This is a genomic window from Limosilactobacillus ingluviei DSM 15946 (assembly GCF_001435775.1).
GTDB lineage: Bacteria > Bacillota > Bacilli > Lactobacillales > Lactobacillaceae > Limosilactobacillus > Limosilactobacillus ingluviei.
The window spans coordinates 1-57,671 of sequence record NZ_AZFK01000047.1; the positions used below are offsets into that span (position 1 = coordinate 1).

Sequence of the window (57,671 nt, forward strand, 5' to 3'; positions counted from 1 at the left end):
AACAAAAATGGTACTAACAGGATTTTACTCCCATCAGTACCAAATATTGTAGAACCAAAAAAAGCCGCGGTCGCCCGCGACTTTTGGTTAAGTTGGTAAGGGATTACATCATCCCACCCATGCCGGCACCAGCGGCTGGGTTCATTGGAGCAGCGTCCTTTGGTTCTGGCTTGTCGGCTACCACTGCTTCAGTGGTCAACAACAAGGCTGAAACAGAGGCCGCATTTTGCAGTGCTGAACGGGTAACCTTGGTTGGGTCCACAATCCCGGCTGCGACCATGTCTTCAAACTTGTCTTCCGCCGCGTTGTAACCAATCCCTGGTTGTTCGTTCTTCAGTTGGTTGATAATTACTGAGCCTTCAACCCCAGCGTTTTCAGCAATTTGACGAACTGGTGCTTCTAAGGCCGCCTTTACGATCTTAACCCCAGTTTGTTCGTCGCCCGTCGTTTCGGCTTCAACCTTTTCCAAGGCTGGGATGACGTTTACCAAGGCCGTCCCACCACCAGGAACGAACCCTTCTTGGACAGCGGCCCGCGTAGCGTTCAGGGCGTCTTCGATCCGGTACTTGCGTTCCTTCAATTCAGTTTCCGTAGCGGCACCGACCTTAACAACGGCAACCCCACCGGCTAACTTCGCCAACCGTTCTTGGAGCTTTTCCTTATCAAAGTCAGAGGAAGTTTCGGCAATGGCCTTCTTGATTTGTTCAACCCGGTCGGCAATTGCGGCCTTGTCCCCGGCCCCGTCAACGATCGTCGTGTTGTCCTTGGTAACCGTTACCTTGTTGGCTGAACCAAGTTGGTCAATCGTCGCGTCCTTTAATTGCATCCCTAAGTCATCAGAGATTACCGTCCCACCGGTCAAGACTGCGATGTCTTCCAGTTGGGCCTTGCGCCGGTCACCAAAGCCTGGCGCCTTTACCGCTACCACGTTAAAGGTTCCCCGAATCTTGTTGAGAACCAAAGTTGGCAAGGCTTCACCCGTGATGTCATCGGCGATGATCAACAGGGCCCGGCCTTCTTGCACAACGGATTGAAGCAGTGGCAAGATATCTTGGATGTTGGCAATCTTCTTGTCCGTGATCAGGACGTATGGGTTGTCCAGGTTAGCTTCCATCTTGTCGTTGTCAGTAACCATGTATTGGGACATGTACCCGCGGTCAAAGCTCATCCCTTCAACCACGTCCACGCTAGTGTCCACCCCACGGGAGTCTTCAATCGTGATAACCCCGTCGTTACCAACCTTTTCCATTGCGTCCGCAATCAATTGGCCGACTTCTGGGTTCGCAGCAGAGATCGAAGCGATTTGTGCAATGTCATCCTTGGTCTTGACATCGTGACTCATCGTCTTCAATTCAGCCACGGCTGCGGCCGTAGCCTTTTCGATCCCGCGCCGGATGCCAACTGGGTTCGCCCCGGCCGTCACGTTCTTCATCCCTTCGTTGACAATCGCTTGGGTCAAGACCGTCGCCGTGGTCGTCCCGTCCCCGGCAATGTCGTTAGTCTTGGAAGCAACTTCAGAAACCAGCTTGGCCCCCATATTTTCAAAGTGATCTTCCAATTCGATGTTCTTGGCAATCGTCACCCCGTCGTTAGTAATCGTTGGGGAGCCGTAGCTTTGTTCTAAGACCACGTTGCGGCCCTTTGGCCCAATCGTCGTCTTAACCGTGTCAGCTAACTTGTCAACCCCGCGCAACATTGCCCGACGTGCATCTTCAGCAAACTTCAATTCCTTTGCCATTCTTATTTCACCTCAAATTAATTTCAAACTTAATCAATTGGCCAACTTAATCGTGGCGGTTAATCAATCACGGCCACCAGGTCTTTTTCGTGAACGACCAGGTACTTTTCCCCGTCGTATTCAACTTCCCGGCCGGCGTACTTATCAAAGAGGACCTTATCGCCTTCCTTAACGCTTACGGCAACGTGTTGACCATTGTCCAAGGTCCGCCCTTCACCGACAGCAACAACCTTCCCCGTCGTAGGCTTGTCCTTGGCGTTGGAAGCTAACACAATGCCCCCAACCGTCTTTTCTTCTTCTTCAGCTTTCAGAACTACGCGATCTCCTAATGGCTTTAACACGTTAATCCCTCCATATAATAATTCTAGTTTCCGTAATTTTAGCACTCCTGGTTGAGGAGTGTTAGCACTCAACCTCGTTCAGTGCTAATTACATTTTCTACTATAACACGGTTCAGTCAGATTGCAACCAAAAAGTTTGACCTTTTTTGACGTATTGGCCGAGCGATTGGTAGGGCGTCGTTGGCATCGGTATCAAAAAAGCTGCCCCAGCTCAGCTGGAACAGCGCTAACGAACCCAAGCCACACCTGCTTGGGAAAAACGGCGAACTATTCTTGCCCCTTGTTGCTTTCAATAAAGTAAATCAAGGTTTGCAATTCATTCGTCAAATCAATATTTTGAACTTGGACATCCTTAGGAACTGACAACCGGACCGGGGTAAAGTTCAAGATCCCGTGAACCCCCGCTTCAACGAGTTCATCCGTCACGGCCTGGGATTTTTCCCCGGGCACGGTTAAGATGACCGCGTCAATTTGTTGTTCTTTAATCTGCTTCTTTAATTCAGACGCCGGGTAAACCGGAATCCCACTCTTGATCGTATTCGCCAATTCCGGCTTCGGATCAAAGGCCGCGCTGATCCGTAAGTTGGTGCTTTGGTGGAAATTGTAATTCATCAAGGCACTCCCCAGGCTCCCGACCCCGACTAAGGCGACACTGGTCAGCTTGTCTTGGTTCAAGATCCCCCGGAAAAACTTTAACAGGCTCTCGACATCATAGCCGTAGCCCCGCTTCCCTAATTCACCAAAGTAAGAGAAGTCCCGGCGAATCGTGGCAGAGTCAACTTGGACTGCCTCTGATAATTCAGTCGATGACACCCGCTTCTTATTGGCATTCAAGAGCACGTTCAAGTAACGGTAATAGACCGGCAGTCGCTTGGCTGTCGCCCGCGGAATTTTCCGAGATGGCATGTTCACATTCCCTCCTTAACTAAAAATTTATGGTTCTTGTGAATTTAGCATACAACTTATTCTAGCAATTCCCGGCTCCTTTGTGAACCTAATTGCAAGAAAAGTTATGGTTGGTTGGTAAAAAAGCATGGTAAAATTTGGATTGACTGAAGATAAGAACGGATAGAAAGATAGGTTTTGACAAAATGCTTGTATTGCAAACCCACGACGTCTTGCGCCGGTTTGGGGCGGACGTTTTATTTCACAATATCAACTTACAAATCAATGATCAGGCCCGGGTCGCCTTGGTCGGCCGCAACGGGGCGGGGAAGACGACCTTGCTCAAGATCCTGGCCCAAATTACCGAACCCGATGAAGGGACCCTGGCCGTCGGCAAAAACGTCACAATCGGTTACTTAGCCCAGGATCAAGGTCTTGACAGTCAAAATACGATTTGGGCCGAATTGGACGGCGTCTTTGCGCCGCTTCACGCGATGGAAAAGCGGCTGCACGCTTTAGAAGAACAGCTGGCCAGCGTGGATGCCACCAGTCCGGCCTACCAAGAAATTCTCAGCGAATATGATCACTTGCAAACCAGCTTTAAAAAGCAGGACGGCTTTGCTATTGATTCTAAAATTCGCGGGGTCCTAACCGGCTTTGGCTTTAGCGAAACCATGTATGAGATGCCGGTCAATTCGCTCTCCGGAGGGCAAAAGACCAAGTTGGCCCTGGCCAAAATCCTGCTCCAAGCCCCCAACTTGTTGATCCTCGACGAACCAACCAACCACCTTGACATGGGGGTCTTGAGTTGGTTGGAAGATTACTTAAAGGGGTATGCCGGGGCCTTATTAATCGTGTCGCACGACCGCTACTTCTTAGACAAGGTCGTTAATGAAGTCTATGATCTGGATAACAAAACGTTGACCCACTACACCGGGAACTACACTGCTTTTATGCACCATAAGGCTGACAAGCTCAAAGCTGAACTAAAGCACTACGAACAACAGCAAAAAAAGATTGCCGCCTTAGAAGACTTTGTCAACCGCAACATTGTCCGCGCTTCGACGACCAAGCGCGCGCAAGCCCGGCGCAAGCAGCTGGAAAAAATGGACCGCTTAACCCGCCCGGTCAGCGATGACCGCTCCATTCACTTCTCCTTTACCTACGGTGAACCAAGCGGCAACGATGTGTTAACGGTTCAAGATTTAAAAATCGGCTACCACGACCAGCCCTTAGCCGGTCCCTTCTCCTTTACTGAAACCAAGGGCCAGCGGATCGGCATCATCGGCCCCAACGGGATCGGCAAATCCACGTTGCTCAAGACCCTCTTGCATAAACTGCCGGCCATCAGCGGGGAGATTAAGTTTGGGGTCGGTCTGCAAATCGGCTACTACGACCAGGAGCAACAACAACTGCACCCGGAAAAGACCGTCCTCGATGAAGTGTGGGATGACCATCCAGAAGTCCCCGAAACCGAAATTCGCTCCTTGCTGGGGAGTTTCTTATTCGTGGGCGATGACGTTTTTAAGCTGGTCAAGGACTTATCGGGGGGACAAAAGGCCCGCTTGGAATTAACCAAGCTCTCCTTTGAACCGATCAACTACTTGATTCTCGATGAACCGACCAACCACTTGGACATTGACAGTCGGGAAGTCTTGGAAACGGCGATTAATGAGTTCCCGGGGACCGTGCTGTTTATCTCCCATGACCGGTACTTTATCAACCAAGTGGCCACCGACGTCTTGGCGGTAACCAAGGATCAGATGACGGCGTACGAAGGCAACTACGACGACTACCTCGCAGCCCTGGCCAAGCAAGCGGCCAGCCAGCCGGCCACCGCAAGCCCAACCACCAGCGCGCCATCGGCAAAGCAACAATCCTACCAACAAAGCAAGGAAACCCAACGGGCCCGCCGCAAGCTCCAACGCCAAGCCGATCAATTGGAACAAACGATGACGGACTTGAGCGAACAACAAGCCGCGATTGAAGCAGAGATGAGCAAGCCCGACATTGCCACCGACATTGCCAAGCTCAGTGACCTACAAAAAGAGTTGGATCAAGTCAGTGCCAAGCTGGCTAAGACTGAAGAAGCTTGGGCCGACGCGGCCGAAGCCTTGGAAAGCTTTGATCAAGAACAAGCATAAAAAGCCGCATTAAAATTGAATGCTCGCCTAAGTTTACACAAACCGCTGCCATTGGGAGCGGTTTTCTTTTGGGCAGCAGGCAGATGTGGCATAATGATCACATGAAAAACATGTAAAGAAAAAGGAGGAAATTATGCCAGCGTTTTGGAGCGCCTTTAAGCGCCACCGGCAAATTTTCCGGGCCCACTGGTTGACCTTTGTCGCCGTAAGCTACGGCTTGGATTTGTTGATTCAATTTCTCGTGATTCCCAGTTTTAAATTCGCCACCACCTGGATTTTACAAGCGGGCGAAATCCCCTTTGTCTCCTACCAAAACGTGGTTACGATCCTCACCCACCATCCCCTGGTGGTCATCGCCTTACTTATTGAACTTTTGGCGTTGCTATGGGTCATTTATGCGCAGTTTACCCTCCTCTTGATTGCGGTCCGCCAGCTGGCCCGCGACCGCTTTGACTGGCGCAATTGGCTGGGCGAGAGTTGGGCTTCCCTGGCCCACATGCGCTTGGGCTCGTTAGCCTTTTTACTGGGCTATTTAATCTTGATCCTGCCGGTCAGTAATCTGATCTTCAAAACCCCACTCTTAGCCAAGGTCAAAATCCCCGCCTTCATCCTGGACTACCTGACCCGTAACGGCTGGCTGCTCAGCGGGGCCGTGCTTGGTTACGTCGTGATCCTCGCCTTCGGGGTCCGCTTGTTGTATACCCTGCCAACCATGGTTTATCACCATACCCATACCAAAGCAGCCTTCATCAACAGTTGGCAACGCACCGCACATGGCCAGTGGTGGCCCTTGGTCAAACAACTCCTCGCTTTGGCGGTGCTGACGACGCTGGTCAGCTTACTTTTTTACCTGACCAGTTTGGTGGCTCAAGCGGGCTTTGATCTGCTGCCCGCCCCGTGGCCGCACCACTTAGCAACCGCGAATCTAACCCTGGTCCAACTCGGCAGTGAGTTCTTGATCGTTTGGCAAACCATCCTCAGCCTCTTGATCTTAATTGCGGATGAATTGCCCCCGCACCCCCTGGTCTTTGGTCACCGCCGGACGACTTGGCGCCAGTGGGGGCTGCCGGTAGCCTTAATCGCCCTGTTTACCTTAGCTGCGGCCGCCAACGCCAGCACCTACTTCAGTGGCCACAGTCTAAATCGCCCCCTCACAATTGCCCACCGTGGCGTCGTCAATGGCAACGGGGTGCAAAATACGATTCCGGCCCTGAAAAAGACTGCCCAGCTCCACCCAGACTTCGTGGAGATGGACGTCCATGAGACCAAGGACCACCAATTTGTGGTCATGCACGATGAAAATTTGCGGGCTTTGACGGGGGTTAATAAAGCCCCTTATCAATTAACCCTGCATCAACTGACGGCCCTAACGGCGAAAGAAAATGGCCACCAAGCGCCCGTTGCGTCGTTTGATCAGTACCTAAAAGTCGCTCAGCAACTCCACCAACCACTGCTGGTCGAAATCAAGACCACACCTCACGATTCGGCCGACATGATCCAACGCTTTAACCACCGCTATGGGGCAACCCTGTTAGCCCATCACGATCGGGTACATTCGCTGGATTACACGGCCGTCCGGCAGCTCCAACGTGCCAACCCCGCGTTAACGGTCTATTACATTCAACCCTACAACTTTACCTTCCCCAACAGCGCAGCGGATGGCTACTCCATGGAATATTCGACCTTAAATCAGGACTTTATCACCCAAGCCCACCGCCAACACAAGCCGGTCTTAGCGTGGGACGCCAATGAGCCCGCGGTGATCAAACAGTTGATCTTTGACCACGCCGATGGGTTGATTACGGACAATTTAACCACGGTGCAAGCCCAAATCAAAGCTTTGACTGGGCACCAATCCTACCTAAACCAGCTGGCCAACTTCTTGGACCTGTTGCCAAATTAATCATCCCAAAGCCCGGGGCTTAGCTTAGTGCCCCGGGCTTTTTAGCTCCACCAAAAATTATGGCAGCGTTGTCAGTTTTAAAAATTCATTAAAAAGATAATCAGCTCGTTTTGGCTTGTCGTTCGTCAAAAAACTGGTTACAATTATAAATAGATAGTGGGATATGAAAACCGTTTGACCGAAAAACGGGTAAATACGCCAATTAACTTATAAAAGGTGGGATGAATGATGGACGCACAACACGTACATTTGTTGGGTCAACTTGCCCAAGATTACTACTTCAGCAAGATGCCCATTAACAAAATGGTGGAAAAATATTCGCTAAGCCGTTACTTAATTTTGAAATACCTGGATGAGGCATTGGCCAGCGGAATCGTCGAAATCACCGTGCATTCGAATTACGAACGCAGCGTGGAGTTGGAGCAACAATTAAAGCAGCACTTTAAGATCCAGCAACTCTACGTCATCAAGGACCCCGAAAACATTGGAACCCGCGACGACCGCGTGGCCGCCTTTGCGGCGATCCAAGCCCAAGCTTTGATTAAGCAATGTCAAATCGTGGGCCTGTCGTGGGGTGAGACCATTTATGATGTCATCAGTCACTTCGCAAAATCGGAGCGGGACGATCTGACCTTTGTTCAGTTCATCGGTGAAAACATGCGCTACCACTCTTCAACGGGTTCGATGCGGATGACGCAATGGGCCGCCACAAAATATGACGCGCACTACTACACGATTCCCGGGCCGTTATACATCATTAACGATGCCGTCCGCCAAGGCTTTATTGAAGAGCCTTCCATCAAGCAAACCTTGGAAGTCGCCAAGCAAGCCCAATTATTGATCTGCGGGTTAGGGACCGAAGAATCGATTGACTCGATGCCCCTGTGGCGGGCCCACAAGGCTTCAATCTTCCCGAACGTCGATCCGGCGCAAGTGGCCGGGATGATTTACGGGCGGCCGTATGATATCAACGGTCACTTCCTTAACAAAGCTGATGACAAAACCGTCGGCATGGCCCTCAGTGATATTCAAAAAATTCCGCGGCGCTTTGGGGTCGTCCAAGGTAAGGCCAAATTTAAAGCCGCCTTGGGGGCGCTCCGGGGCGAACTCTTTACTGACTTAGTAATGAGTGAAGCCATTGCCCTGCGAGTCTTAAACGAATTGAACTAAAACAACCCAAAAGCGGAGTTGACGAACGCACTCGTTAACTCCGCTTTTCCTTTACGCTGATTGCGGGTAGGGCACCACCCGCAATTCCCCATTTACATATTCCCCGACAAAAACCTGTTCCACCCGTTGGAGCCCCGCTGCTTGCAGCTGGGTCTGCACCCAAGTCGGGGACTTTCCAATTAAACTTAAGACTTCCGCATTTAACTGGCCATCGCTAATCAAGGGCAGTTTAAGGTTGGCGGCGTCCTTTTCGATGACCGTCAGCTGGCCATTGGTTTCCATCACGGCACTCTTGACCTGACTAAGCGTGGTGATGCCACTGTTGCGCAGCTGCTCCATTAATTGGTTGGCCGACAAGCCGACTTGCAAACACGCCGTCGGCCGCAGCTGGCCGTCAGCAATCAACATGACCGGCCGGCCATCAATTAGGAGGCGTAGCCACCGGCTGTGTTCCCGGCCAAATTTCACGATTGCAACAATCAAGGACCACAACAAGAGGATGATCAGAAATTGCCAAATGGTAATCGCGGGGTTATAAATCACCCCACCAATAATTCCCCCCAGGACATAATTTTGGATTTGGTTCAAAGGGGTGTTACGTGCAAATTCAACTTTGCCCAACAAATTGATTTGCAAGATCATCATGATCATCCCCACCACAAATTTGAGGGCAATCAAACCATAACTGCTCATTTTTTCACCTCCGCATCTTTAACAAGGACCTGATGATTGATCACGTGGGCGCGGGTCAGAGTATAACTGTTGTTATCTGCATTCAGGTGCACCTGATAGTCCCGTTTTTGGAACCGAATAATCATCCCGTCAGCCAAAGTCGTTGAGTTAACCAAGACTTGGTCGGGCTTGAGGTGATGATCAACGGCCACGGCCTGGATAAAGGGCAGCATTTGACTGCTCTGAGCGGCGGTCGTGCGACTGGTCAGGTAATGTTCCCACTGAATGCCCAACAAAATCGCCATTAGCAACACCATAATAATGCTTAAGTCACGCGAGCGGGTCCGGTACCGCTGCCGGAAATAACGCCACGCCCCAACTAAGGTTCCCAACAATAAAAGGACCAACCCGAGGGCTACGACCCACTGGGTAACATGCTGTTGGGCTTGCAAATAATCGTAAGTGTAAAAAGTCATCGTTTTTACCTCGCTATGTACAAAAAAGGCCGGGACGTCTCCCGACCTTTTTTAAGTTCAGGGCAAGAATTACTTGCCACCGTTCTTTTCGATAATTTCTTCTTGGATGGACTTTGGCACAGCAGAGTAGTGGTCAAAGGTCATCGTGAAGGTCCCACGACCTTGGGTAGCAGACCGCAGGGTCGTAGCGTAACCAAACATTTCAGACAGCGGAACGAAGGCGTGCACGAGTTGTGCGTTCCCCCGTTCTTCCATCCCGTCGATCGAACCACGCCGGGCGGTAACGTGACCCATGACATCCCCCAGGTTGTCTTCTGGAGCAACGATGTCAACCCGCATGATTGGTTCGAGGATGACGGCTTCACCCTTCGGTGCGGCGTTCTTCAGTGCCAAGGAAGCGGCCACCTTGAAGGCTGCTTCAGAGGAGTCGACTTCGTGGTAGGAACCATCGTAGAGCTTAGCCTTCAAGTCAACCAGTGGGTAACCAGCTAAGACCCCGTTTTCCATGGCTTCCTTCAGCCCTTGTTCAACGGCTGGGATGTATTCACGTGGCACAACCCCACCGACAATGGCGTCTTCGAATTGGAAACCTTCCCCTTCTTCCAGTGGCGTAAATTCAATCCAGACATCCCCGTATTGACCCTTACCACCAGATTGACGAACAAACTTCCCTTGGGCGGAAACTTGCTTCGTGAAGGCTTCACGGTAGGAAACTTGTGGCTTACCAACCGTAACTTCGGCGTGGAATTCCCGGCGCAACCGTTCCACGATGATGTCCAAGTGCAATTCACCCATCCCGGCGATCAGCGTTTCACCAGTTTCAGGGTTCGTTTCTGCCTTGAAAGTTGGGTCTTCTTCAGCCAACTTTTGCAGCCCCTTGTCCATCTTGTCTTGGTCGTTCTTGGACTTCGGTTCAACCGAAACTTGGATAACTGGTTCTGGGAAGTCCATGGATTCCAGTTGCAGTGGGTGATCTGGGTCCGTCAAAGAGTCCCCAGTCGTCGTGTTCTTCAGACCGATCGCAGCGGCAATGTCCCCAGAGAACACTTCTGGAATTTCTTGTTGTTGGTTCGAGTGCATTTGCAGCAGACGACCAATCCGTTCCCGCTTCCCCTTCGTAGCGTTCAGCACGTAGGAACCGGATTGCAAAGACCCAGTGTAAACCCGCAGGAAAGTCAACCGCCCAACGAATGGGTCAGTAGCAATCTTGAAGGCCAAGGCTGCGAATGGCTTGTCATCGCCGGCCGTCAATTGTACTTCGTTGCCGTCTTCGTCAGTGGCCACGAATGGCTTAACGTCAACTGGAGATGGCAGGTAGTCAACAACGGCATCCAACATCATTTGGATCCCCTTATCCTTGTAAGCAGAACCAGCTAAAACAGGGAAGAGGTCGATGTTCAGCGTGGCTTGCCGAATGGCTGCCTTAAGTTCAGGAACGGAAATTTCTTCCCCTTCCAGGTACTTTTCCATGATGTCGTCGTTGACGTCAGCCAACGTTTCGATCATGGCATCGTGACGAGCTTGGGCTTCATCCTTGAGGTCATCCGGAATTTCAACCGTATCCCAGTTTTCCCCCAGCTTGTCTTCGTCGTAGATGTAAGCCTTCATTTCAACTAAGTCAACCAGCCCGATAAAGTCATCTTCGGCCCCGATTGGCAGTTGCAATGGCAATGGCGTAACGTTCAGACGGTCCTTAATCGTTTGAACAGAGTAGTCAAAGTTGGCCCCCAACTTGTCCATCTTGTTGGCAAAGACGATCCGTGGCACGTTGAAGTCGTCGGCTTGCCGCCAAACCGTTTCGGTTTGTGGTTCAACCCCGGCTTGGGCGTCCAACACCGTTACGGCACCGTCCAGCACCCGCAAAGCCCGTTCAACTTCGACCGTGAAGTCCACGTGCCCTGGGGTGTCGATGATGTTGATCCGGTTTTCCTTCCAAACGGCCGTCGTAGCGGCGGAAGTGATCGTAATCCCACGTTCCTTTTCTTCTTCCATCCAGTCCATTTGGGAAGCCCCATCGTGGGTTTCACCGATCTTGTGAATCTTCCCAGTGTAGTAGAGGATCCGTTCCGTTGCCGTGGTCTTCCCAGCGTCGATGTGGGCCATGATCCCAATGTTCCGGGTCTTGGCAAGTGGGTATTCACGCTTGTTAGCCATCTTGAAATTTATCTCCCTTCGAATTTGGTCTTAATTTGAGAAAAAAGGGGTGACGAAAAGTATTCAGCGTCGCCCCTTTGCATGAATCCAGTCAGGCGACTGTCTTCAAAAAATTACCAGCGGTAGTGTGCAAATGCACGGTTGGCTTCTGCCATCCGCAGGGTGTCTTCCTTCTTCTTGATGGAAGCCCCCGTGTTGTTAGAAGCATCGATGATTTCGTTTGCGAGGCGTTGCACCATCGTGTGTTCCCCACGCAGACGAGCGTATTGAGTCAACCAACGAAGTGCCAACGTCCGTTGCCGGTCGGGGCGAACTTCAATCGGCACTTGGTAGTTAGAACCACCGATCCGACGAGCCTTAACTTCCAAGGCTGGTTGAACGTTGTCCATTGCTTGTTCGAAAACTTCAACTGGATCGTTCCCCGTTTGTTCCTTGATCATTTCAAAGGCTTGGTACAAGATCTTAGAAGCAGTCCCCCGCTTCCCATCCAGCATCAAGTGGTTGATCATGCTAGTAACCAGCTTTGAGTTGTAAATTGGATCTGGTAAAACTTCTGGCTTGGCAATGTGTCCTTTACGCGGCATTGCTTAATCCCTCCTTATTTTTTATGATCTTACTTCTTAGGCTTCTTGGCACCGTACTTGGAACGGCTTTGCATCCGGCCTTCAACCCCGGCAGTATCAAGCGTCCCACGGATGATGTGGTAACGAACCCCAGGCAAGTCCTTAACACGGCCCCCACGGATCAAAACAACCGAGTGTTCTTGCAAGTTGTGGCCAATCCCTGGAATGTAAGCCGTAACTTCGATCAGGTTGGACAGACGCACACGGGCGTACTTCCGCAATGCAGAGTTAGGCTTCTTTGGCGTCATCGTCCCGACACGGGTAGCAACCCCACGCTTTTGCGGTGATGGATCCTTGATTTCTTCCTTCTTGAAGCTGTTGTATACGTAACCAAGGGCTGGTGACTTTGACTTACCCTTGTGGCTCTTACGGCCCTTGCGAACCAATTGGTTAATAGTAGGCATTATTTTTCCCCTTCCTAAATTTTAAGTCCACATACCCAGGCGGTTCTTTTTTGCGAATAAAAAAAAGCGCTTGAGTACTATTTCTTTCTGTGCTATCGCTGGGACATTCGTCTGCCCACCGACAGACCTTCCGTTGCTAAAAAAGCACCTTTGTTAAATTAACACGAACGCCAAGGAAAGTCAACGGCTTGACCAGAATTTTTGACCACTGAGCGTGGTTTTTCGCTCACCGCGAAAAAAAACTGATTTGCCACGCAACAATTTGGCTAAAAAAACGTATATATAAAGTAGGACCTGATTGCAAATTGTAAGGAGGAACTTTAAATGTTATTACTCAGTTGCTACTTTAGCTTTGGGGCGTGTTGGGCGTCCTTTGTCACCACCATGACCAGCCGGCACCTTTTGGCCCCCCAACGCTCCTATCCACCTTATTCCATCTGTGAACACTGCCACCACCGCTTGCATGCTTGGCAATTGTGCCCAATCAGTGGTTGGCTGAGCCAGGGCGGGCGTTGTTACTGGTGTCACTGCCGGTTAAGCGCCCTGGCCCTGGTAACCGAAGCTTTAACTGGGGGCAGCTGGGCCGTCTTGGCTCCTAGCAATTTCACCAATTGGCTGGCCCTGTTGCTGGTCAGCACCGGCTGTTTAATGATGGTCACCACTGATTGGCAGGCCCAATGGATCACCCCACCGTGTCTCGTGAGCTTCGCTGGCTTGTTGGTCTTGACCCCCGTTTTGCATCACTGGCTGCTCGACAGTTTCCTGGCCTTGCTGTGGCTCGGTTTAACCTTCGCCCCAGGTTTTGGCCGCGGTGATGGGGAGTGGCTGGCCATTTTGACCCTCGTAATTGGCGCGCGCCCAACTTGTGCGGTGATCCTTTTAGGCTGCTTATTGGCCCTGAGCGACCGCCGGCTGTGGCACCACCAGCCCGTCCCATTGATTCCTTACCTGACCGCGGGCTTATGGTTGACCTTGCTGACCTATCCCGCCGGTTGGCCTTGGTAACCAAAAAAACGGTCAGCTAAAAGTGCTGACCGCATCGAAAAGATGAATGGTTAAATTTCCGAAGTCATTATTGACCAACCACCACGTAGTAGTTTGGTGTGTAGTAGTTGATGGATGACGTTGACACCGTTTGGCCGACATCCGGGGCCGCAATGTAATTGCCATTCCCCGTCGCAATCGCGTCGTGGTATGGGGCACTGTCTGAACCCCAGAAGTAAATTGCCCCCGCCGGCGCGTTGGCAATATCGCATTGGTGGGTCCCCAGGGCCTGTTGTTGGTAAGTCGTCCGGTAGTCACTGGACAGCCCGTATGACCATTGAACCAACCCGGAACAGTCAAACCCACTGGTGGTGTTGCCACCCCAGACGTATGGCGTGCCCTCAACGGATTGGGCCCGGGCCACCGCTTCACTTGGCGTGTAAGTCGTCACCCCATTTGTGGCCGTCCCCGCCGCAGCTGAGGTGGTTGGGGCCGTTGACGCAGCTGACGTTACCGCCGTATTCGTGCTGTTATTGACCGCAGGAGTGCTGGTCACTGGGGTCGTGGAAGCGACATTAACGGCCGTCGTTGCGACATTGGCCGTTGAAGTGGCTGGCGCCGCCGCTAATAAACTGACGCTGGTGCTCCCGTTATTTTCAACCCGGGGAGTTGTTGCCAACTGATTGGCACTCGTGGTTGCTAATTGGGCCGCTGAACTGCTTGTTGCGGCACTAGGGGTCGCACTAAGCGGCAGCGTCACCGTAACGGCCGTAGCACTGGCGCTAGTGGCTTGACTGGCCGGAGCAGCGGCCGCCGTTTGCTGAGCAGTCGCACTTGATGCTTTTTGGCTGGACTTGGCCGCCGACGTTGGGATCGTTAACTGATCGCCAACGTAAATTAAATCCGGATTGGCCAGTTGGTTAGCTTGCACGATCGAAGCCATTGAGACTTGGTATTCTTGGGAGAGGCCCCAAACGGTATCACCACTTTGGACCGTGACGGTCGTATCGGCATTGGCTTTAGCGGAAGTCATCAGGACTGTCCCTGCCAAGGCGGCCGTCGTGGCTAAGACTAATTGTTTCGTTTTAATGTTAATCAGCTCCATTTTTGATTTGTGAGTCTTTAGACAAGACCCACCGTTTAATATACCGATTGGAATTTACTCCCCAGTTACTGCTAATTGACAGATCATTACACTTTGTCCGTTAAATTTACAAATGCCCCGGGCTCGTAACGGCCCTGCAATAGGTCAAAGATTCCTTAAAGATCATTAAATTAATCTTCGTTTTGCCATCAAAAAAGGGCGCGTGACCTTCACCCGCCCTTCATAAAATTTGGTTATTCATTTTTAACCGGTTGAAGTTTAACCGGCAGCACCTGCTGGCCAGCGGGCAGTAGATGCTCAATGTATTGGAAGAGCAACAGCAGCCAAGCAAAGGCTAAGGCAAACGCCAGCAGCTCAAAGGCTGTCAGAGATAGGTAGCCCACGACCTTAAACATGAAGTAGTCCAGCACCATGATTGCCCCGATCAAATACGACACCTTTAAAAACTGCTTGGTGACCCCGGGCAAACACCACCGGACCGCGATAATCAACAGCCACAGCAAGTAAACCAACCACATCGCAATCCGGTCATGCAACAGATGGTACTTCGGGTCGTTTGGAAAGAGGCCAATTCCCGCAATGTTAGCCGCCAGCGCTAACAATAACAGCCGTAACCAAAGCGTTTTTTTAGTGTGATATTGCGGGGCCAAATTAACAAAGAGGTAATCAACCAGCGTCGCCATCAATAAGCCCGAAAAAATCAGGGTGAAATTGAATTGCCAAGCGGTCCCACTATTGGCGGTCCCCAAAAAGCTAAAATTATGCTGCCACCAATTCTTAGTCGGGTTCGCCAACATTGACACCCCCACCCCGCCAACAATCATTACGGTCATCAGGTTAATTACCACCCCTGGTGACAACGTGTAGGCTAAGTTGATCAATAGGTAGTTCACGATGCTGACGCCCACCATCACCAAGACCGTTGCCGTATAAAGGTCTAAGCGCAAGCCCGGGAAAAGCCGATCAATCAACCAGCCGGTGCCCTCGGCCGTAATTGCAATAATCATGGCACAGGCAATCAACAGGGGAAACAGACTCCGCCAAGTAAAGGTCGCTACCGGGCCGTGTTGGCTCAATTTCTGCCGAACAAACGCCACCATAAACGCCAGTACCCCGCTAATCATACCGAGGGTCGCAATTGCGCTGCTGATCGAATAATCACCCGACCACGGCAGGGTGTGCACCTGGGGCAACCACCACTTGATCCCGGCTAAAAAGACGCCCGCTAGCACCACCGCCGGTAAGCCATAACTGGCAAATTTTAATTGGGGAATCAAGGCCGTCCCATCATCGGGCCGAATTACCAACCACTGATTTTCGATGTGCATCGAAACGGTCCCTGCCTTCGCCAAGCGTTCTGCGACTTCCTCTGGTACCTCCACCAAATACTTCTTCATTGCTAATTCCCCCACCTCAATCTCAATTATGTACGGCGAAAAGGGGCCGGAATTTCCGACCCCTTTTCATCGCGCGTTGCTAACCAGCTGGACGATTAGTTTTCGTCGCGCTTCATTTGTGCTTCCATTTCGCGAATCGAAGCGTTTGGCATGGTATATGCCGCTTGATCGGGCTTGGCTACCGTAACTTCCTTGGGCTTGATGTTGCGGTAAGTGCCCATCCCAGTCCCAGCTGGGATGATCTTCCCAATAATTACGTTTTCCTTCAAACCAACCAGTGGATCTTCCTTGCCGCGAATTGCCGCATCGGTCAGGACCCGGGTGGTTTCTTGGAAGGAAGCCGCTGACAAGAAACTGTTGGTTTCCAGGGCCGCCTTGGTAATACCGAGGATTACCGGACGCGCCGTTGCTGGGACCTTACCTTCAACCAAGGTTTGGTAGTTGGCATCCCGGAATTGATTGATGTCCATCAATTCACCCGGTAAGACGTCCGTATCACCTGGATCCATCACCCGGACCTTGCGCATCATTTGCCGGATCATGATTTCAACGTGCTTGTCCAGCAAGTCGATCCCTTGCATCCGGTAAACCTTTTGCACTTCAGCCAACAGGTACGTTTCCGTGGATAAGACGTCGCGAACCCGAATCAATTCCTTTGGATCAATCGACCCTTCGTTCAGCGCAGAACCCCGGTGAATGAAGTCACCTTCTGCCACCTTCAAACGCGAAGTAATTGGTAAGGTGTACGTCCGCGTGTCGTTTTCACCCTTAACGGTGATGTCCTTGGTTTGTTCGGCTGGGTTTTCTTCGATTGATTCGATTTCACCCGTCACTTCAGAAATCGTGGCTTTCCCCTTCGGATTCCGCGATTCCACGATTTCTTGCACCCGTGGCAACCCTTGGGTGATGTCGTCGTTGCCGGCCACCCCACCGGTGTGGAAGTTCCGCAGGGTCAGTTGCGTCCCGGGTTCCCCGATCGATTGCGCGGCAATCGTCCCGATGGCTTCCCCGGCTTCAACTTGGTCTCCGGTCGCAGCGTTGCGCCCGTAACACCGTTCACAAACCCCGTGTTCAGTGTTGCAAGTAAAGGCCGAGCGAATCGTCACTTTCTTGACACCGGCATCAACGATCTTTTGGGCCATTTCTTCGTCCAAGAGAACGTTCTTGGCCACAATCCGTTCACCGGTTTCTGGGTCAAAGACAGACTTCATCGTGTAGCGGCCCAAAATCCGGTCGTAAAGTGGTTCAATCATTTCATTCCCATTGGTAATCGCCGTTACTTCCAGCCCGCGGTCCGTGCCACAGTCTTCTTCGCGAACAATCACGTCTTGGGCCACGTCAACCAGCCGCCGGGTCAGGTAACCAGAGTTGGCCGTCTTCAGGGCCGTGTCGGTCATCCCTTTCCGGGCCCCGTGAGAGGAAATAAACATTTCCAAGACAGACAGCCCTTCCCGGAAGTTGGACAGGATTGGCAGTTCCATGATCTTCCCGGATGGAGAAGCCATCAAACCACGCATCCCGGCCAGTTGGGTAAAGTTAGAGATGTTCCCCCGTGCCCCGGAGTCAGACATCATGTTGATTGGGTTGTGGATATCCATGTGCTCAATCAGCTTTTCTTGGACTTCATCCTTGGCGTCATTCCAAATGGCAATGACCCGTTCGTAGCGTTCGTTGTCGGTAATCAAACCACGCCGGAATTGCTTGGTAACAAGGGCCACTTGCTTGTGGGCTTCTTCGATGATCCCTGGCTTTTCCTTCAAGTCGGTGATGTCGGCCACCCCAACCGTCAAACCAGAAATCGTGGATTCAAAGTACCCGAGGTCCTTCATCTTGTCCAAGAGTTCCGAGGTAATCGTCACCTTGTAGCGCTTGTAGACTTCAGCGATGATGTCAGACAAGAAGCCCTTCTTGAACGGTGGAACCAGTGGCGCATTGGCCAAGTATTCGTGAATGTCTTGCCCCTTGGCCAAGAAGTACTTGTCCGGCACCCCGTTTTGCAGGTTGTCGTCAGTTGGTTCGTTAATGTAGGTGTAATCCTTTGGCATGATGTTGTTAAACAGGATCTTCCCGACACTCGTTACCATAATCTTGTCGCGTTGGTCGTCCGTAAACGGCTTGTTCTTGTAAGAAGCCGTCTTGATCCCAACCCGGGTTTGCAGGGCTACGTAACCATCCTTGTAGGCCATTTCGGCTTCGGCCGCGTTGGCAAAGATCATCCCTTCCCCTTCGCGGGCCTTGTCTTCCGTGGTCATGTAGTAGTTCCCGATAACCATATCTTGGGATGGGGCCACGATTGGTTCCCCGTCCCGCGGGCTCAAAATGTGGTGAGCTGCCAGCATCAGCAAGCGGGCTTCGGCTTGCGCTTCATCGGACAGTGGGACGTGGATGGCCATTTGGTCCCCGTCGAAGTCGGCGTTGTAGGCTGCACAAACCAGTGGGTGCAACCGCATCGACTTCCCGGATACCAGGATTGGTTCAAAGGCCTGAATCCCTAACCGGTGCAAGGTAGGGGCCCGGTTCAACAGGACCGGGTGTTCCTTGATGACATCTTCTAAGACGTCAAAGACCTTGTCATCTTGCTTGTCAATCAAACGCTTGGCCGCCTTAACGTTCGTGACGAGCTTCCGCTTGGTTAATTCGTGCATGATAAATGGCTTGAACAATTCCAAAGCCATTTGAATTGGCAACCCCATTTGGCTCATCTTCAAGGATGGACCAACGTCGATAACGGAACGACCGGAGTAGTCAACCCGCTTCCCCAGCAAGTTTTGCCGGAACCGCCCTTGCTTCCCTTTCAGCAAGTGAGATAAGGACTTAAGTGGCCGATTCCCTGGCCCAGCCACTGGACGACCCCGCCGACCGTTATCAATCAAGGCGTCCACAGCTTCTTGCAGCATCCGCTTTTCGTTTTGCACGATGATCCCTGGCGCGTTCAATTCCAACAGGCGCTTCAACCGGTTGTTCCGGTTGATAACCCGCCGGTAGAGATCGTTTAAGTCTGAGGTGGCAAACCGGCCCCCTTCAAGTTGCACCATTGGCCGCAGATCCGGTGGCATCACCGGTACGACGTCCATAACCATCCATTCTGGCTTATTGCCAGACTTCAAGAAGGCTTCCAAGATGTCCAAGCGCCGAACGGCCCGCGTCCGCTTTTGGCCCGTGGCTTCCTTTAAAGTGGCCTTTAATTCGGCCGCTTCCTTTTCCATGTCCACGTCTTGGAGCAACTTTTGGATCGCTTCGGCCCCCATTTGAGCCACAAACCGGTCCCCATATTCCGCCTTCTTTTCCCGGTATTCCGGTTCGGATAAGAGTTGCTTCTTTTCCAGTGGCGTATCACCGGCGTCGAGCACCACGTAAGAAGCAAAGTAAATTACTTCTTCCAAGGCCCGGGGGCTCATGTCAAGGATCAGCCCCATCCGGGATGGGATCCCCTTGAAGTACCAGATGTGCGAAACGGGAGCCGCTAATTCAATGTGACCCATCCGTTCGCGGCGGACCTTGGCCGTGGTAACTTCAACCCCACAGCGATCACAGACCAAGCCCTTGAACCGAACCCGCTTGTACTTCCCACAAGCACATTCGTAGTCCTTGGTTGGCCCGAAGATCCGCTCGTCAAACAGCCCTTCCTTTTCCGGCTTCAGCGTCCGGTAGTTGATCGTTTCTGGCTTCTTTACTTCCCCGTAGGACCAAGAGCGAATCTTGTTTGGTGAAGCCAACGCGATCTGCATACTTTCAAATTTATTGACGTCAATCAAAGGGCAATCCTCCTTCTTTACTAATCAGTGGTTGCTTCGCTTGGCGTTGCCGGAGCCTTTGCTTGCGCTTCGTCATTTTCCTGACGGTTGGCTTGGGCCCGCTTGCGCACGTCGATTACTTCTTCATCTTCGTTCTTTAATTGCACTTCTTCGTGGTTGCCGTCTAACACTTTCATGTCCAACCCCAGGGATTGTAATTCCTTGACCAGCACCCGGAAGGATTCTGGCACCCCTGGCTTTGGAATCCGGTCCCCATTGATGATGGCATCGTAGGTATTGACCCGGCCGACCACGTCATCAGACTTGTAAGTCAAGATTTCTTGCAGGGTGTAAGCGGCCCCGTAAGCTTCGAGGGCCCAAACTTCCATTTCCCCGAACCGCTGACCACCGAATTGGGCTTTCCCACCCAATGGTTGTTGCGTAACCAAGGAGTATGGCCCAATCGAACGGGCGTGGATCTTGTCGTCGGCCATGTGAGCTAACTTCAGGTAGTTCATGACCCCAACGGCAATCCGGTTTTCAAATGGTTCCCCGGTCCGACCGTCGTACAAGATCGTCTTCCCGTCGGATGGTAAACCAGCTTCCTTGACGGCTTCCCAAACATCCTTGTCAGTTGCCCCATCAAAGACTGGCGTAGCAATGTGAATCCCTAATTGCCGGGCCGCCATCCCCAAGTGCAATTCGATAACTTGACCGATATTCATCCGGGATGGCACACCCATTGGGCTCAGCATGATATCAATTGGCGTCCCATCAGGCATAAATGGCATGTCTTCTTCTGGGATGACGATCGAAACCGTCCCCTTGTTCCCGTGCCGACCGGCCATCTTGTCCCCTACTTGCAGCTTCCGCTTTTGGGCGATGTAGACCCGGACCATCTTGTTGACTCCAGGGGCTAATTCGTCTCCATTTTCCCGGGTAAAGACCTTCACGTCTTGGATGATCCCGCCACCACCGTGCGGTACCCGCAAGGAAGTATCCCGGACTTCACGCGACTTTTCACCAAAGATGGCGTGCAAGAGCCGTTCTTCCGCGGATAATTCGGTAACCCCCTTTGGCGTTACCTTCCCAACTAAAATGTCACCGTCGTGAACTTCAGACCCAACCCGGATGATCCCGGTTTCGTCCAAGTTCTTTAAGGCATCCGCCCCGACGTTTGGCAATTCACGGGTCATTTCTTCTGGTCCAAGCTTGGTTTCCCGCGCTTCGGATTCGTAAGATTCAATGTGAATGGACGTGTAAACGTCGTCTTTAACCAGCCGTTCGGAAATGGCGATGGCATCTTCGAAGTTGTACCCTTGCCAAGTCATAAAGGCAATCAGAGGGTTTTGCCCTAAGGCCAATTCCCCTTGATCCATAGCTGGACCATCGGCAATGACTTCATCCGCATCGACGTGATCGCCGACCCTGACGATTGGCCGTTGGTTGTAGTTCTTCCCCCCGTTGGAACGGCGGAACTTCATCAGCTTGTAAGAATCCAAGGTCCCGTCTTCTTGGCGGATCCGGATTTGGCGGGCATCAACGTATTCAACCGTCCCGGCGTTCTTGGCAATCAAAGCTACCCCGGAGTCGTGGGCTGCCTTGTATTCAATCCCCGTCCCGATCAAAGCGGCGTGCGGATCAATCAGTGGCACGGCTTGCCGTTGCATGTTGGCCCCCATCAGCGCCCGGTTGGAGTCGTCGTTTTCCAAGAATGGAATACATGCCGAGGCTACGGAAACGACTTGCTTTGGCGAAACGTCCATGTAGTCGACGTTTTCAGCGGAAGTCGTAATGTAATCTTCCTTATCACGACACATGATTTCTTCTTCGGCAAAGGAGCCGTCTTCGTTCAACTTGGTGTTGGCTTGGGCGATGATGTAGTTATCTTCTTCATCGGCCGTCAAGTAATCGATCTTGTCGGTTACCTTGTGCGTTTCCCAGGAAACCCGCCGGTATGGCGTTTCAATGAAACCATATTGGTTCACCCGGGCGTAAGTTGACAGGTTGTTGATCAACCCGATGTTCGGTCCTTCGGGCGTTTCGATTGGACACATCCGCCCGTAGTGGGTATAGTGCACGTCCCGGACTTCATAACCGGCCCGGTCCCGCGTCAAACCACCTGGCCCAAGGGCCGACAGCCGCCGCTTGTGGTTTAATTCCCCTAAGGGGTTGGTTTGGTCCATGAACTGGGACAGTTGCGAAGACCCAAAGAATTCTTTGATGGCCGCAACTACTGGCCGAATGTTAATCAATTGTTGTGGCGTTACGGTGTTGATGTCTTGAATTGACATCCGTTCCCGAACCACCCGTTCCATCCGGGCTAACCCAATCCGGAATTGGTTTTGCAACAATTCACCAACCGACCGAATCCGCCGGTTCCCTAAGTGGTCGATATCATCAGTCGTGCCGATGCCTTCTTGCAAGTTGAAGAAGTAGTTAACTGAGGCAATAATATCGGCTGGTTGAATGTGCTTGAGTTCCAACGGAATGTGGCCGTTGGCAACCACCGGCACGACCCGGTCGGGATCCTTCTTGGAGTAAACCAAGATCTTTTGCAGCTTAACAGGTTCCGTTACCACGGCTTCATCCGATGGCGTGTAGGTAATCATCTTGAAGTCGTCTTGTTCCAACGCTGGTTCCAGCTTCTTCAAGACTTCCTTGGTTACCACGTCACCCTTGTTCGCCAGGATTTCACCCGTTTCAGGATCGGCCAAAGTTTCTGCCAACGTCAGCCCGAGCAACCGGTACTTCATAGCCAACTTCTTGTTGGTCTTGTAACGCCCAACCGGCGCCATGTCGTAACGCTTTGGATCAAAGAAGCGGGCGTTCAGCAAACTCCGGGCGGAGTCAGCCGTCTTTGGTTCACCCGGCCGCAAGCGTTCATAAATGTCCTTCAGGGCTTCTTCAACCCGGGAGTCTTCCGGATTCTTATGCACGTCCTTGTCAATCGTAGCTGACAAGGAGTCACTGTTGCCGCCTAACATATCAATGATTTCATCATCAGAGCCAAACCCAAGGGCACGGACCAATTCGGTCATTGGCAACTTCCGCGTCCGGTCAATCCGGACGTAAGAAATCCCCTTGGCATCAGTTTCGTATTCCAACCAGGCCCCCCGGTTCGGAATAAAGTTGGCCCCGTAGTTTGGCCGGCCGTTCTTATCCGTTTCGGAGTTGTAGTAAACCCCTGGGGAACGGACTAATTGGGAAACGATAACCCGTTCGGCCCCGTTAATAATGAAGGTCCCTTGCGAAGTCATCAGTGGGAAATCACCAAAGAAGACGTCTTGAGACTTGATTTCACCAGTTTCGTGGTTGGTTAAGCGCAACGTTACGTGTAATGGTGCCGAGTAATTGGCATCATGTTCCCGTGCTTCATCGACCGTGTACTTTGGTTCCAAGAGTTGGTAATCAACGAATTCGAGGGACAGCTTCCCTTGGAAGTCATCGATCGGCATGATGTCATCAAACATTTCACGCAGACCCTTGTCCATGAACCAGTTGTAAGAATCAGTTTGAATTTCAATCAAGTTCGGGAGGTCAAGGACTTCCTTGATCCGGGAATAACTACGACGAGTACGGTGCTTACCGTATTTTACTAAGTGTCCGGCCAAACTATTCACCTCTCTAAGTTTGTTGGGTGGGTTCAATGTTACATTTTGGTTACAATTTTACTCAAACCATGATTTTGGGCAAAAAAAATCCAAAAGCAACCAGCGATTGCCTTTGGGCTTTTATAAAGTGGCTGACGGACAAGAGATCGTCAACCCCATTGAACTCACAATTACATACGATAAATAAGATACACTATTTCCAGCGGCCTGTCAATTAAAAAAATCCGGGTACGAAAAAACCGGCCAGCCAAGCTCTCCCCTTCTTGGTCAACCGGTTTAATCACTGCTTAACCTTGGCGCAACAGTCCTGTCATGACTGAATCAATGATTAAGCGTTGCCGTTGCTCCGCGTTTAACGACCGTCCCCCAATTTGTTGGAAGGTCCCAAACAACGGGGCGATGCTGGCAATCAACAATTCCGCTGCTTCTTTAGGCATCAAATCTGGCCGCAAGTCCACATCCGCCATCTTGAAGAATTCCGACAGTGGTTCCAAGTAGTCCATGGTAAAGATCATGTTCAGCTTGTGTTGGGAACTTGACGTCAACTGCCGTAACGCCGCTTGGTACTGAGCATAGATACTCAGCGGGTGATACTTAAGGTAGACTTTGCAGATTTGAAAAAGCCGTTCTTCCGGATCCAGATCGGTTTTCCGCAAAACCTTGTTAGTCTCCTGGCGAACTTTACCACACAGCTCCGTCAACACGTCCAGGTACAATTCTTCTTTGTCCGAAAAGTGGTGATACAGCGCGGGTTGGGTAATGCCGATCTGCTTGGCGATGTCCCGGGTCGAAGTTCCCCCAAACCCGTGCTCCAAGAACAATTTAGTTGCCGTCGTCAAAATTGCATTCCGTGTTTTCGCTAGTTGTTCAGCTCGTCTCAATTTCTAACGCTCCTATCTTGTGTAAAATCGATTATCCTAATTTATTATAATCACACAGTAGTAATTATTATTTATCACAGCATAATAATTGTCAATAGGTAAATCTAGCGATAATTAGTTTCCTTATAAAAAAAACGGTCATCAAAATTAATTTAGGTAAGTTAATGAGGCCGTTTTCCTTCTAATGATTAATTCAATTAAGTAAAACAATTTAGTGGAGGGTGAAAGTTATTTTGCCTTGCCGCGCCCCGACCGTCACCTGATCACCAGCCGTTAAGCTGCCGTCCAGCAATTTCAGGCTCAGCGGATCTTCCACTAACGTTTGCAACGCCCGCCGCAAGGGCCGCGCCCCGTACGTTGGTTGGTAGCCCGCCGCAACGATTTGATCAATCGCGGCCGGGGTGAATTTAACGGTAATTTGTTGCGCGGCCAAGCGAGCGACCAAGCCCCGGGTCAACAGTTTTACGATTTGGCGCAGGTCGGCTTTCTCAAGTGGGTGGAAGACGATCGTTTCATCGATCCGATTTAAAAACTCCGGCCGGTAGTGCAACTTCAATTGGGCATTGATTGCTTGCTTCATCGCCGCATAATCATTTTGCAGGCTGCTTTGCCCAAAGCCGACCGTCTTTTCATCCTGGAGCTGGGTCGCCCCAAGATTTGAGGTCATGATCAAGATCGTATTCTTAAAGTCAACCTTGCGCCCCTTGGCATCGGTCAGGTAACCGTCATCCAAGACCTGCAACAAGAGGTTAAAAACGTCCGGGTTCGCCTTTTCCGCTTCATCGAGTAGGACCACGGAATACGGGTGTTGGCGCACTTTTTCGGTTAATTGACCGCCTTCTTCGTACCCGACATAACCCGGGGCCGCCCCAACCAAACGACTGGTACTGTACCGTTCTTGGTATTCCGACATGTCAATGCGAATCAAGTTGTCTTCGGAGCCAAAGACGGTCGCGGCTAAGGCCTTGGCTAATTCCGTCTTGCCGACCCCAGTTGGTCCAAGGAACATAAAGGATCCTAACGGTCGCTTAGGATCCTGCAAACCGCTGCGGGCCCGCCGAATTGCCCGGGCAATCGCACTGACGGCTTCGTCTTGGCCAATCACGCGTTGGTGAAGGGCCTTTTCTAAGTGTACCAAGCGATCTTGTTCGTGCTTTTGCAATTGCGTAACCGGAATCCCGGTCCAATCCGCCACGACCTTGGCAATATCTTCTGGCATCACCCGTAAGGTGGTTTGCGCAGCTTGGGCTTGGCGACGAGCCGTTTGCTGTTCAACCTGGGCTTTTAACGCCAACTCTTGGTGGCGCAATTGCGCAGCTTGATCAAAGTCTTGCGTCAAAATGGCCGCTTCTTTTTGTTCTCGCAACTGCGTTAATTTTTGCATCGCGGCAACCGTCTGGGTATCCGCTTGGTCAGCATTGATCCGCACCATCGCTGCTGCTTCATCCATTAGATCAATCGCCTTATCCGGCAAAAAGCGATCAGTGATGTAGCGTTTGGCTAGCTTAACCGCAGCGGTGAGCGCCGCATCACTAATCGTTAACTGGTGGTGCTTTTCATAGCCCGGCCGGATCCCCTTTAAAATCTGGACAGTGGCTTTTTCACTGGGTTCTTCAACTTGAATCTTGGCAAAGCGCCGCTCGAGGGCTGCATCTTTTTCAATGTACTTCTGGTACTCATCCAACGTCGTGGCCCCAATCAGTTGCAGTTCCCCCCGGGCCAACGCCGGCTTTAAAATATTGGAAGCATCTACGGACCCTTCAGCCCCACCGGCACCGACCACCGTATGCAGTTCGTCAATAAACAAAATGACGTCGCCACTGCGGTAAATCTCATCCAAAATTTTTTTCAGTCGGTCTTCAAATTCCCCCCGGTACTTGGTACCGGCCACCAGCGACCCCATGTCCAGCGCCATCACCCGCTTTTGGGCCAAGCTGGCTGGCACGCCTTGAGTGACAATCCGCTGGGCTAAGCCTTCGACAATCGCCGTCTTGCCGACCCCCGGTTCCCCCACCAGGACCGGATTATTTTTCGTTTTCCGGCTCAACAGTTGTACCATGCGTTTAATTTCTTTTTCCCGGCCCACGACCTGCTCACCAGCGCCTTGCTTTGCTTGGGCCGTTAAATCCCGTGCCAAACGATCTAACGTCGGCGTTGCCGTATTACGTTTGGCACTTTGGCGGTTCAGGGCCTGTCCGGCGGCCTTGCCCAATTTCCGCACCAACGTCCGCCGGGCTTGTTGCAAGTTTACATCCAAGTTGAATAAAATCCGGGAAGACAAAATCGTCTCATCACTTAACAGCGCCAGCAGCAAGTGTTCTGTCCCCACCCGTTCAGCATTCAGCTGCCGGGCCGTTTGGGCTGCCAACGACAAGATGGTGCGCAGTTTCGGTGAGGCTGGCAAATACTCATGACTGTCAGCTACTGCCAAGGTGCCGTAACCGGTAAAGCGTTCAATTTCGGCCCGCAAATCGTCACTGGTGACGTGGAATTGATCCAGCAATTCCGCCGCCACCCCACTGTGTTCCAAGCTCAACGCCAGCAACAGGTGCTCTGTGCCGACAGCTTGGTGTTTAAAATACAGGGCCTGTTCGTGCGCAATTTCTAAAACCGCCTTGGCATTTGGCGTATATCGGTAATCGTCCATGTAAATCCCCTTCAATTATCTTCTCTATTCGCTGCCGTTATTCATACCGCAACCGGGTCAGCAAGGCAACCAAGAGCCTTGCCCGCAAGCGCTCTTCAGCTTGCTTGTTTGCTTGGTTCAGGGTTTGTTTGGCCACCCCGACCAACATTAAATCACCCTCCCGGCGTGAAATCAATTTTTCTTCATATAAAGTCTTAATGATTTTAGCGGCGTCTTTTTCACTGATGGCTTCACCAATATTGGCAATCAACATCTGTAAGACATCATCATCATCCAGTAGGTTGACCCGTTCAATCCGGATGTAGCCACCACCACCCCGCTTGCTTTGCACCAAGTAACCATTTTGCAGGTTAAAGCGCGTCTTGATGACATAATTAATTTGTGATGGCACCACATCAAAATGATCGGCAATTTCCGCCCGCCGAATTTCAATCCGGGGATCATCCCCTAAAATTGATTTCAGGTAAGCTTCAATTACGTCTGAAATGCTACGTTCTTCCACCGGTCTGCGCCCCTTTCTTGACTAATTTTGACCTTAATCATACCACACTTTTCCGGATTTGCCTTCGATTTACCCTTCAACACAACACGAAAAAAGGGCTGGGTACCAGCTCCCAGCCCTCAATTTCATGGTATTGCTTCATTCAACTAACGCTGCTTAGGCTTCGTGAACAAAGTCAACTACGTTCCGCCCAACGACCTTGTTGTCCTTTAATTCTTGGATCATGTCGTTGATTTCAGCTAACTTGCGCGTCTTAACAATTGGCTTAACCTTGCCTTCAGCCCCGAATTGGAAACATTCAGCCAAGTCTTGGCGCGTCCCAACCAAGGAACCAGCCACAATGATCCCATCCAGCACCGTCTTAGCGATGTTGAGCTTCATATCCCCTTGTGGCAAGGCAACCGCAACCAACTTCCCATCTGGGCGCAAGGAATCAACTGCTTGGTCAAAGGCCGAAGCTGCAACGGCCGTTACCACGGCAGCGTGAACGCCGCCCACTTTTTCTTGGATGGCTTGAGCAACGCTGTCAACTTCGTGGCGGTTAATCACTACTTCCGCCCCGTTTTCCTTCGCCGCTTCCAGCTTAGGATCGTTCCCGTCAACAACAACGACGTGGGCCCCAAAGACATTGTGCGCAAATTGGACGGCCAGGTTCCCCAGACCACCGGCCCCGACGATGGAGACCCATTGACCAGGCTTGATGTCGGCAACCTTCAGGGCCTTGTAGACCGTTACCCCCGCACAAGTCAGGGAGGTCGCTTCAACTGGGTCTAAGCCTTCCGGTACCTTCACCGCGTAGTCGGCAGCGACGATACATTGTTGAGCCATCGCCCCGTCAACCGTGTAACCGGCATTTTGCACTTCGCGACAGAAGGTTTCGCGTCCCGTCAGGCAGTATTCACAGTGACCGCAGCCCTTGAAGAACCAAGCAATCGATACCCGATCACCGACCTTCAAGCTGGTTACGCCAGGGGCAACCTTGGCAACGCGCCCAACCCCTTCGTGACCGATAATCCGGCCTGGCTTTTCACCAAAGTCACCAGCCGCCACGTGTAAGTCAGTGTGGCATAACCCACAATATTCCATATCAACCAAGGCTTCACCTGGCTTTAAATCGCGTAAGGTAACATCCTTAACCGTAACGTAACCATCTACTGGATCATTAATAACTGCAGCCTTCATGGATCATATCTCCTTTGTATCTGTAAATGTTTCCTACGCTTAATATCATAGCGAGCTTCCTGCCGTTTGGCAAGTGAAAAAATGAACATTCTCAATTTTTTTTGTTTTATATTTTTCTATCGCCCGCTCTAAAAGTTGTTACAACGGCGTTTTGATTGATTGGTATAGTTAAGCGACGTTCGAAAGATTTTTCACTTACGCCACGATCAAGCGGTTGATCGGTCCCTTTTAAAAATTATATTTTTAACCCCTTTTATTACTTCTCAAAATTGGTATAATAGCCGAGTTGTTTATTTTTCAATTTAAGCAGAGGAGTTTTTTATGACTACAACTGAAGAAACCGCCACTGCCAACCAGAATTACAATCAGTTGACGGGGCTCAAATTGTTTGCCATGACCAGTTCAATGGTGATTTCCATCGATGAATTCGCGCCGTTTGGCAAAGCGGGCGCAACCTCCTTATTTTACCTCCTGCTGGCCGGCTTGGCCTGGTTCTTGCCAGTCACGCAAGCCGCCGGTGAAATGGCCTCCATTCAAGGTTGGCAACACGGGGGCTTGTTCACTTGGGTCAAAGCCACTTTGGGAGAAAAAACCGGGTTTGTCGCCATGTTTTACCAGTGGATCCACATTACGGCCGGCATGGACCTCATGATGTACGTAATTATCGGGGCCCTTTCCATCACCTTGCAGACCCCTTGGTTTAATACTACCCCGCTCGTGCGCTTTAGCTTAATGATGCTCTTATTATGGGGAGCCACTTGCGCCCAACTGTTGGGGGCCAAACGCATCGGCAAAGTTGCCGAATGGCTCTTTGCCTTAGGGATTGTTACCCCCGTCTTATTATTAGTCATCGTCGTTGCCGTCTACTTGGGCCAGGGCCATCCGGTTTATGTCCACTTTAATTTCCACACCATTTTCCCCCACCAGTTGAACGGCACCACGCTGGTCGCCTTTGTCCCCTTTATCCTGGCCTTTTGTGGCGGGGAAGCTTCGGCCCCCCACGTTAAGAACTTGGCGCGGCCCCAGCAATACCCTAAGGTCATGATTGCTTTGGTAGCCACGGCCATCAGCCTCGACTTACTCGGCAGCAGCGCCATTGCCATGAGTGTCCCGGCCGCCCATATCCAAAACAGCACCGGTTTTGTGCATACGTATGGCCAACTGCTGACTTCGATCGGCTTGCCGGGCCAAAGCTTGGAGAAATTGATCGGCTTGCTGCTGGCTTGCGGGATCATTGGTGAATTAGGCAATTGGATTGCCGGCCCTAACCAAGGGCTGTTCGAAGCAGCCCGCGAAGGCTTTCTGCCCCCCTTTTTCGCCCACGCAACCAAGCACGGGATTCCCTTTCGGATTATGGTCTTGCAATCCGCGATTGTGACGCTTACCGCGGCGCTGATTACCTTTAGCAGCGGGCAAAATGTTGATTTCGCCTTTAACGTGGCTCTCGCCGCCACCACCGCCCAATACCTGATGGTGTACATGATCATGCTCGTCGCTTACATGGTCTTAAAATGGCGCCACGAAACGTTGCCCCGGACCTACCGCATGACCAGCCAGCCGAAAGTCAGCATTGCCTTAGCGGCGGTCGCCTTGGTCATTACCGCGGGCGCTTTCTTCATCACTTTTATCCCCGCGCAAGGGACGCCGCAGCCATTGCGCCTTGCGTATGTTCTGATTTTGGCTGGCATGTGTCTCGTGGTTTCCTGGTTGCCATTTTGGCTTTACCGCAGTCACCCGAAGTGGCAAGCTCAATTAACCAGCGCCGAAAAAAAGAGTTAAAACTTAAAAGTGCTAGCAACCCCCGTTACTGAAACGTGGATTGCTAGCACTTTTTGTTGTGATTTTCTAACTTTTAGTCGAAAAGCTCGTTTCTGCTCAGCCGCTGTTATTTTTCTTGGAGTTGAGCAATCGCAGCATAGGCCGGGGTCAGCAATTCTTCGACCTGGTTAAACAACGGCTGATACTTTTGGTAGGTATAGGCCGCCAAATCATCCGGAATATAAGTTTCTGGTTGGGCCAACAGCGGCGTAACTTCACTGTAATCGCTAATTCGCCCTAAACTCTTCAAGGCAATTGCGGCCGCGCCTAAACAACACCCCCCGTGGGCCATTGCCACCCCGACCGGGAAGCCAATTACATCGGCTAACATCTGGCGCCAAACTAAGGAATCCGTAAAGCCCCCGGACGCCATAATTTGCTTAGGATCCCCGACTAAATCCCGGACAATTTCAAAGACACTGCCGACGTTCATCGTGATTCCTTCCATGACGGCACGTAACATATCCGCCCGGGTATGCAGCTGATTCAGGCCAAAAAATGACCCCCGGGCATTGGCATCCCAAATCGGGGCCCGCTCACCACCCAAGAAGGGATGGAAAATCAGACCGTGGGAACCAGCTGGGACCCCCTCAATTACCTGGTTGGCCAATTGGAAGGCATCCACCTGCTCACTGGCGACCGCATTGGCATCAACCAAATGCTTCACCGCCCATTGGTAGACGTCACCCCCATTATTGAGCGGGCCCCCAATGACCCAGTGTTCTTCATCCAGGGCATAGCAGAACAGCCGCTGCTGCGGATCAATGACGGGATGATCCGTCATCACCCGCACCGCAGCAGAAGTCCCAATGGCAATTGCCGCCGTACTTTCGTCAACGGCGCCCATCCCAATGTTCGAAGCGGCGCCCCCAAAGGCCCCGTACACAAATGGCGTGTCAGCCGGAATCTGCAACGCCGCTTGGCCCGCGGCCGTCAGCCCGTGCGCTTGCTGGGTACTATCAACAATTTCTGGTAATTGAACAGCTGCAATGTCCGTCATTGCCAACGCCTGCTCATCCCACGTCCGGGTATTGATGTTCCACATTCCCGAACAGGAAGCAACCGAAATATCGACCTTAAATTCATCAAAGAAATGCTTAAAGAGATAGGATTTGATATCCGCCACGTAAGCCGTCTTCTTTAACAATTCCGGCTGGTCTTCTTTTAACCATAGTAATTTGGTGAAGGGTGACATCGGGTGAATCGGCGTCCCCGTGTCCATATATAGTTCTTTTGCGACCAAGTTCCGCTTGATCCGACTGGCCACTTGGCGGGCCCGGGTGTCCGCCCAAGTCAAGACGCGGGTCAGCGGCTGGAAGTTTTCATCCAACAAGATCAAACTCTGGTTCTCGCTGGAAAAGGCGACCGCTAACAGATCACAGTGGTTGCGTTGCACTTCGGCGTAAGCGTCATTGATTACTTTTTCAACGGCGGCCAGCACTTCGGTGGGTTCTTGCTCCGCCATGCCCGTTGCATCCCGGTACAAGGTATAAGTTTGCCGAAAGGTCTGCTTGGCTTGGAGCTGGTGATCATATAAGATCGCCTTTGTCCGTACTGTTCCAACATCAATCCCCAGCAAATATTCCATCTGCTTAATCCTCACTTCCTGCTAATCGGGTTATTTCACTTCTTCAGATTACTGGTTTCCCCTTGAACTGTCAAATCTTGCCACTTGCGTAAATAAAAAAGCCGCGGCCACCGCCACGACTTCTTTACCTTTGAAACTGATTAACGAGCTGACGAGAAGTCAGTCAAGTCCAAAGTAACACTTGGGCCAAACGTCGAAGCGATGGAAGCGTGCTTGATGTAAGTCCCCCGCACAGCAGCTGGACGAGCCTTCGTCACAACATCTTCGATCGTCTTCAAGTTTTCAACCAACTTGTCAGTGTCAAAGGAAACCTTCCCGAATGGCACAGCAACGTTCCCATCCCGGTCAGTCCGGTAAGTTACCTTCCCGGCCTTTGATTCAGCAACGGCCTTGGCCACATCCATCGTCACCGTCCCCGTCTTAGGGTTTGGCATCAGACCCTTAGGCCCCAATACCCGACCCAGACGACCAACTTGTGGCATCATGTCTGGCGTTGCAATGGCAACGTCAAAGTCCAGCCAACCGTCTTGAATCTTTTCAACTAAGTCAATGTCCCCAACAAAGTCAGCGCCAGCTTCTTGGGCTGCCTTAGCGTTTTCACCCTTAGCAAAAACGATTACGGTTTGGTCCTTACCAGTCCCGTTTGGCAGCACAACAGCCCCACGCAATTGTTGGTCCGCTTGCTTAGTGTCAACGTTTAAGTTAAATGCTACTTCGATCGTTGCGTCGAAGTTAGCAAAGTCAATGTCCTTAACTAATTCAACCGCGTCAGTCAAAGCGTATTGCTTCTTTGCTTCAACCTTCTTCAACGCGTCTTGGTACTTCTTACCACGAGTTTTAGCCATTTGATGTATCCTCCTTGCAAATGTGGTCTAGCGGAAGTCTCCTCCCACGGGGACAACTTTTCTTTCAAAAAGCGCCCGGTCTGCTAGAAATTAGTCTTCAACGTTGAAGCCCATGCTCCGAGCAGTACCTTCGATCATGCGCATCGCTGCTTCTACGTCAGCGGCGTTTAGATCTTGCATCTTAGTTTCGGCGATTTCCTTTACTTGAGCCTTGGTTACAGTTGCAACCTTCTTCGTGTTAGGTTCGCCGGAACCGTGTTCAACACCAGCGGCCTTCTTCAGCAGAACTGCAGCCGGCGGCGTCTTGGTGATGAATTCAAATGACCGGTCTTCGTAAACGGTAATTACAACTGGAATCAGCATCCCTTTTTGGTCTGCCGTCCGTGCGTTGAATTCCTTAGTGAAGCCCATGATGTTAATCCCTGCTTGACCCAATGCAGGACCAACCGGCGGAGCCGGGGTTGCTGCACCAGCAGGAATTTGCAACTTGACAATGTTTGCTACTTTCTTTGCCACGAGACAAAACCTCCTTAGTCCGTGTTGTGGTAATGATGGGGGTTCAGTTTTTGCCCCTCCCACAGTATGTCGATAGCATACTTTGTTAGGTTACCACACTTAATCTTTAATTACAATCACAAATTATTCGACTGCCGCAATTTGGTCGAACCCTAATTCCACCGTCGTTTGGCGCCCTAACATTTCGATTTCGGCCTTCAGCTTCAAATTATCGTGATCAACTTCCGTTACGACCCCATTCAAGTTGGCAAAGGAGCCCGCGATGACCTTCACGTGGTCCCCAACGGCAACGTCAATATCCGTCCGTTGTGGGCCTTCATCATCCATCCAACTCAAAATTCGGTTAACTTCTTCTGGTTGCAGCGGCGTTGGCTTGGATCCCCCACCGTGGGAACCCAAGAAACCCGTCACCCCTGGGGTGTTACGGGCAATGTACCAAGCCCGGTCTGTCATAACCATTTCAACCAATACGTAACCCGGGAAGACTTTTTCTTCAATATCCTTGGCCTTCCCATCCTTAACTTGGTGGACCGTTTCTTCCGGTACGATTACCCGGAAAATGTAGTCTTCCATCCCCATTGATTGGGCCCGAGATTCCAAATTACTCTTGACCCGGTTTTCGTAACCGGAGTACGTGTGTAACACGTACCAACGTTTTTCTTGTGATTCCACCGTTATCCTCCTTTATTTTAATGGTGTTATATTACTTCGCCTTGTCGCTTAACTACGGACAAAATAAAAAAGCCCGTACTAAGACGCAGCTTTCTGACAAAATATTATAGCAGACTTCTTGAGCCTTGGGCAACTAAAACTACCCAACAAAAGCAAGCATGCCCATTTGAATCAACCAATCAAACAGAGCAAAGAATAAAATAAAGAAGACCGTAATCGATAATACTACCGACGTGTCCCGCCGATTTTCCTTTGCCGTTGGCCACACGATTTTGTGCATTTCTTGCCCGACGCTCTTAAAAAAGCGAAACATGTACCTTTCCTCCAGCTTGATGCTACCGGGTTTGCCGGTGCAGGGTAACTTTTTGACAGTGCTTGCAGAATTTTTTGAGCGCCAAGCGCTGATTCTGCTGGGCGGCACTGACGTTAACCGAATAATTGCGGGAGCCACAAACTGAGCATTCCAACCCTACTTTTCGGTGCGCCATCGTGACCACCTCCATTCGGGATAACTTTAGCACATTTGCCCTGACCACGCAAACCAAAGCCGCTAGTCCGGCATGGTTTCTAAAAAGCGACGGTACTTGGTCCGGGCCCGGTAGTAAGCGGCGCGGACACTCCCCACGGAAATCCCCAATTCCGCGGCTACTTCCTCCATTTGATAGCCCAAACTAAGCTTTAAAAAGCACGCCCACTCTAATGATGAACATTGCCGCACCATTTGATTCAAAGCTTGGCGGCATTCCGCCACCCGCTCAGCGCCGATTTTATCATCTTCCACCAGTTGGACGCGTTCGTCTTCATCCAGCGAAACCACCCGGTTGCCCGGCTGGCGTTTGGAACGTTTCTTATGCCGACCAAAATCCCGCAACCGATTTTGCAACATTGTCTTATAGTAATGAGCGAAATGGGCATGCTGGGCATCATAACGCTTCAGACATTGATAGAGTTTCACGGCCGCTTCTTGCTCCCAATCTTCCAAACTAATGTAGTGACGGGAATATTGATGCCACAGCTTGCGAATCATTGGTTGATAGCGCCGGTAAAGCAGTTCAAAACTGGCTTCATCTTGGTGACGTTGCACCTGGTAAATTAATTTATTTTCGGAAATTACAATTTCATCACTCATCATGAGAAATCAAAAAATCCTCCTGTGTACTCACCACTGGATTCACCCGCTTGAAAACCCTTTGGTCATCTCACCACTCCATGCATTTGAGCAGGGGTAGAAAAGCAACTGGTCTCACCCAGCCCTCCGGTCGGCTATTCCCCTGCCTTGACAAGGTTCGGCCGCTCTAATATCCACTGGCTTATTCAATCTAGCAGTTTCTGCAAGCGTTTTCAAGCGTTAGCTTTTTCCATTAATTAACCAATAAATCTAAAAAGAGCGGCACCAAACCCGTTATTTTGCTAAATTAACGTAGCAAAGGGCTAATTTTTAAAAACCAAAAAACAACCCGGGAAAAATTTTACGGGGCGCCATTTAAACAATTAAAAAATCAAACGATAAATTAAAGTTGGGCGAGCGCTTCAGCAATCGGAGTGGTCCCGGCTTTCATCATAATGACCTGGCGAATCGTCTTCGGCTCTGCCAAACTGGCCACCAAAACGGCGGCCACGTCTTCAATCGAGTTCTCCCCGCTTGTGGCGGGATTCAAACTTACCTTCCCGGTCGCAGGCGTTGGCGTTAAAATCCCGGCTTGGATAATGGTGTAAGCCAGCGTCGTCTCATCCATTAACCACCGATCCGAAAAGAACTTGGCAATATTGTAATCCGTTAATTGCGCTAGGGCCGGGACCTTGGCCCACATGGTTTGGTCCAAGGCATACGCCGAACTGAGGTGAATAAACCGTTTAATCCCCGCGGCTTGGGCAGCCATCATTAATTTGACGGCCCCGTTCAAATCAGTTTGCAACAAATCCCGGCCCCGGGAACCCCCCGTAAAAATCACCGCTTGGCTATCGGCCAACTTTACTTGTAATTCCGCCACGGACGCGTGCAGATCCAAGGCCACCGGGGTGACTTCGGCGGGAAGCTGTGCTAAATTGCGCCCGCCCGCGAGGACTTGGTCGCCTTGCGCCAATAACAACTTGACCACAGCTTGCCCCACCCGGCCGGTGGCCCCTGCAACAAAGACTTTCATCTTGATCCATCCTTTCATTTAATCTGTAGAAGTTCCGTTATTTTTAAGTGTACTCAATTTCATCACCATTTACGAAAAAAATGATCGCCGCCGCTTATTTTTCTGCTGGTGGTCCCCAGAAGCAGTGGTAAAATAATGCCAATTAATTGATTAAGGAGTGGTTTTTTGATCTCACCAACCTTGCAACGTTGGCTGACCCACTGGGGGTTGGCCGGGGCCGCTTTGCTCACGATGGTCTCGCTGCTCGTCGTAAATCAAAGCGGGCCAATCATCCCAATCAGCTTACTCGCCGTGATCAATGGCGCTTTTTGGCTCGGGGCCTTACATCGTTTCAAACTCTATCAACACTGGCTGTGGTACCGCGCCGATAAACGGCTCCTCGTTGCCAGTATGACGGGGGTCCGGTGGCTAATCGTTATTGGGGCTTTGGGCTGGCTGTTAAAGATGCAAAATGACCTCGTCGGCATTCTGGTCTTGCTGATCGTGGCGGGCTACGCTGCGGTCCCAGATCGCCACTTGGTTGGAACGGTCATGACCTTAGCCCAACGATGGGGCTGGCGACCAGACTCCCCGAACGCCCCCGTAACTTTTACCGTGGCAAACTTAGATTTGTCAGCCATCCAGGCCGCGCTGAAAGCCGCCCACCAAGCCCGGCCCCTGCCTTATGACTTTGCGACCCTGAGTCCCACTGACTTACAACAAGCGCAAGCTACCGCCGAAAAGCCCTTAGCAGCCCTGCCGTTTTCGCCCCGCCTGAAAACCGGCTTCATTTTTGATGCGCAACAGATCAAGGTGACTTGGACTTTAGGGGATGTAACCTGGACGATTGGTGAAGTGCCCCGCGCCTTGACCGCGCAAGTCGTTGATTTAATTTACCAACAAATGGGCCAATCCCATCCCCCCGTTAGCTGCACACTGAGCGGGGGCGCAGTCAAATGGTTGGCGGCGGGCCAAACGGTGCACCAAGCAACCCAGCCGTGGATCGTCCAGCTGACCATTACCCCGACCGCAAAAGATTAATTGTGAATGTCAGCGCTTTCAGTTACAATTAGAGCAATAATTGTAACTTTAGAATGATTGCTCTGGAGGTAATCTAATGACCACGAAAATTATTTTAGACTGTGATCCCGGCCACGATGATGCCTTAGCGCTTTTATTGGCCGTTGCCAACCCGACGATTGACTTGTTAGCCGTCACCACTTCCGCGGGGAACCAAACCCCCGCCAAAACTTTGAATAATGCCTTGCGAACCTTAACTTTGCTGCAAGCCACCACGATTCCCGTCGCCTGTGGAAACCAAACGCCATTGGTGGCTCCCCTGGAAACTGCTCCGGAAGTTCACGGGGAAAGCGGGCTGGATGGCGCCGAGCTCCCGGCCCCGGGCTTTGCCCCCCAGCCACTCACGGCCATTGCATTGATCGCCCAAACCCTCCGGCAAAGTACCGAAAAAGTCACCCTGGTCGTCACTGGTCCCATGACCAATGCCGCGTTGTTCCTCCGGGTTTATCCAGAATTGGCCCGGGAAAAATTGGCCCAAATTGTCTACATGGGTGGGGCAATGGGCCTGGGCAATTGGCGGCCGAGCGTGGAATTCAACATTTTTGTGGACCCCGAAGCCGCCAAAATTGTCATGAATTTTGGCTTACCACTGGTAATGGCCCCGCTCAACGTTACCCACCGCGCACAGATCCACAAAGATGAAATTGCTGCGGTCGGCGAAATCGACAACCCCGTTGCCCACGCCTACTTTGGTCTCTTAAACTTCTTTGAACGCTACCATGAAGATCCAAAATGGGGCTTTGTTGGCGCGCCATTGCATGATCCATGTACCATTGCGTGGCTGATTGACCCGACGATGTTTACGACCACCAAAATGCACGTCGACGTCGAAACACAAGGTGAATTGACCCGGGGCGAGACCGTCTGTGATTACTACCAGCTGACTGGTCAGCCAGCCAATACCGAAGTCTTGCTCGACCTCGATCGCCCCCGCTTTATCAAACTGATTCTGGATAGTTTAAAGCACTTCGATTAGACGCAAAAATCGCTAACGACCCTGGCACAAACATGGTTCGTTAGCGATTTTTAGTTTACAGTTTATTACTGATTGGCCAATTGGTAGCTGGCGGCCAATAACTCAAATAGGGTCGCATCGGCCACCTGGTCATTTAAGATGACGGTCAGCCAATGTTGCTTATTCATATGCCAAGCGGGAAAGTATTGTTGGTGATTTACTAACGCCGTGACCTGTGCCGGCGTTGCGTGCAAATTTAAAATTTCCACTTCTTTGGTTGGCAATGTCGGCGCCAGTTTCGCTTGATCCAGCCGAGCAACTAAGCCATACCATTTTTGGCTGGCGGCGTGACGCCAGACCCCCGTAAACGGTGTCTTGGGCCACAAAAATTCTAATTCGTCCCCATAGGTCTGCTGAACATGCGTGATTAACCGTTGAGCTTGCGGTGCTTGAAACCGTTGGTCCACATAAGCTTGCGCGACAATTTGTTGTAAGACCGTGGTCACTTCGGCCTTGACTGTCCCCGCAAATTCGCCCCGGACTTGGGGTTGCAAATGCAAGGTGTAGGGAGATTGGGTTGCCAAATCAATGACCTGGGTCAAAACTTGACCTGCTTCATCAATCGTGACCGTCAATAAAAACCCACTGGTTGGCAAAAGCGTCTGGTAGCGCCAGTGACGGCCCTTCTTGGTAAACCCGGCCGCTGGCAACTTAGCCGGTTGCAACTTCTGGTTGGCAAAAATTTCGCTGAAGGCTTCCATTACCATCGCTTCCTTTCATTTTCAATGATTTTCGCCGTCACCGGGAGCCGAAAAAGGCCCACCAGCATTACTGTACTGACGACAAACATGATGATTTCCTGGGGAAGGCGCGTGGCCAACAGCATTGGAATCCGAATGTGGTAGAGCAAATGCAACCACAGGGTGTTGAGAATCAAGTTGAACCCCAACATCGCCACCAAGTTCGCGGCAATAATCCGCCCCCAGGTGACCCGCGTTTGCAAAAAATAACCATAGGTCAGCCCAACCAAAAACGCCGTCAAAATGAACCCCGGAAAAAAGGCGTACTTCGGAAACAGCAACGAACCCAGCAGGTTAGCCAAACCCGCGCTGATGGCGGTCGGCCACATTCCCACCAGTTGGGCAGACAGGGCCAAGATCACAAAGGTGAAGACAATTTTGGTGGTTAAAAATTGAATCGAAAGCAGGCTGCCAACAATCACTTGCAGGGCCGTTAAAACACTAATCAAGGCTAAGGTCCGGGTCGTTTGTACCATAAGCGCCCCTCCTTAATCCGTTTGCGCGAGGCTGAGTTTAACAACCGCTTCACACCGTGGGGTTTGGGGCAACATATCCACCGGTTGGATGTAATCAACCCGGTAAGTTGGCGTCAAGCGGGCCAAATTGCGGGCCAACGAAGCCATGTTACACGAGACGTATACAAATTTGGCTGGCTTTTCTGCTAAAATCGTGTCAATCAGGGCTTGATCCAAGCCGGTCCGCGGCGGGTCGACCACCAGGGCATCAAAGGTTTGGCCCGCAGCCCGCCATTGGGGCAGCAAGTCTTCGGCGGGACCACATTCATAATGGGCATTGGTAATCCCGTTTAACTCCGCATTGGCATTGGCATCTTCAACCGCCGCCGGAATCGTTTCCATCCCCAGCACCTGCTTAACCCGGGCCGCTAAGGATAAGCCAATGGTCCCAATCCCTGCGTACGCATCCACCAAGGTATCCGTCGGAGCCAGCTCTAACGCTTGGGCCGCTTGTTCATACAAGGCTTCGGTCTGCAACGGATTGAGCTGCAAAAACGACCGGGCGGAAAGCCGAAAGTCCAGGCCCATCAAACTCTCGGTTACATAAGGTTCCCCCGCCAGCAAGCGCGTCTCTTCGCCCCACACCAACGGCGTATCCCCCGGATTAATGTTTTGCATGACGGATTTAACGGCCGGCAATTCCGCCTTAATCCGGGTTAATAACTGGTGCTTTTTCAGTAATTTCGGCGTGTTGGTGATCAGCGTCACTTGGACTTCTCCCGTCGTCGTTTCGCGAACGGCCAGGGTCTTGATAATGCCGCTGTGGTTGCTTTCTTCATACGGCGGAATCTGTAACTCTTCAATCATCGCAACCAAGGCCCGGACAACTTGCATCGTCAACGGCATTTGAACGGCACACTCCGCCAAATCAACCACCGTATGACTATTCGCCTGATACAAGCCGGCAACCACGTGTCCATCAACCAGACGCACCTGAAACTGTGCCTTATTACGGTACCCATACTGCTGCGGGCTGGGTAAAGTCGGTCGCACTTGGTAATGGCGGTAACCACGGGGCTTGAATTTAGCCAGACTGTCCAGTACCATTTGCCGCTTGAATTTCAACTGCGCCGGATAGGCCAGGTGTTCCAATTCAAAGCCCCCGGCGATTCCGGCCACCGCGTCTTTAGGCGTCACCCGGGCGGGGCTGGCCTGCTTTAAGCGATGAATTTGGGCCATCAGGTAGCGTTCGTGAACCGCCGTTACCTCAGCCACAATTACTTCTCCCGGCAGCGCCCCAGGCACAAAGCAAACCTTATGTTTAAAATAGCCAATCCCTTGGCCTTCCACCCCTAATTTCTTAATCGTTAAAGGGAACCGTTCCCCAACTGTTACCACCACCGGGGATTGGGAAGCACGGGGCACCCGTTGTTTTGCCATCTTTTTTCTCCTTTGCTCATCCGTTCAAAATCGTACCGTTCATTCTACCATTCTTTTAACCAAGATTAAATCTTTCCGCCCTCTATTTTAGTGAACCTATTTTCGTTTTATAGTATAATATACCCGATAAAAAGAAAGGAAGTTCTTAAAATGTGGCAAACAACTGATTTAATCGCCGCCGAACAGTACTGGTTCGACCGGTTTTGTGATCGCTTTGGTTGGCAAGGAAGCTTACGCCGCCAATACCCTGGGGTATCTTCCCTGTGTTTCATCGGGCCCCACGGCGGAATCAAGCAAGTTGACCTCGATGATGAATTACTGTTCGATCAATTGAATGCCGTCCCGCGCCAACGGGGGCAAGCAATTTTAGAAAGTTGGTTGATTTTTTCAATCAGCAATCCCGACCCCCTGGCCCAACAAAATTTTGACCCCACGGATCGACAATACTTCCACCAACTTGAACAAAGTGCGGTTCATTGTCACGTCTATTCCAACTAAGCGGGCACTTCGTGTTGTAAGCGTTGCTGGGCATCAGGCGAAAATTGCCGATATTCAATCGTAAAGTGGTATTGGGCCCGGACGGCCGTTAACACCACGATCAGCTCTTCCAAACTGGTTGAAGGCAAACTTCCTAAGGGCCACGAGCGCTGCCAAGCCCGGGGCCGCCGCGTATTAAAGAAAAAGTGATAGGCCTGGTCAGGGGCGGCCCAGACCACCACTAACCAATAACGCGTCTGGACCCGCCGTTTAAAGTACGGCGTCAACCGCTGGCATAATTGCCGACCTAATTTTTGACATGCCTGATCATTCAAAGCTCTGCCCCCCGTTATGGCCGCCCACCTGCTGGGCGCGGGCCAAAAAGGTCGCCCCAGTAGTTAAACTGCTGGCCTTCATAATTGCCGTCTTGCCAAAGCGCTGCCGGATCTGATCAACCGTTTGGGCCACATCAAGGGCCAAGGTCTCCGCCTTCGTTGCAAATAAATCCAGCTGCTCGCCTTGGGCCGGGCTTAAATGCGTCACGGCAATTGCCACGTGCCGAACCGGCTGACCGGTCCAATACTGATCAAACAGGGCTTGCAAAACCCGGGTTAATTTTCGTTCATCTGCCGTTAATGCGCTAAGGTGCTGCGCGTGGGCAAAGCCGGCGCGACCAGCTTGATCGACCGTCCCAAACGCATAGCCAATCTGAAGGCGGACGCCCCCGGCTTGTTTGTGGCGGGCGCGGAGGCGGGCGGCTACCTGAGCAGTAATTTCAGCAATGACTACTTTGATCGCTTGGAGCTTAACGTAATCCCGGGGCAGTACTTGGGAATTACCGATGGATTGAGCCCGCCGCAAAGACCGCCGACTCAACGTGGTCCGGTCAACTCCCCAGGCTGTTGCGTATAGCCGTGCCCCGTTTTGGCCCAGTGCCGCCTTCAATTGGTAAGGGTCCGCGTGGGCCACTTGTTTCAGATTATGCAACCCCAACCGTTGCAGCCGTTGGGCCAGATGAGTATTAATCCCCCACACCATCGTCAGTTCTGGAATCGCCCATAAGCGGACGGGCGCCGTATGATTGGTAATGATTCCAATCCCAACCGGACTGTGCTTGGCATAAATGTCCAGGGCTACCTTGGCTTGCAAGGGATTGTTGCCCACCCCAATCGTTACCACCAACTGTAAGCGCTGCTTGATTTCCGTTTGTAGCTGTCGGACGACCGTTAATAAGTTATCACTTTTCAAGCGCCAGGAATGGGTTAAATTTAACAGCGATTCATCAATTGAATAGGGCAATAAATCTTCATCAGCCACAAATTCGCGAAAAATTTCATTAATGGCTAAATTCTTGGCGAGGTAAAGGTTCATCCGCGGGGGCACCACAAGCAACCGTTCATCCACCGGCAAATCGCGCGCCCGATTGACATTGTGTAGCCCAAACAATCGTTTTGCCGCGGGTGAGGATGACAAAATCAAGCCTTGCCCCACATTGGCCGCTTCCGACATCACGACCAAGGGCGTCGTTAAGGGATCAAGCCCCCGGGCCACGCATTCCACCGTTGCGTAAAACGACTTATTATCAACCATCAAATAAATGCCCCGCGGTTCCGTTGAATAATCCATCGTCGCCCCTCCTCAAACTTTTGTTCTTAATTCAAATTTTAAAAGAGAGTGAACGAAAAAACAAGGGCTTGAGCAAAACTAACGTTTGCACTCAACCCCTGTTTCAATTGCTAATCTTTGGTAAAACTTATGACCGTGGTTTTTGACCACAGTGAATCGCCGCGGCGCCCAAATTTAATGGCGTAACCGTCACTTTTTGCATCCCCGCCGTTTCCATCATCGCTTTTAAGCGCTCGGCCGAAACAAATTGCATGGAAGTTTCTTTCAAGTATGAATAATCTTGATAGCTGGCCCCCAAAGTCCGCGCTAACACTGGGAAAACTTGAAAGTAAGCCCGCCAAAACGGCCGGACCAACCGACTCTGGGGTTGGGACATTTCTAGGCACCCAAACCAACCGCCGGGTTTAAGGACCCGCATCACCTCCGCTAAAACCTGGGCCGCATCCGGGACATTGCGCAGGCCAAAACCAATCGTGACAAAGTCAAACTGATTGGCTGCAAACGGCAGCTGCATCGCATCACCTTGGACTAATTCAATATCTTTGTTCAAGTCCGCCGCTTTGACCTTCTCCGCTCCCGCGGCTAACATTGCTTCATTGAAGTCCAAGCCAATCGTGCGGCCCCGTGGCCCCGCCAATTGCGCTAACTTAATCGTCAAATCCGCCGTTCCGCAACACAGATCTAAGCTATCGGCCCCAGGAAAGACCGCTAGTTGGTCAAAAAACTTTTGGCGCCACCGCCGCTGGGTCCCTAGACTGACCACATCGTTCATCAAGTCGTAGCGTTTGGCTAAGCGCGTAAACATTTGGTTAACTTCTTGTTCTGAATGGTGATTGGTAAGTGCCATCTTTTCCCCCTTCGGTTTGCTTAAACGGCTGCAGCATCGCTTGATAGTGATTGATTAAGGCCGTCGTTTGTAAGATCAACGCCTGATTGTCGTTTAAGCGTGCAAACGCCCGCGCATCAACTAATTCAGCCACCACTTGCTGGGGCGCCGCGCCCACAGCAAGGAGATTTTGGGCCCGTAAAAACTTTAACCGGGGCAAAAAATAGGTTACGTGTTCCCGCCGGCACCAAGCCAACCCTAGTGAGACATAATGTTGACTTTGGGCAAAATCATCCCGTAAATAATAATCCTCGGCTAAATAATACATCATCGTCAGCAACCGGGCTTGGGCTAAGCCGGGCGCCACCACTGTCGTTAGGGCCGTGCTTAGGGCCTGCTTTACTTTCGTTAAGAAAAATTCTGCTTGGGCCAGCTCGTTTTGCCGGGCGTACAAAATTCCCTCGCCCAGGTAGGCCAGCGTGGTAAACTGCGTCGTGTGCGCTTCGTCTAACTGATCTAAAATTTGGGTAAACGAAAACAAAGCGGCCGTCGGATTGCCATTGGTCAAGGTCAACCACAAACCGTTTAAATAATGATACTGCATTTGCAAGGCCACCGTTGGCAATTGTTCCACCGTCAAGTGGGCCAAGCTTTTTTGGACCGTCGGATAATCCTCAACCATTAATGCTTCTTCGGCTTGGGTGAGTTGTTGCGCGGCGGCCTTGCTTTGCCGCTGTTGGTCGTCTAAATCATCCAAGGTCAAATCCAACCGCGCACAAAGCTGACGCAAAATTGGCAACGAGGGAATCTGATAATTGGTCTCAAACTTGCTTAAGGTGGACTGGGTACAGATTCCCGCCGCTAAAGCCGCCTGTGAATACCCCTTGGCTTTGCGCTGCGCCACAAAGTAAGCTACATCCATGTGCAACGCCCCTAACCATGCAAGCCAAGGGCCACTTTGGCATAGCGACTCATCATTTCAATGGTCCACGGCGGTTCAAAGGTCAGGTTAATCTTGCAATCGTTGATCCCGGCTACTCCCTTGACCGTCTTGGTAATGTCGTCATGCAAATAATCGGTCAGCGGACACCCCATCGTCGTCAAAGTCATCGTCACCGTACACAAACCCGCTGCATCAACGGCCACGTCATAAATCAAGCCCAAATTAACCAAGTCTAACCCCAATTCGGGATCGACCACCCCACTTAAGGCCGTCATCACTTGGTTCTCCAAGGGCGAATACGGCCGCGATTGTTCAGCTGCTTCAGCCATTTTGCCGCACCTCTTTTCTGTGTTAGCCAATCGAGCCTTCCATTTCAAAACTGATCAACCGGTTTAATTCCACGGCATATTCCATCGGTAATTGCTTGGTAAAAGGCTCCACAAAGCCCATGATGATCATTTCCGTCGCCTTGGCTTCCGGAATTCCCCGACTCATCAAGTAGTAAAGCTGACTCTCAGAAATCTTAGAAACCTTCGCTTCGTGTTCCATAGCGACATTGTCATTATCAATTTCGTTGAACGGAATCGTATTGGATGACGATTGATCATCCATAATAATCGTATCACATTCGACGTGGGCCTTGGAACCATCGGCCGCCTTGGTAAAGCGAACGGTCCCCCGGTAGTCCGTCGCCCCACCCGTTTTCGAGATTGACTTAGAAACAATCGAACTGGAGGTATTCTTAGCGTTGTGGATCATCCGCGCCCCTGAGTCCTGGTGAATGCCATTCGAAGCGACGGCAATCGAAAGCATCGTTCCCCGGGCGCCTTCCCCATTTAAATAAACGGAAGGATACTTCATTGTCACTTTCGAGCCCAGGTTGCCATCGACCCACTCCATCGTCGCGTGGGCCGCCGCCGCGGCCCGTTTGGTTTCCAAACTGTACACGTTATCCGACCAATTTTGAATCGTCGTATACCGGCAGTAAGCATCCTTTAAGACGTTGACCTCGACCACCGCGGCATGCAATGAATCCGAGGAATAATTCGGGGCCGTGCAGCCTTCGACATAATCAACGCTCGCGCCTTCATCAACAATAATCAAGGTCCGTTCAAACTGACCCGAATTTTCGGCATTTAAGCGGAAATAAGATTGGATTGGGGTTTGCGCTTTAACTCCCTTGGGAACGTAAATAAACGAACCGCCGGACCACACCGCCGCATTTAAGGCCGCAAATTTATTATCAGCTGGTTGCACCAACTTGCCAAACCACTTTTTAAACAGGTCCGGGTATTCGCGTAGGGCGGTGTCAGTATCAGTAAAAATAATCCCTAGCTTAGCAAACTCTTCGCGCATATTATGGTAAACCACTTCGGATTCGTATTGGGCCGATGAGCCAGCTAAATACTTGCGTTCCGCCTCCGGGACCCCCAAGCGATCAAAAGTCCGCTTTAAATCGGCGGGAACGTCGGCCCAGTCCCGGTATTTCTTATCGGTCATCTTTTGGTAATACAACATGTGATCCAAATCCAGCTCCGATAAATCCGGCCCAAATTTCGGCATTGGCAGTTTTTGATAAATCCGGTAAGCCTTGAGCCGGTAATCCAACATCCATTGCGGCTCATGCTTTTCAGCTGAGATCGCCCGCACAATTTCTTCCGTTAGGCCCCGCCCCGTAGAAAAGGCGGGTTGGATATCATCGTGAAAGCCGTATTCATACTCATCTTTATTTTTTAAAAGGTCATTTGCATTGGTCATTGGTCAATCCTCATCACTTTCTTGCAATAACGCCCGTTGCAGTGCCCACCACGCCAAGGTCGCGCATTTGATCCGGGCCGGAAATTCCATAATATTGGTTAACACCTGGGCATCCCCGAGGGCGGCGATGTCAGCGGCGGCATGTTTTTTCCCAATTGCCAGGTCCGAAAAGGTCTTGGCCAGCGCCAAAGCTTCTTCTTTGGTCTTGCCCGTCACGGCGGTGGTCATCATTGACGCCGAGGCTTGACTGATCGTGCAGCCATCACCAGTAAAACCAATCGCTTGAATCCGGTCGGCAGCGTCCAATTGAATCTGCAGGTTGATCACATCCCCACAAGTCGGATTGTTTAAGCTGATTTGTTGCGTTGCCTGAGCCAATGGCCCCTTGTGATGGGGATGTTGGGCATGGTCGAGAATTACTTCCCGGTAAAGGTTATTTAATTTCTCCAGTCCCAAGGTGAAAGAACTCCTTTGCTTTTTGAACCGCAGCGACCAACGCCGCTGCTTCAGCTGCCGTATTGTACAAATAAAAGCTGGCCCGGGCCGTGGCGCTCACCCCTAAGTATTCCATCAGCGGTTGGGCGCAATGGTGACCGGCCCGCACGGCGATACCTTCCATATCCAGGGCCGTGGCTAAATCATGGGGGTGCAGTCCCGCCAAGTTAAAGGCGATCACCCCAGTATGCTTAGTAGGATCATGGGGCCCGTAAACGGTCAGTCCCTCAATTTGCAACAACGCTGGTAAGGCTTGGGCCACCAATTGCTGTTCGTGAGCGGCAATTTGGGTCATCCCGATGGTTTGCAGGTAGTCAATGGCCGCCCCCAAGCCAATCGCTCCCGCGATATTTGGCGTCCCCGCTTCAAATTTATACGGCGCGGCCGCCCAAGTACTGGTCTGCTGGTGAACGGCACTGATCATTTCCCCACCATATTGATAAGGTGGCATGTCAGCCAAGAGGGCGGCCTTCCCATAAAGGACGCCGATCCCCGTGGGCGCCATCAGCTTATGCCCCGAAAAGGCATAAAAATCAGCGTCTAAGGCTTGAACGTCAACCGGCATGTGCGGGACGGCCTGCGCCCCATCAACCACAATCACCGCCCCGTGAGCGTGGGCCAACGCCGCTAATTGTTGAACGGGGTTGATCGTTCCCAAAACATTGGTCGCATGGGCAACAGCAACCAACTTGGTGTGATCATTAATCAGCTGCTGGGCGGCAGCCAAGTCTAGTTCCCCGGTGGCGGTAAGCCCGATGTAGCGCAAGCGAGCCCCCGTCTGGTGCGCCAGTTGCTGCCAAGGGATCAAGTTGCTGTGGTGCTCGGCCACTGAAATGACAATTTCATCGCCCGCTTGTAAATGCGTGCGGCCATACGTCGCCGCCACCAAATTCAATGCTTCGGTGCACCCCCGGGTAAAGATAATTTCTTCGGGGGCTGCCGCGTGTAAAAAGTGCTGGACTTTTTGGCGGGCCGTTTCGTAGGCAGTCGTCGCTCGTTGGGCCAAAGTATGCACGCCCCGGTGCACATTCGCGTTGTCAGTTTGATAAAATTGGCACACCCGCTCGAGCACCGGCGTGGGCCGCTGCGCCGTCGCGGCATTGTCCAGGTACACCAAGGGCTCCTCATTCACGGTCTGCTGCAAAATGGGAAAATCAGCCCGGATTTGTTCAAGCTTGTCCATCGGTCAACTTCCTTTCCAAAATTGCAATTAATTCTTCGCGAACCCGCTGGGTGGGAATCGCCGTCAAAACGGCCGCTAAAAAGCCCCGGATTACCAAACGTTGGGCCACTGGTTTCGGAATCCCCCGACTCAGCAAATAATTCAATTGCACGGGATTGACCGGACCCACACTGGCCGCATGACCGGCTTCCACATCGTTTTCATCAATCAATAAGATCGGGTTGGCATCCCCCCGGGTGGCTGGCGACATCATCAAGACCCGGTTTTGCTGCTCGGCTTTCGCCCCGTGAGCGCCGTGGATAATCTCACCAATCCCATTAAAGACTAAGCGCGATTGACCGAGAAGAACCCCGCGTTGGTTAATCAAGCCCGTGGTGTGTTGACCATGGTGCGTTACCCGGTTGTTGATGCCCACTTGTTGGTCGGCTGTTGTAATCGCGATCAGCTTAGAGTCGCCTTCGCCACCTTCGCCAATCAGTTCAGAGTCCATCTCCCCAACGGTATTGCCGGCATTCATCATTCCCACGGCCCATTCGACCTTCGCGTCCCGGCCGATTTGAGCCCGCCGCTTAAAGTAGGTCACCGTTTGCGCCCCTAATTCATCAAGCGAAGAAAAGGTCACCCGACTGTTGGCTTGGGCCACGATTTCGACCATTAAGCTCGCCGGGTTGGCCGCATCCCCTTGCGTGGTCAGGTGCTGAATCACGTCGACTTGACTATTGGCTTCGGCCACAATTAGGAGGTGGTGGATCAAAGGTTGGTGAGGCTGGGTGCTGTCTTGGGTCACGTTGATTTCAACCGGAGCCGTCACTTTAACACCCCGGGGGACATACAAGAAGGCGCCCGCGTTTAGATACGCCAAGTGGTGGGCCGTCAATTTATTTTCGTCGGCCTTGACGACCGTCATTAAAAACTTCAAGACCAGATCGGGGACGGTTTGCAAGGCGGTAAACAGGTCCATTAAAAGCACCCCTTGGTCCTTTAATGCCGCGGGGACGTGCGCATCCAGCGTCACTTGGCCCACTTGGGTTAACCGCACCTGCTCTTCTAACGCCGGGGCCAGGTCGAACGCTGCCGCTCCGGTCCAGGTCAAATTTGGCTGGCGCTCAAAGAAGGGCCAGGTCTGAAACTTTAATTTCGGCATCTTCGGCAGTGCTAAGGTCTTAAAAGCGGCCAGGGCGGCCAAACGCCGTTTTGTCAACGCTGATGGTTCATGATGGGTGGCACTGGCGGTTGCCAATTGTTGTTTTGCGGTTGTTAGATCCATTGTTTTGCCCCCTAGTGTTGCTCATCGACCAGTTGAATATCCAAGCCTAATTCATCGCGCAAACCAGCATAGCCCTCCTTTTCCAGCTGCTTAGCCAGCTCAGGCCCGCCCGTTTTGACGATTTTGCCCCCCATCATCACGTGCACGGTGTCCGGCACAATGTAATTTAAGAGGCGTTGGTAGTGAGTAATGATCAAGGAGCCAAAGTTGGCGCCCCGCATCGAATTAACCCCCTTGGCAACTACCTTTAAGGCATCAATATCCAGCCCCGAATCAATTTCATCTAAAATCGCAAAGGTGGGCTCAATCATCAATAACTGTAAAATTTCGTTACGCTTCTTTTCGCCCCCCGAAAAGCCTTCATTCAAGTACCGTTCGGTCATTGATTCGCTCATGTCCAACAAGGCCAGGTTCGCATCCAATTTCTTTAAGAACGCCATCACCGAAATTTGATCGTCCGCGGGCCGACGGGCGTTAATCGCCGCCCGCAAAAATTCTGCGTTGGTAACCCCTTGAATTTCTGCCGGGTACTGCATTGCTAAAAACAAACCACGCCGCGCTCGTTCATCAACCGGCATGGCAAGAATACTCTGCCCATCCAACAAAATATCCCCTTGGGTCACTTGGTAGCCCGGTTGGCCCATGATCGTTTGCGACAAGGTCGATTTCCCCGTCCCATTGGGGCCCATGATGGCATGGATCTCACCGGTCTTCATTACCAGGTTGACCCCCGTTAAAATCTCTTTTTGCCCCTTCGTTTCTTCATCAGTTACCGCGACGTGCAAATCCTTAACTTCTAGTGTTGCCATCATCAATTCCTCCAAGTCATTACCAATGATTCCAAAAATTCTATCCGGCGCCTTCGTCATTGAAAACACTATGGCTATATTATAGTCACTTTACCACTAAATAAACTTAGTGAATTACCTGATTTTTTAAAATTCAAAATTATGTCATTATTTTAGGAGTATGATATTGATAATTAGGATTCATCCTCATTACGACCAGGAATAATTTGTCAATCCGTTCACCCAGAAAGGGGGGCCACCCTTGATTATCAATGCGCTAATTACCCTGCACCACTTCGATCAACTCGAAAAGCCGGTCGCGACTCGCTTACACAGTCTGGGGCTTACGGAAGGCAGCACGATTCTCCTCCTGCAACGCTACCCATTCCACGGCCCGGTGATCATTGAAAGCAATCATCAACGGATTGCGTTACGCTACCGTATTTTTTCCATTTTAACCCAACCACCAAGGGGGAAATTTCATGGAAATCGCACTGATTGGTAATCCCAATACCGGTAAAACCACCCTATTTAATAATTTAACTGACAGTTACGCAACCGTTGGCAACTGGCCCGGCGTGACTGTGAACCCCAAAGCGGGCCGCCTTAAAGGTACTGCTACCGACTTAATCGACCTCCCCGGAGTCTATGCCCTAACGCCGTTAACCAAAGATGAAGAGGTCGTCACCCTTTATTTACTCGATCACTGTCCGGATTTAATTTTAAACGTTACAAACGCCGGCCAACTCAAACGCAACCTCTTGTTGACGTTAGAAGTCCGCGAATTTGGGCAGCCAATGATCCTCGATTTAAACATGATGGATGAAGCGGCCCAGCAAGGCCAACATTTTGACCTGGCTGCCCTCAGTCAAGCCCTGGGCTGTCCGGTTGTGACGACCAATGCCCGGACCCGCCGAGGCCTGGCCCAATTACAAGCCCAACTGCAAGCCCACCCCCAACCGCTAGCCCCGCTGAAATTAACTTACCCCCCGCAAGTCGAGCAAGCATTGCAACAAGCCACCCAAGCCCTGACTAATGATTATCATGTCCCAGCGCCCTTGGCCCGGTGGTTAAGTCTCCAATACATGAACCAAAATCAAGTTGTCCGGCGGGCGGCAGCATTTCGGAATTTACAGCCCTTACTGGAGCAACGCGCCACTTATGATGCCCAGCACTTCGAAGAGCAAATTTTCAATACCCGCCTGGCCTTTATTGAAAAAATCCTGGCGCACGGCCAGCAAGCCCCGGCCACCCGAGCCGCCACTACCGTTTCGCACCGGTTCGATCAACTGTTAACGGGGCCGTGGCTGGGCTTGCCTTGTTTTATTTTGATTTTTTGGCTGATCTTTAAACTCGCCTTTGATTGGGTGGGGACGCCCCTTTCTGACGGGCTGGATGCCTTGCTCTCGGGGCCCGTGGCTGCCAATGTCAATCATTGGCTGACCCTGCTGGGCGCCTTGCCTCCCTTACGCTCCTTAGTCGTCAACGGTTTGCTAGCGGGGGTCGGGGGCGTCTTAGTCTTTTTGCCCCAAATCATCACCCTCTTTGCCTGCATCGCAATCCTCGAAGATTCTGGTTACATGGCCCGCGCGGCATTGGTAATGGACCGCTTAATGCAAATAATTGGTCTGAACGGCAAAGCTTTCATCCCCCTGTTGATTGGGTTTGGGTGTAACGTTACCGGTATCATGGCCGCGCGTACCGTCGAACAGCCCCAAGCCCGGTTGGTCACCACCCTTCTGACGCCCTTCATGTCTTGCTCCGCCCGGTTACCCGTGTACAGTCTGATCGTGGCGGCCTTCTTCCCCCACCACCAGGCCGCCGTGGTCCTGTCGATTTATTTCCTGGGGATCGGTATCGCCCTCCTGGCCGCAAAAGGGTATCAGTGGTACTTCCACACAACAGAAAGTGCGGCTTTAATTATCGAATTGCCAAACTATCACCGCCCGCGGTGGGACATTATCTGGCACAGCACGTGGGACAAAAGCAAAGGCTTCTTGCACAAGGCCGGCACCGTTATTTTCGCCGGTACCGTTTTGATTTGGGCCTTAACGTCCTTTGGGCCCACCGGCTTTGTCACCGACCCCACTCAGAGCTTTGCCGCTGGCTTGGGGAAACTCAGCGCCCCGTGCTTTGCACCGCTGGGGTTTGATCACTGGCAAATCATTACCGCCCTGTTCACGGGTATTTTAGCTAAAGAAGTCATCACCGCCAGTATGATGGTCATGTTTCACGCCACCAACCAAACCGTCTTGATTGGCGCCTTGAGTAATTATCTAACGCCGGGGGCCGCCTATGCTTTATTGGCCTTTATCTTACTGTATGCGCCATGCTTTGCCACCTTAGGCACCATTAAACAAGAAACTGGCTCAACCAAATGGATGCTCTGGTCTTTGGTCAGCAGTTTGGCAATTGCTTATCTCGTCGCTGGACTGATCAATCTTGGCAGTCACTGGCTTTAGCCTCAGAAAGGATATGCTTATGATCGTGTTTACCAACCTGTTAATAATTGCTTTGATTGTTGGCTATGCCGGCTGGCAACTCACCAAAACGTTTAAGCGGGCCAAAAAAGGAAAATGTGCCGCTTGCGCTTATGACTGTGTCTTGAAAAAAGCCGCCGCTTCCCGGTCAGATTCTGCTAAAATATAAGTATGATTGCGCGTTACTAAATCAATGCGGGCCTGGGGCAGGTTCGCAATTACATAGGGGATTTTTTTCATGCAACAAGCCTATTTTCGTTATTACCCACAACTCAAACCAAATTTGACTGCCGTTAGCGAACTGATCGGCGACCGCTTAACCGTCCGTTACGCCCAGCTGGAACCGGCCTTGCAGCAAATGGCCCAACAGGGCGGTAAATTTCTGCGGCCAGCCTTTCTTTTGCTGTTTGCCGGCTTGCATGAGCACCCAGTGACGGAACAACAGCTGAAAGCCGCGGCTTCGATCGAAATTTTACACATGGCGACCTTAATTCACGATGACATTATCGATGATGCCCCCAAACGGCGGGGCCACGCCAGTTTACAAGCAACGTTTGGCAAGGATGTGGCCGTTTACGCAGGCGACTATCTTTTTACCGTCTTCTTTGACTTAATCACCGAAACCGTGGCCAATACCCGCTTTTTAACGGTTAACGCGCGGATCATGAAACGGATTTTAAACGGCGAATTGGGACAAATGGGCGATCGGTTCAAACTTGACCAATCCCTGCTGGGGTATTTGCGCAATGTTAATGGTAAAACCGCCGCCCTGTTTAGTTTAGCGGCGGAAGAAGGCGCCTTTTTGGGCGGGGCCACCCAAAAAGAAATTCAACTGGCCAAGCGGATCGGCCAAAACATCGGGATTGCCTTTCAAATCTTGGATGATATTCTTGATTATACGGGCCACCACCTCAACAAACCGATCCTGAAGGACTTGGCGACCGGGGTCTATTCTCTGCCCCTTTTGCTGGTCTTGCCGACCCACCAGGCTGAACTAACCCCCTACTTAACTCAGCAAGCCCAAATGACGCCCGCCGACATCAAAGCCGTCCAACAAATCGTCAAGCAAGCCGGGGGCGTCCAGGCCGCCCAAACCCTGGCCGCCAAATTTACCGCCAAAGCCGAAGCCGAACTGGCGCAATTGCCCCCTTCGGCCAGCCGAAGAGCGTTGCAAAAAATCATTGAACAATTACTGAAACGAACCCGCTAAATTACAAAGGGAGTGGGAAATAACCTGCTCGGCAAGCCGGATGGATAAGCTAGGACGAAGGTTGACGCGGTACGCGTCGTTCGTCGTTCGTACTTATCCACTAGGCTTGCGGTTATTTCCCACGTGATCTGGGTAATATTCGAAAAACCAAAACAGAGGCTGGAAGAAAACATCGTTTTCTCCCAGCCTCTTGCCTTTCTTCACTAAAGCAACCAACGGGCGTGCCCTACCCGTGGGGCCGAATCATTTGCGGAATTGCCGCGTATTTTCGGCCAAGTGAACCAGCCCCCGTAAAAAGTCGTGGGTGCTGGCTTCGTAATCGTACTTCTTCCCCAAGTCATAAATGTAACCATTAATGTAATCAACTTCCGTTGGACGATCCTTGCTCATGTCCTGATACATTGATGGGTAATGCAAGGGGTTGGAGACTTCACTAACGTATTTGACCGTCTGCCATTCTTCTTCCCGGGTGGAAAGCAATTGTACCCCCGCCCGTTCTGCCACGTCAAAGGCTTCGTTGATCAATTGACGACTGAGCCGTTCGGCCCCCTGGTAATCAATAAACTGCCCCATCTGGATTTCAAATAAGGTACACAAGGTGTTAATCACCGAATTAAAGACTAGCTTGGTAAAGAGGGTCCCTTCACAATTGTGGTTCAGATGCGGGTTAATGTTGGCCACCGTAAAGTCCGCCACCAGTTGATCCAGCCACGGGGCATCCTGGTTGTTTTGGGCCGCTAAATTGATCGACCCGGCCCCGGCCTTCCCGATAAAATCAACATCTCCCGCCTTATTCAGGACCGTCCCGATCAGACAAGTCCCGGCGGCGACCCGGTCGGCTGGGAAGTATTGGTTGATCTTTTCCAAGTGCCCCATCCCATTCATCCCGGTAAAGACGTATTGACTTGCCGGATCAAAAGCATGCGCCGTCTTATCCAAGAGGTCTTGGAGGGTCATTTGCTTGGCAAAGACAATCCAGACATCCGGGGAACCATGGTATTCTTCGGGACTAAAAATCTTGATGGGTACGAGATGACGATTTTCGTGATCGCGGGAAACGTAGACCCCGCCTTGGGCCTTAATCGTCTCAACTTGGGGCGCCCAATTATCAACAAATTCCACTTCCGCGCCCGCTAATTCTTGCAATAAAACCCCAAAGCGCAGCCCCATGGCGCCGGCGCCCAAAACGGTATACTTTAACGTCATAATGTTTTCCTCCTTACTTGGCTAGCAAGCGACCCTGGTAACTAACCGGAGCTCCTCGCCAGTCCACCACAAACCGTTACTCAAACAAATGCAACTTGCCAATCCGTTCGACGGCTTCGACCAAGCGGGCCGGTTCAATTAACAACCCAATCCGCACGTAGCCTTCACCGTAATTACCAAAGCCTTTCCCCGGCGCTACGGCCACCGCTGCTTGGTCCAACAAAACATCCGCAAATTCCTCACTGGTCATCTTAGGCGGGGTTGGCATCCAAGCATAAAAGGTCCCCTGGGGAGCAAAGCCGTGCCAGCCAATCTTTGCGGCAGCCGTCAAAAAGGCATCCCGGCGCGTCTGGTACCGATCGACCAATGCTTGAATCGCTCCGTCCCGCGCTGGATCTTGTAAGGCATCGATTGCAGCATACTGGAGGGCCGGGAAAAGGGAAACAAAGAGGTGATCTTGAATCAGGTTCAAGCCCTCGATAATATCAGCATTGCCCACTGCAAAAGCAATCCGCCATCCGGCCATGTTAAAGGTCTTCGAATAGGTATAAAATTCAATCCCGACCTCCTTGGCCCCCGGAATTTCCATAAAGCTGATGGGCCGGTTGCCATCATAGCCCAAGGCCCCGTACGCAAAGTCGGAAATAATTCCGACTTCATACTGCTTGGCCCAGGCCACCAGTTCTTCGTAAAATTCCCGGGTCGCCACCGCCCCGGTCGGGTTATTGGGGTAATTGACGTAGAAGAATTTTGCCCGGCGGACAATCGCAGCCGGAATGGCCGCCAAATCCGGTAAAAAGTTGTTTTCGGCCTTTAGCGGCACGGTCGCATATTCAACTTGCCCTAACGCGGCCCCCGAAAGATAGTCGGGATAGCCGGGGTCGGGCAACAAGAAGAGGTCGCCGGGATCCATCAAGGCCCACGGTAATTCAACTAGGCCAATCTTCGAACCGCCGAGAATCGCGACTTCTTTTTCAGGGTCAAACGTCGCTCCGTAAACCTCCTGGTAAAAATCGGCCGCCGCTTGTTTAAAGGCGGGCTGGCCCCGGAACTGAGAATACTTATGGGTCGCCGGGTCAGCGACCCACTTTTGGGTGCTTTGCACAATGTAAGCGGGGGTCGGTTGATCTGGGTTCCCCTGCCCTAAGTTAATCACATCCGCTCCGGTCGCCACTTTAGCATTTACTTTCGCGACCAAACTGGCAAAGAATTGCTTCGGTAAGGTCGCCATTAATTTTGATTGCGGGAATTCCACGTTCATTCCTCCCTCGGATTAAAAAGTTATTGGTACAAGTCTGGTCGCCGATCAGCTTGAATATCAAACAAGGCTTTGGCCGCCACGATCGCAGTGGGATCGATCTCGACGATGGTAATGCCCGCTTGCTCGCCGCCCGTCGCCAAAATGGTCCCGCTCGGCGCCACCGCCAGCGAATGACCATTGAAGTGATTGTCCGGATCATCACCTACCCGGTTGACGGCCACCACAAAGGCTTGATTTTCAATCGCCCGGGCTTTGACCAGGGCTTCCCACTGGTCAATCCGTGACGCTGGCCACTGAGCTGGTAAGTAATACAGGTCGACCCCGGCCCGGCCGGCGGTGCGCCACCATTCCGGGAAGCGCAAGTCGTAGCAGATAAAGCTGGCGCTCCGGATGCCAGCCAGGTCGTAGGTCGCTACCTGGTGCCCAGCTGCTAAATACTGGTCCTCCGCCATTGGCCCAAAGCGATGGGCTTTATCATAAGTCTGCACTAGTTCACCTTGATCGTTAAAAATGTAGGTCGTATTGTAGTAACGCCCATCCTTTTTTATCGCGACTGAGCCCGCCACCACGTTTAAGGCCAACTGCTTGGCCAACTGGCTGACCACCCGTTGGGTCTGCTGACCAGCCGGATCAGCCAACGTCGCCAGGTGCGTTAAATCATACGCCGTATTCCACATTTCCGGCAGGACCGCTACTTGCGCTCCCAAGGCCTTGGCTTCTTGCAAGCGAGCAGTGACTTGGGCAAAGTTTTGCGCCGGCTTGCCATACTCAACATCGATTTGAATCATCGCTACTTTTACCATTCGTGTGCTCCCTTCAACCACCTTAATTAAACCCGTAACCAGCCAGAAACAAAAAACGCCCATCCAATTAAGGACGAGCGGGCCGTGGTACCACCTTATTTCGTCAGCCAAGCTGACCTTAACCGTGCGGTAATGGGCACGAACCAAGCGGCAACAAAGGGTTGCCAACTGCTAATTGATCGAACCATCTTCGCTTGCGCCTTTGACCCGTTTCCATCCCCCCGGGCTCGCTGTGCAAAGACCGCCAAGTTACTCATTCGATCAGCTTTTTTTCATCTTAATTATGGTTGCATTCTAATTTAATTTTCATTTAAAGTCAACGGTTCACACCCAATTTTTAAAAAGTTTTTCCGGGTTTCCCCTGACTTGCCCGCTCCTACCATTTAGCATTTGTTAGGAGCTGCCACTTTCCCAAACTTCAAATTAAAAAAAGATGAGGAAAAAGGTTGACACTGGCCGGGCGGATCGCTACACTAAACACCATAATTTAATTCACGCAA

Annotated in this window: 52 protein-coding genes; 12 read left to right on the forward strand and 40 right to left on the reverse strand. The window is 51.6% G+C overall.

The annotated features are described in order from the left end of the window. Nucleotides 1-103: 103 nt before the first annotated feature. The 3 genes from groL to FC43_RS06145 form a co-directional block, all read right to left on the reverse strand. Nucleotides 104-1,738: a chaperonin GroEL gene (gene groL, locus FC43_RS06135; protein WP_019206158.1), complete on the reverse strand. Its 1,635-nt coding sequence runs from the start codon at nt 1,736-1,738 to the stop codon at nt 104-106. Between the two features lie 59 nt (nt 1,739-1,797). Next, on the reverse strand, nt 1,798-2,079 hold the full coding sequence (gene groES / locus FC43_RS06140; protein ID WP_056954947.1) for a co-chaperone GroES: 282 nt from the start codon (nt 2,077-2,079) through the stop codon (nt 1,798-1,800). Nucleotides 2,080-2,346: 267 nt separating this feature from the next. Then, nucleotides 2,347-2,985, reverse strand: a complete 639-nt coding sequence (locus FC43_RS06145; RefSeq protein ID WP_056954950.1) for a redox-sensing transcriptional repressor Rex — start codon at nt 2,983-2,985, stop codon at nt 2,347-2,349. 185 nt (nt 2,986-3,170) lie between these two features. On the opposite strand from FC43_RS06145, the gene FC43_RS06150 reads away from it, so the two are divergent. The 3 genes from FC43_RS06150 (at nt 3,171) to FC43_RS06160 (ending at nt 8,181) form a co-directional block, all read left to right on the forward strand. Continuing rightward, nucleotides 3,171-5,108 (forward strand): ABC-F family ATP-binding cassette domain-containing protein, encoded by a 1,938-nt coding sequence (locus tag FC43_RS06150; RefSeq protein WP_056954952.1) that lies wholly within the window; start codon nt 3,171-3,173, stop codon nt 5,106-5,108. Between the two features lie 133 nt (nt 5,109-5,241). Beyond that, a complete protein-coding gene (locus FC43_RS06155) occupies nt 5,242-7,011 on the forward strand; it encodes a glycerophosphoryl diester phosphodiesterase membrane domain-containing protein (RefSeq protein WP_056954953.1) in 1,770 nt (589 codons plus the stop codon). A gap of 228 nt (nt 7,012-7,239) precedes the next feature. Then, the gene (locus FC43_RS06160) at nt 7,240-8,181 is read left to right on the forward strand and encodes a sugar-binding transcriptional regulator (RefSeq protein ID WP_056955022.1); all 942 of its coding nucleotides are present in this window, start codon (nt 7,240-7,242) and stop codon (nt 8,179-8,181) included. A gap of 51 nt (nt 8,182-8,232) precedes the next feature. Here FC43_RS06160 and FC43_RS06165 read toward each other — a convergent pair whose 3' ends face one another. The 5 genes from FC43_RS06165 to rpsL all read right to left on the reverse strand — a co-directional run bounded on the left by FC43_RS06165 (nt 8,233) and on the right by rpsL (nt 12,510). Next, the gene (locus FC43_RS06165) at nt 8,233-8,874 is read right to left on the reverse strand and encodes a DUF421 domain-containing protein (protein WP_056954955.1); all 642 of its coding nucleotides are present in this window, start codon (nt 8,872-8,874) and stop codon (nt 8,233-8,235) included. Further along, nucleotides 8,871-9,329 (reverse strand): DUF3290 domain-containing protein, encoded by a 459-nt coding sequence (locus FC43_RS06170; RefSeq protein ID WP_056954957.1) that lies wholly within the window; start codon nt 9,327-9,329, stop codon nt 8,871-8,873. The genes FC43_RS06165 and FC43_RS06170 overlap by 4 nt, the downstream gene beginning before the upstream one ends. Before the next feature lie 69 nt (nt 9,330-9,398). After that, a complete protein-coding gene (gene fusA, locus FC43_RS06175; protein ID WP_019206166.1) occupies nt 9,399-11,483 on the reverse strand; it encodes an elongation factor G in 2,085 nt (694 codons plus the stop codon). Nucleotides 11,484-11,596: 113 nt separating this feature from the next. Continuing rightward, nucleotides 11,597-12,067: a 30S ribosomal protein S7 gene (gene rpsG, locus FC43_RS06180; protein WP_019206167.1), complete on the reverse strand. Its 471-nt coding sequence runs from the start codon at nt 12,065-12,067 to the stop codon at nt 11,597-11,599. Nucleotides 12,068-12,096: 29 nt separating this feature from the next. Next, on the reverse strand, nt 12,097-12,510 hold the full coding sequence (gene rpsL, locus FC43_RS06185; RefSeq protein ID WP_019206168.1) for a 30S ribosomal protein S12: 414 nt from the start codon (nt 12,508-12,510) through the stop codon (nt 12,097-12,099). Between the two features lie 324 nt (nt 12,511-12,834). Between rpsL and FC43_RS06190 the strand changes: the two genes are divergently transcribed. After that, on the forward strand, nt 12,835-13,515 hold the full coding sequence (locus FC43_RS06190; protein ID WP_056954959.1) for a prepilin peptidase: 681 nt from the start codon (nt 12,835-12,837) through the stop codon (nt 13,513-13,515). Between the two features lie 67 nt (nt 13,516-13,582). Here the strand turns inward: FC43_RS06190 and FC43_RS06195 are convergent, their stop codons facing one another. From FC43_RS06195 to adhP, 8 genes are all read right to left on the reverse strand, one after another. Then, nucleotides 13,583-14,599, reverse strand: a complete 1,017-nt coding sequence (locus tag FC43_RS06195) for a C40 family peptidase (RefSeq protein WP_056954961.1) — start codon at nt 14,597-14,599, stop codon at nt 13,583-13,585. Nucleotides 14,600-14,832: 233 nt separating this feature from the next. After that, nucleotides 14,833-15,996, reverse strand: a complete 1,164-nt coding sequence (locus FC43_RS06200) for a DUF998 domain-containing protein (RefSeq protein ID WP_056954963.1) — start codon at nt 15,994-15,996, stop codon at nt 14,833-14,835. 95 nt (nt 15,997-16,091) lie between these two features. After that, the gene (rpoC, locus tag FC43_RS06205; RefSeq protein ID WP_056954965.1) at nt 16,092-19,751 is read right to left on the reverse strand and encodes a DNA-directed RNA polymerase subunit beta'; all 3,660 of its coding nucleotides are present in this window, start codon (nt 19,749-19,751) and stop codon (nt 16,092-16,094) included. Nucleotides 19,752-19,771: 20 nt separating this feature from the next. Further along, a complete protein-coding gene (gene rpoB / locus FC43_RS06210; protein WP_056954967.1) occupies nt 19,772-23,353 on the reverse strand; it encodes a DNA-directed RNA polymerase subunit beta in 3,582 nt (1,193 codons plus the stop codon). A gap of 278 nt (nt 23,354-23,631) precedes the next feature. Beyond that, on the reverse strand, nt 23,632-24,225 hold the full coding sequence (locus FC43_RS06215) for a TetR/AcrR family transcriptional regulator (RefSeq protein WP_040469750.1): 594 nt from the start codon (nt 24,223-24,225) through the stop codon (nt 23,632-23,634). Between the two features lie 211 nt (nt 24,226-24,436). Then, nucleotides 24,437-26,872: an ATP-dependent Clp protease ATP-binding subunit gene (locus FC43_RS06220; RefSeq protein WP_019206175.1), complete on the reverse strand. Its 2,436-nt coding sequence runs from the start codon at nt 26,870-26,872 to the stop codon at nt 24,437-24,439. Nucleotides 26,873-26,909: 37 nt separating this feature from the next. Further along, nucleotides 26,910-27,374: a CtsR family transcriptional regulator gene (locus FC43_RS06225; protein ID WP_019206176.1), complete on the reverse strand. Its 465-nt coding sequence runs from the start codon at nt 27,372-27,374 to the stop codon at nt 26,910-26,912. A 156-nt stretch (nt 27,375-27,530) separates the two neighbouring features. Continuing rightward, nucleotides 27,531-28,556 (reverse strand): alcohol dehydrogenase AdhP, encoded by a 1,026-nt coding sequence (adhP, locus tag FC43_RS06230; protein WP_056954969.1) that lies wholly within the window; start codon nt 28,554-28,556, stop codon nt 27,531-27,533. A 321-nt stretch (nt 28,557-28,877) separates the two neighbouring features. On the opposite strand from adhP, the gene FC43_RS06235 reads away from it, so the two are divergent. Beyond that, on the forward strand, nt 28,878-30,335 hold the full coding sequence (locus FC43_RS06235; protein WP_056954971.1) for an APC family permease: 1,458 nt from the start codon (nt 28,878-28,880) through the stop codon (nt 30,333-30,335). 106 nt (nt 30,336-30,441) lie between these two features. Here the strand turns inward: FC43_RS06235 and FC43_RS06240 are convergent, their stop codons facing one another. From FC43_RS06240 to FC43_RS06275, 8 genes are all read right to left on the reverse strand, one after another. Continuing rightward, a complete protein-coding gene (locus tag FC43_RS06240; protein WP_056954973.1) occupies nt 30,442-31,962 on the reverse strand; it encodes a gluconokinase in 1,521 nt (506 codons plus the stop codon). Between the two features lie 140 nt (nt 31,963-32,102). Further along, nucleotides 32,103-32,807, reverse strand: coding sequence for a 50S ribosomal protein L1 (gene rplA, locus FC43_RS06245; protein WP_019206180.1), 705 nt, complete (start codon nt 32,805-32,807; stop codon nt 32,103-32,105). Between the two features lie 90 nt (nt 32,808-32,897). Next, a complete protein-coding gene (gene rplK / locus FC43_RS06250) occupies nt 32,898-33,323 on the reverse strand; it encodes a 50S ribosomal protein L11 (protein ID WP_019206181.1) in 426 nt (141 codons plus the stop codon). Between the two features lie 123 nt (nt 33,324-33,446). Next, complete coding sequence (gene nusG / locus FC43_RS06255; RefSeq protein ID WP_019206182.1) at nt 33,447-33,995, reverse strand: transcription termination/antitermination protein NusG; 549 nt, start codon at nt 33,993-33,995, stop codon at nt 33,447-33,449. A gap of 139 nt (nt 33,996-34,134) precedes the next feature. Beyond that, nucleotides 34,135-34,308 (reverse strand): preprotein translocase subunit SecE, encoded by a 174-nt coding sequence (gene secE, locus FC43_RS06260; protein ID WP_019206183.1) that lies wholly within the window; start codon nt 34,306-34,308, stop codon nt 34,135-34,137. 22 nt (nt 34,309-34,330) lie between these two features. Continuing rightward, nucleotides 34,331-34,483 (reverse strand): 50S ribosomal protein L33, encoded by a 153-nt coding sequence (gene rpmG / locus FC43_RS06265; RefSeq protein WP_019206184.1) that lies wholly within the window; start codon nt 34,481-34,483, stop codon nt 34,331-34,333. A 62-nt stretch (nt 34,484-34,545) separates the two neighbouring features. Next, entirely contained in the window at nt 34,546-35,124 is a 579-nt protein-coding gene (locus tag FC43_RS06270; RefSeq protein ID WP_161808271.1) for an RNA polymerase sigma factor, read from the reverse strand. 382 nt (nt 35,125-35,506) lie between these two features. Next, a complete protein-coding gene (locus FC43_RS06275; protein ID WP_056954976.1) occupies nt 35,507-36,139 on the reverse strand; it encodes an NAD(P)H-binding protein in 633 nt (210 codons plus the stop codon). 165 nt (nt 36,140-36,304) lie between these two features. On the opposite strand from FC43_RS06275, the gene FC43_RS06280 reads away from it, so the two are divergent. Together FC43_RS06280 and rihA are read left to right on the forward strand one after the other, a co-directional pair. Beyond that, entirely contained in the window at nt 36,305-37,159 is an 855-nt protein-coding gene (locus tag FC43_RS06280; protein ID WP_056954978.1) for a hypothetical protein, read from the forward strand. A gap of 76 nt (nt 37,160-37,235) precedes the next feature. Next, a complete protein-coding gene (rihA, locus tag FC43_RS06285; RefSeq protein ID WP_056954980.1) occupies nt 37,236-38,174 on the forward strand; it encodes a pyrimidine-specific ribonucleoside hydrolase RihA in 939 nt (312 codons plus the stop codon). A gap of 65 nt (nt 38,175-38,239) precedes the next feature. On the opposite strand, the gene FC43_RS06290 is transcribed toward rihA, so the two are convergent. From FC43_RS06290 to rlmD, 3 genes are read right to left on the reverse strand one after another with little or no spacing between them, the layout of a single operon-like run. Continuing rightward, nucleotides 38,240-38,914, reverse strand: a complete 675-nt coding sequence (locus FC43_RS06290) for an MmcQ/YjbR family DNA-binding protein (protein WP_056954983.1) — start codon at nt 38,912-38,914, stop codon at nt 38,240-38,242. After that, entirely contained in the window at nt 38,914-39,429 is a 516-nt protein-coding gene (locus FC43_RS06295) for a folate family ECF transporter S component (RefSeq protein WP_056954985.1), read from the reverse strand. Before FC43_RS06295 ends, FC43_RS06290 begins: the two co-directional genes overlap by 1 nt. A gap of 12 nt (nt 39,430-39,441) precedes the next feature. After that, entirely contained in the window at nt 39,442-40,848 is a 1,407-nt protein-coding gene (gene rlmD / locus FC43_RS06300; protein ID WP_056954986.1) for a 23S rRNA (uracil(1939)-C(5))-methyltransferase RlmD, read from the reverse strand. Nucleotides 40,849-40,998: 150 nt separating this feature from the next. On the opposite strand from rlmD, the gene FC43_RS06305 reads away from it, so the two are divergent. Then, nucleotides 40,999-41,346: a hypothetical protein gene (locus FC43_RS06305; RefSeq protein ID WP_056954988.1), complete on the forward strand. Its 348-nt coding sequence runs from the start codon at nt 40,999-41,001 to the stop codon at nt 41,344-41,346. On the opposite strand, the gene FC43_RS06310 is transcribed toward FC43_RS06305, so the two are convergent. From FC43_RS06310 to sufC, 10 genes are all read right to left on the reverse strand, one after another. After that, nucleotides 41,343-41,660: a hypothetical protein gene (locus FC43_RS06310; RefSeq protein ID WP_056954990.1), complete on the reverse strand. Its 318-nt coding sequence runs from the start codon at nt 41,658-41,660 to the stop codon at nt 41,343-41,345. The genes FC43_RS06305 and FC43_RS06310 overlap by 4 nt on opposite strands. Further along, complete coding sequence (locus tag FC43_RS06315; RefSeq protein ID WP_056954992.1) at nt 41,653-42,951, reverse strand: Y-family DNA polymerase; 1,299 nt, start codon at nt 42,949-42,951, stop codon at nt 41,653-41,655. The genes FC43_RS06310 and FC43_RS06315 overlap by 8 nt, the downstream gene beginning before the upstream one ends. A gap of 127 nt (nt 42,952-43,078) precedes the next feature. Further along, entirely contained in the window at nt 43,079-43,798 is a 720-nt protein-coding gene (gene ubiE, locus FC43_RS06320; protein WP_056954994.1) for a bifunctional demethylmenaquinone methyltransferase/2-methoxy-6-polyprenyl-1,4-benzoquinol methylase UbiE, read from the reverse strand. Further along, nucleotides 43,761-44,699 (reverse strand): helix-turn-helix domain-containing protein, encoded by a 939-nt coding sequence (locus FC43_RS06325; protein ID WP_056954996.1) that lies wholly within the window; start codon nt 44,697-44,699, stop codon nt 43,761-43,763. The genes ubiE and FC43_RS06325 overlap by 38 nt, the downstream gene beginning before the upstream one ends. Before the next feature lie 11 nt (nt 44,700-44,710). Further along, a complete protein-coding gene (locus FC43_RS06330) occupies nt 44,711-45,049 on the reverse strand; it encodes a metal-sulfur cluster assembly factor (RefSeq protein ID WP_019206197.1) in 339 nt (112 codons plus the stop codon). Between the two features lie 22 nt (nt 45,050-45,071). Further along, nucleotides 45,072-46,478: a Fe-S cluster assembly protein SufB gene (gene sufB, locus FC43_RS06335; protein WP_056954998.1), complete on the reverse strand. Its 1,407-nt coding sequence runs from the start codon at nt 46,476-46,478 to the stop codon at nt 45,072-45,074. A 3-nt stretch (nt 46,479-46,481) separates the two neighbouring features. Beyond that, entirely contained in the window at nt 46,482-46,934 is a 453-nt protein-coding gene (gene sufU, locus FC43_RS06340) for a Fe-S cluster assembly sulfur transfer protein SufU (RefSeq protein WP_056955000.1), read from the reverse strand. Next, complete coding sequence (locus FC43_RS06345; protein WP_056955002.1) at nt 46,912-48,156, reverse strand: cysteine desulfurase; 1,245 nt, start codon at nt 48,154-48,156, stop codon at nt 46,912-46,914. Before FC43_RS06345 ends, sufU begins: the two co-directional genes overlap by 23 nt. After that, entirely contained in the window at nt 48,143-49,423 is a 1,281-nt protein-coding gene (gene sufD, locus FC43_RS06350; protein WP_056955004.1) for a Fe-S cluster assembly protein SufD, read from the reverse strand. The genes FC43_RS06345 and sufD overlap by 14 nt, the downstream gene beginning before the upstream one ends. 11 nt (nt 49,424-49,434) lie before the next feature. Further along, a complete protein-coding gene (gene sufC / locus FC43_RS06355) occupies nt 49,435-50,232 on the reverse strand; it encodes a Fe-S cluster assembly ATPase SufC (RefSeq protein ID WP_019206202.1) in 798 nt (265 codons plus the stop codon). A gap of 241 nt (nt 50,233-50,473) precedes the next feature. Here sufC and FC43_RS06360 point away from each other — a divergent pair, with 241 nt between their 5' ends. The 4 genes from FC43_RS06360 (at nt 50,474) to FC43_RS06370 (ending at nt 53,901) form a co-directional block, all read left to right on the forward strand. Continuing rightward, on the forward strand, nt 50,474-50,716 hold the full coding sequence (locus FC43_RS06360) for a FeoA family protein (protein ID WP_420865135.1): 243 nt from the start codon (nt 50,474-50,476) through the stop codon (nt 50,714-50,716). After that, the gene (feoB, locus tag FC43_RS06365; RefSeq protein ID WP_056955006.1) at nt 50,694-52,673 is read left to right on the forward strand and encodes a ferrous iron transport protein B; all 1,980 of its coding nucleotides are present in this window, start codon (nt 50,694-50,696) and stop codon (nt 52,671-52,673) included. Before FC43_RS06360 ends, feoB begins: the two co-directional genes overlap by 23 nt. 19 nt (nt 52,674-52,692) lie before the next feature. Then, nucleotides 52,693-52,860 carry a FeoB-associated Cys-rich membrane protein gene (locus tag FC43_RS10825; RefSeq protein WP_019206205.1) on the forward strand — a complete coding sequence of 56 codons (168 nt, stop codon included), beginning with the start codon at nt 52,693-52,695 and terminating at the stop codon, nt 52,858-52,860. A 69-nt stretch (nt 52,861-52,929) separates the two neighbouring features. Continuing rightward, nucleotides 52,930-53,901: a polyprenyl synthetase family protein gene (locus FC43_RS06370; RefSeq protein WP_056955008.1), complete on the forward strand. Its 972-nt coding sequence runs from the start codon at nt 52,930-52,932 to the stop codon at nt 53,899-53,901. 243 nt (nt 53,902-54,144) lie between these two features. On the opposite strand, the gene FC43_RS06375 is transcribed toward FC43_RS06370, so the two are convergent. The 3 genes from FC43_RS06375 to FC43_RS06385 all read right to left on the reverse strand — a co-directional run bounded on the left by FC43_RS06375 (nt 54,145) and on the right by FC43_RS06385 (nt 57,171). Beyond that, nucleotides 54,145-55,107, reverse strand: coding sequence for a ketopantoate reductase family protein (locus FC43_RS06375; protein WP_056955010.1), 963 nt, complete (start codon nt 55,105-55,107; stop codon nt 54,145-54,147). A gap of 76 nt (nt 55,108-55,183) precedes the next feature. Then, the gene (locus tag FC43_RS06380) at nt 55,184-56,362 is read right to left on the reverse strand and encodes a pyridoxal phosphate-dependent aminotransferase (protein ID WP_056955012.1); all 1,179 of its coding nucleotides are present in this window, start codon (nt 56,360-56,362) and stop codon (nt 55,184-55,186) included. Between the two features lie 26 nt (nt 56,363-56,388). Continuing rightward, the gene (locus tag FC43_RS06385; RefSeq protein WP_019206209.1) at nt 56,389-57,171 is read right to left on the reverse strand and encodes a carbon-nitrogen family hydrolase; all 783 of its coding nucleotides are present in this window, start codon (nt 57,169-57,171) and stop codon (nt 56,389-56,391) included. Between the last annotated feature and the right edge of the window lie 500 nt (nt 57,172-57,671).

Excerpts from the sequence above, each read along its gene's own strand:
- FC43_RS06165 (WP_056954955.1), bottom strand. The coding sequence starts at position 8,874 with ATGAGCAGTTATGGTTTGATTGCCCTCAAATTTGTGGTGGGGATGATC.
- FC43_RS06305 (WP_056954988.1), top strand. The coding sequence starts at position 40,999 with ATGTGGCAAACAACTGATTTAATCGCCGCCGAACAGTACTGGTTCGAC.
- rpsG (WP_019206167.1), bottom strand. The coding sequence starts at position 12,067 with ATGCCGCGTAAAGGACACATTGCCAAGCCAGAAGTTTTACCAGATCCA.
- FC43_RS10825 (WP_019206205.1), top strand. The coding sequence starts at position 52,693 with ATGATCGTGTTTACCAACCTGTTAATAATTGCTTTGATTGTTGGCTAT.
- FC43_RS06195 (WP_056954961.1), bottom strand. The coding sequence starts at position 14,599 with ATGGAGCTGATTAACATTAAAACGAAACAATTAGTCTTAGCCACGACG.
- FC43_RS06145 (WP_056954950.1), bottom strand. The coding sequence starts at position 2,985 with ATGCCATCTCGGAAAATTCCGCGGGCGACAGCCAAGCGACTGCCGGTC.
- sufC (WP_019206202.1), bottom strand. The coding sequence starts at position 50,232 with ATGGCAACACTAGAAGTTAAGGATTTGCACGTCGCGGTAACTGATGAA.
- FC43_RS06150 (WP_056954952.1), top strand. The coding sequence starts at position 3,171 with ATGCTTGTATTGCAAACCCACGACGTCTTGCGCCGGTTTGGGGCGGAC.
- FC43_RS06370 (WP_056955008.1), top strand. The coding sequence starts at position 52,930 with ATGCAACAAGCCTATTTTCGTTATTACCCACAACTCAAACCAAATTTG.
- FC43_RS06290 (WP_056954983.1), bottom strand. The coding sequence starts at position 38,914 with ATGGAAGCCTTCAGCGAAATTTTTGCCAACCAGAAGTTGCAACCGGCT.
- FC43_RS06190 (WP_056954959.1), top strand. The coding sequence starts at position 12,835 with ATGTTATTACTCAGTTGCTACTTTAGCTTTGGGGCGTGTTGGGCGTCC.
- FC43_RS06315 (WP_056954992.1), bottom strand. The coding sequence starts at position 42,951 with ATGGATTATTCAACGGAACCGCGGGGCATTTATTTGATGGTTGATAAT.
- FC43_RS06345 (WP_056955002.1), bottom strand. The coding sequence starts at position 48,156 with ATGGACAAGCTTGAACAAATCCGGGCTGATTTTCCCATTTTGCAGCAG.
- FC43_RS06385 (WP_019206209.1), bottom strand. The coding sequence starts at position 57,171 with ATGGTAAAAGTAGCGATGATTCAAATCGATGTTGAGTATGGCAAGCCG.
- FC43_RS06220 (WP_019206175.1), bottom strand. The coding sequence starts at position 26,872 with ATGGACGATTACCGATATACGCCAAATGCCAAGGCGGTTTTAGAAATT.
- FC43_RS06275 (WP_056954976.1), bottom strand. The coding sequence starts at position 36,139 with ATGAAAGTCTTTGTTGCAGGGGCCACCGGCCGGGTGGGGCAAGCTGTG.
- FC43_RS06170 (WP_056954957.1), bottom strand. The coding sequence starts at position 9,329 with ATGACTTTTTACACTTACGATTATTTGCAAGCCCAACAGCATGTTACC.
- ubiE (WP_056954994.1), bottom strand. The coding sequence starts at position 43,798 with ATGGCACTTACCAATCACCATTCAGAACAAGAAGTTAACCAAATGTTT.
- groL (WP_019206158.1), bottom strand. The coding sequence starts at position 1,738 with ATGGCAAAGGAATTGAAGTTTGCTGAAGATGCACGTCGGGCAATGTTG.
- FC43_RS06155 (WP_056954953.1), top strand. The coding sequence starts at position 5,242 with ATGCCAGCGTTTTGGAGCGCCTTTAAGCGCCACCGGCAAATTTTCCGG.
- adhP (WP_056954969.1), bottom strand. The coding sequence starts at position 28,556 with ATGAAGGCTGCAGTTATTAATGATCCAGTAGATGGTTACGTTACGGTT.
- sufB (WP_056954998.1), bottom strand. The coding sequence starts at position 46,478 with ATGACCAATGCAAATGACCTTTTAAAAAATAAAGATGAGTATGAATAC.
- FC43_RS06325 (WP_056954996.1), bottom strand. The coding sequence starts at position 44,699 with ATGGATGTAGCTTACTTTGTGGCGCAGCGCAAAGCCAAGGGGTATTCA.
- rihA (WP_056954980.1), top strand. The coding sequence starts at position 37,236 with ATGACCACGAAAATTATTTTAGACTGTGATCCCGGCCACGATGATGCC.
- feoB (WP_056955006.1), top strand. The coding sequence starts at position 50,694 with ATGGAAATCGCACTGATTGGTAATCCCAATACCGGTAAAACCACCCTA.
- FC43_RS06295 (WP_056954985.1), bottom strand. The coding sequence starts at position 39,429 with ATGGTACAAACGACCCGGACCTTAGCCTTGATTAGTGTTTTAACGGCC.
- fusA (WP_019206166.1), bottom strand. The coding sequence starts at position 11,483 with ATGGCTAACAAGCGTGAATACCCACTTGCCAAGACCCGGAACATTGGG.
- FC43_RS06200 (WP_056954963.1), bottom strand. The coding sequence starts at position 15,996 with ATGAAGAAGTATTTGGTGGAGGTACCAGAGGAAGTCGCAGAACGCTTG.
- FC43_RS06160 (WP_056955022.1), top strand. The coding sequence starts at position 7,240 with ATGGACGCACAACACGTACATTTGTTGGGTCAACTTGCCCAAGATTAC.
- sufD (WP_056955004.1), bottom strand. The coding sequence starts at position 49,423 with ATGGATCTAACAACCGCAAAACAACAATTGGCAACCGCCAGTGCCACC.
- FC43_RS06330 (WP_019206197.1), bottom strand. The coding sequence starts at position 45,049 with ATGGCTGAAGCAGCTGAACAATCGCGGCCGTATTCGCCCTTGGAGAAC.
- rpsL (WP_019206168.1), bottom strand. The coding sequence starts at position 12,510 with ATGCCTACTATTAACCAATTGGTTCGCAAGGGCCGTAAGAGCCACAAG.
- rplA (WP_019206180.1), bottom strand. The coding sequence starts at position 32,807 with ATGGCTAAAACTCGTGGTAAGAAGTACCAAGACGCGTTGAAGAAGGTT.
- FC43_RS06235 (WP_056954971.1), top strand. The coding sequence starts at position 28,878 with ATGACTACAACTGAAGAAACCGCCACTGCCAACCAGAATTACAATCAG.
- secE (WP_019206183.1), bottom strand. The coding sequence starts at position 34,308 with ATGTTTCGCTTTTTTAAGAGCGTCGGGCAAGAAATGCACAAAATCGTG.
- FC43_RS06375 (WP_056955010.1), bottom strand. The coding sequence starts at position 55,107 with ATGACGTTAAAGTATACCGTTTTGGGCGCCGGCGCCATGGGGCTGCGC.
- rpmG (WP_019206184.1), bottom strand. The coding sequence starts at position 34,483 with ATGGCGCACCGAAAAGTAGGGTTGGAATGCTCAGTTTGTGGCTCCCGC.
- FC43_RS06240 (WP_056954973.1), bottom strand. The coding sequence starts at position 31,962 with ATGGAATATTTGCTGGGGATTGATGTTGGAACAGTACGGACAAAGGCG.
- FC43_RS06270 (WP_161808271.1), bottom strand. The coding sequence starts at position 35,124 with ATGAGTGATGAAATTGTAATTTCCGAAAATAAATTAATTTACCAGGTG.
- rlmD (WP_056954986.1), bottom strand. The coding sequence starts at position 40,848 with ATGGCAAAACAACGGGTGCCCCGTGCTTCCCAATCCCCGGTGGTGGTA.